This window comes from Pseudonocardia sp. ICBG1293, assembly GCF_020131355.1.
Classification (GTDB): Bacteria; Actinomycetota; Actinomycetes; order Mycobacteriales; family Pseudonocardiaceae; genus Pseudonocardia.
In genome coordinates, this window is the sequence record NZ_JAHLEL010000044.1 from 57,672 (window position 1) to 115,127 (window position 57,456).

Here is a 57,456-nt window from a genome sequence, read left to right on the forward strand (position 1 = left end):
GGCCCGTTCTCCCCGGAGTAGCCGGGGGAGAACGGGCCGGTCGTCTGGACCCTAGACGGCCTGGTGACGGCCTGATCATGGCGCCTGACCCTATTTTAGCAGGTCAGGCGCCATGCTCTGTCAGACGTCGTAGCACTGCGGCGCGGTCTGGGCGACCACGCAGCCCGGCTCCAGCTCCAGGTCCTCGATCTTGGCGAGCAGGTGGTTGAGCATCCCGGCGTGCTCGCACATCGCCCCCTTCGGCTCACCGGTGGAGCCGGAGGTGAAGTAGAGGTAGGCGAGGCCGTCGGCCGGGACGTCGACGGCCGGCGCGGGGCCGGTGGCGGCGGCGACCGCGTCCGGGACGGTCAGCACCGTCCCCGCGACGCCGGCCTCGTCGAGGTGGGCGCGGGTGGCGTCGGTGGTCAGGGCCATCCGGCAGCCGGCGCGGGTCAGCGTGCGGGCGATCCGCTCGGCCGGGAAGTGCGGCTCGACCGGCAGGTAGGCGCCGCCGGCCCGCAGGACGGCGAGCACCGCCACCATCCAGTCGAGGTCGCGGTCGCAGACCACGGCGACGACGTCCTCGCGGGCGAGCCCGGCGTCGAGCAGGCTCTGCGCGACGCGGGCGGCGCGGTCCTCCAGCTCGGCGCGGGTGAGGGTGGCGCCCGCGTGCTCGGCGACGACCTCGTCGGGGGCCGCGGCGGCGCGCTCGGCGAGCAGCTCGTGCGGGCGACGGTCGGGCAGGACCCGGGGACGGCCTGCGAGGTCGCCGAGCTGGGCCCCGCGCTCGTCCGGCCCCACCAGCGCCGACGGCCGGACGGGCGCGTCGGGGTCGGCGGCGGCGAGCGCCACGGCGGGGGCGTGGTAGCCCGCGATCCGGGCGGCGGCACCGGCGTCGAGCCGGTCGAGGCGGTGGGTCAGGCGCAGGGTCGACCCGGCCACCGACACGTGCAGACCGGCCTCGCCCGGCTCGTCACCGGTGCCGGCCCCGGTGTCCGGGCCGCGGTCGCCGGTGCGGCCGAGCGCGCCGGGGGCGATCTCGGTGCCGCGCAGGTCGGTACCCGGGTCGAGCACGGTCCCGAACGACGGGACCGCGGTGCCGAGCTCCGCCGCGAGCCCCGCGAGGTCGGGGTCGGGATGGGCGTGCAGCCCGGCCAGGGCGTCGGCGGCCGCGGTCACCAGGGCCGACCAGCTGCGGGCGGTGTCGAGGCACACCGGGAGCGGGGCCGCCCCCGGGTGGGCCGCCACCCCGGCGGTCACCTCGGTGTCCCCGGACAGGGCCGCGAGGACGGCGGCGTGCGCGGCGAGCAGCACCGCGCCCGGCTCGACGCCGGTCACCGCGGCGACGGCGGTGAGGGCGTCGCGGGGGATCGGCTCGGTGTGCACGGCGGTACCGGGCCGGGGCGTGGTCGTCCAGGACGGGGCCGGGGTGGCGCCGCCGGTCAGCAGGACCCGGGTCCAGTACGCGCGGGCGGTGGAGGTGGTGGGGTCGGCGAGCGTGCCGGTCATCGTGCGGTCTCTCCGTTCGGCAGGGGGGCCACGGGGGCGGGCCGGGGCGTGGCGCGGGCCGGGTTGCCCTCCCAGAGGGCTCCGGCCGGGACGTCCTCGCCCTTCATGAGGAAGGCGTCGCAGCCGATCCGGGCGGCGTCGCCGACGACGGCTCCGTAGTGGACGAAGGCGCCGACGTCGAGGCAGGCGCCGGTGCCGACGGTGATGTGGTCGGACTTGAACGTGCCGTCCTCCTGGGAGTGGCACTGCAGGACCGCACCCGCGTTGAGGACGACGTCGTCGCCGATGCGCACGAGCGTGCGGTCGGTCATGGCGCAGCCGTCGTCGAAGACGCGGCGCCCGATCTGCACGCCGAGCGCCCGGGTGACGAGGTTCTTGAACGGCGTGCCGGCGAGCATCCGGTCCCAGCCCTGCACGACGAGCTTCCAGTAGCGCTCGTGCCACCAGAAGTACGGGTCGTAGACCGAGCAGAAGCGCGGGCGCAGCCGGCGGCGGCCGGCGACGGCGAGCCGCTCGACCGCGATCGAGTACGCCATCGTGAACAGCAGCGACACCAGCATCTGCACCCCGAGCGCGACCGGGCCGAGCGGCACGATCAGCGCGGCGACGACGAGCGAGAGCAGCGTGATCCCGAACAGGGCGCCCCATCGGACCGCCAGGGCCAGTGCGATCGAGCGGCGGTTGTAGCGGTTCTTGGCGCGCAGCCGGTCGTGCAGGTCCAGCCCGGTGTGCAGGTGCCCGAACGTCGCGTCCCGTGCGACGGTGCGCGGGATCTCGAACGGCGGTGAGCCGAGCAGCCCGCCCCCGGTCCGCAGCGGGCCGTCGGTCGGCACGAGGGTCTTGGTGGCGATCAGGCAGTCGTCGCCGGCCCGGGAGCCCGAGGTGTAGACGATCCTGTTGCCCAGGAACGAGTTCGACCCGATCCGGGTCCGGTTCACGACGAATGCGGTGTCCGAATAGTCGACGTTCACGATGGACAGACCGTCCGCGACCATCGTGCCGGTTCCGATCGAACTCGCGAACGGCGTCTCCTGCTTCACCGCGGTACCGAAATTCGTTCCCGTCTGCGGTGTGCGCCGGAGATCGTGACCGATGATCCGCAGATAGCCGACGATGTAGGAGCTGTCCCCGAACAGATACGTGAAGAATCGGATGTTCGTGATGCGTAACACGGTGCGCTGCAACGTGTATCGCAGACCGTAGAGCGGGTACGGGCGCCCCTCGGTCAGCCCGGCCGACAGGACCCGCGCGACCACGGCGGCGCCGAACAGCCCGATGACCATGCCCCCGAGGAGCAGGACCGTGGTGGTGGCGGCGGCGTCGACCCACATCTGCCAGGACAGCAGCTCCGCGGTGCCGGCCGACAGCACCGCGGCCGCGGTCGGGATCCGCTCGAGCACCGCGTCGGCCACCCCGGTCCCCAGGGGCAGCCAGACCAGCAGCAGCCAGCCGAGCTGCCCGGCCGCGTAGCCGGCCCGCCTGCCCCGGCCGACCGGGGCGGACACCCCGGCCCCGGGGTCGCCACCACCGCGGCGGGCCGGCGTGCCCCACCAGGTCTGCCCGGCCGGGACGACCTGGCCGGTGTGCAGCGAGGACGCGTGCGCGAGCCGGGCGTCGTCGCCGATCTCGGCGCCGATGTCGATCACCGACGCCTCTCCGACGACCACCCGGGACCCGATCGTGACCCGCCCGGTCCGGATGACGCCCGGCTCGGCGCGGTAGCAGGACAGGATGGAGTCCTTGCGCAGCACGGTGTGCGCACCGACGGTGAGCAGGTCCGGGCAGGCCGGGATGGTGCGCGCCAGCATGACCACGCCGGGCCCGATCCGGGCGCCGAGCAGGCGCAGGTAGAGCGGCAGGAGCGGCGAGCCCGCGGCGACCAGCAGCAGCGGGTTGGTCCGGACCAGGGTCCTGGCCAGCCAGAACCGGTAGTAGGACGCGCTCCACAACGGGATCTCGCGTTCGGTCCAGCGTCCGACGAGCAGCCACTTCGCGACGATCGGGAGCACCGCGAACACCGCGAAGGCCACCGCCACCGCGGCCAGCGAGCGCAGGTAGAAGGCGAGCAGCCCGGTCCCGAGGGCGATCCACTGGTAGGCCGCGCCGAGCAGCGTGCCGTAGGCGAGGGTGAACACGACGAAGGTGACCAGCTGCGCCGCGCCGCACAGCACGTAGGCACGGGTCGAGCCGGTCGGGACCGGCTGCGCGGGCGGCGCCCCGGCCGTCGCGGTCCCGGTGTCCCCGGCGAGCGCGACGGCCAGACCCGCGGCGGTGGGGTGGGCGTAGACGTCGGTCATCGCGACGTCCGGGAGGTCGTCGCGACGGCGGACCCGGGCGCAGAACCGGGTCATCGTCATCGAGTCGGCGCCCAGGTCGGCGAACACGTCGGCGTCGGCCCCGACGTCCGAGCCGACCAGCTCGGCCAGGATCGCCCGGTAGCCCTCGCGGACCTCGTCGACGGTGCGCCCGGGGAGCGCGGGAGATCCGGCGAGTGCCGCGGCCAGGCCGGCGACGGTCGGATGGGCGTACACGTCGGTCATCGCGACGTGCGGCAGGTCGGGACGCTGCCGGACCCTCGCGCAGAAACGGGCGAGGACCATGGAGTCGGCGCCGGCGTCGACGAAGAAGTGGTCGTCCGGACACACGGGGGCGTCGAACAGTTCCGTGAGGATCGCCGTGAACGCGATCACGACAGCGCGTTCCGACTCGGACACGGTGCGCGATTCCTGCTCGCGCACAGGCCCGGCCGTCATCACCCCGTCTTTCGACACCATCGTCATCCCCCGGCAGTACGGACGTGTACGGGCAGAATCGTCGACCATTTCCGACGCGTTACATAGTCATTTTTATTGATCGCCGGACGTCCGGTATTCACCGTTTCCGGAGCGGGGCACGGTTCCGGCCGCGACGTCGCGGCCGTCGCGGTCGCGGGGCGCAGAGCGGTGCGCACCCGGTGCACTGTTTTCGGGACGGGACCGGCAGTGGTTCGACGAGGAGTCGAATGTGATGCAGCTCACTGTTTCCCACGTCGGTGCGGGCGCGTCGCGGGGCCCTGACGTGCACCCCGCCGGTTCCGCCGGAGTCCCCGTGCCCGACCACGTGCTGTGATTCACTCGTCCGGCGACACCGGCCCCGGCGCGTGCACCCCGCCGTCCGGTGTGCCGGGGCGGAGCATGGACGGTTCCGCCGGACCCGCGCACAGGAGGACGTGTGACCGCACTGCCACGCCGCAGCGTGCTGCTCGGCACCCTCGGGGCCGCGGCCGCCGGTCTGGTGCCGGCCACGCCCGGCGGCGAGCCCGCCGCCGTGCCCCGCTGGTTCGCAGGTGCCCTGCGCCAGGCGACGACGCCCGACCCGTTCACCCTCGGCGTCGCCTCGGGCGACCCGTCCGCGGACGGCATGGTCCTCTGGACGCGCCTGGCCCCCGAGCCCGAGGCCGAGGACGGCCGCGGCGGCATGCCCGACCGGGCCGTCGAGGTCGAGTGGGAGGTCGCCGAGGACGAACGCTTCACCCGCATCGCCGCGCGCGGCACCGAGACCGCCACCCGCGCGCTCGCGCACAGCGTGCACGCCGAGCCCACCGGGCTCGCCCCCGGGCGCGAGTACTTCTACCGGTTCCGCACCGGCGGGCACCTGTCCCCCGTGGCGCGCACCCGGACGGCGCCGGCCGTGGGTGCCGCCGCCGCCTCGCTGACCATCGCGACGGCGTCCTGCGCGAAGTTCGGGGCCGGCCACTTCACCGCCTACCGCGGGATGGCCGCCGACGCCCCCGACCTCGTCCTGCACCTGGGCGACTACTTCTACGAGACCGACCGCGGCGAGGTCCGCGACCCGGGCCCGCCGGAGCCGAAGAACCTCGCCGGGTACCGCCGTACGCACGCCCACCAGCGGTCCGACGAGGACCTGCGGGCCGCGCACGCCGTCGCCCCGTGGGTGGTCGTGTGGGACGACCACGAGGTGGTCAACGACTGGGACGGTGCGACGTCCGACCGGCGCCGGGCCGCGGCCCAGGCCTACTACGAGCACATGCCGCTGCGCCGTGCCTCGGTGCCCGACGGCCCGGACATCCAGCTCTACCGGCGGCTGTCCTGGGGCTCGCTGGCGACCTTCCACGTCCTGGACACCCGTCAGTACCGCACGCGGGGTTCGATGCTCGGCGCCGACCAGGAGCGCTGGCTGCTGCGTGGCCTGCAGGGCTCGGCCGCCGGCTGGGACGTACTGGCCCAGCAGGTGTTCTTCGCCCCGCGCCGCGGCGGCAAGTCCGGCACCTGGGGCGAGTTCACCGGCTCCCGGGAACGGGTGGTGCGGGGCTGGACCGAGGCGGGGGTGCGCAATGCCGTCGTCCTCACCGGGGACGAGCACGTGCACCACGCCAACGAGATCCCCGGCGACGACGACACGGTCGCCGGCACCGAGCTCGTCACCACCTCGGTGACCTCCGGCGGCGACGGCGACGGCGACGCGAAGTCCGGTGGGAGCGGCAGCTCGGTGTGGTCGCTCGACCGGCGCGGCTACGTGCTGGCGACCTTCACGCCCGCGCAGATGCGTGCGGACTTCCGCACCGTGTCCCGGGTCAGCGAGCCCGGCGCCACGGTGCGTACGGCGGCGTCGTTCGTGGTGCCGGACCGGGAGCCGGGCCTGAACAAGGTCTGACCCGGCCCCGGCCGTTCAGCCGGTCGCCACCCGCGGCTCGCGGACGTCGTCGCCGAGGGTGTCGAGCACCAGCGCGGCGATCCGCTCGCGGTGGGCCTGCGCCGACCCGAGCAGGGCCGCGTCGGCGACGGCGCGCTTGTAGTACAGGTGCGCGACGTGCTCCCAGGTGAACCCGATCCCGCCGTGCAGCTGCACGGTGTCGGCGGCGACCCGGTAGGCCGTCTCCGAGCAGGTGGCCTGGGCGATCGCCACCGCGAGGTCGGCGTCGTCGACCCGCGGGTCGTCGACCGCCCAGGCCGCGTGCTGCGCCGCGGTCCTGGCCTGCTCGACGGCGACGAGCATGTCCGCACATCGGTGTTTGACGGCCTGGAACGACCCGATGGGCCTGCCGAACTGCAGCCGCTCCTTCGCGTAGGCGACGGTCAGGTCCAGCAGCCGCCGGGCGATGCCCGCCTGTTCGGCGGCCAGCAGCGCCCCCGCGGTACGGAACGCGTGCCGCAGGGCGTCGTCGGCGTCCGCGCCGGTGGCCAGCACCGTCGCGTCGGCTCCGTCGAGGACGACCCGGGCGACCGGGCGGGTGAGGTCGAACGAGCCGCGCCGCTCGACGCGCACCCCGGTGGCGCCGGCGTCCACCGCGGCCAGCACCGGGCCGTCGGCGCCGGCGGCCGCGACGAGCAGCACGTCCGCGGAGCCCGCGTCCGGGACGTGGTCGACCGTGCCCGTGAGACGGTGACCGTCGGCCGTGACCCCGGCCGCCGAGGCACCGTCGTAGGGCGCGGTGAGCCGGGCGACGAGGGCGGCGGTGCGCGAGCCCTCGGCCAGCGCGGCGAGCAGCGGGTCGCGGTCGGCGCCGGCCGGGGCCGCGACCAGGGCCGGGACGGCCAGCGCGACGGTGCCGAGCAACGGCCCGGTCACCAGCGCCGCACCCAGCTCCTCGGCCGCGACGGCCTGGTCCACACAGGTCCCGCCGGCGCCACCGAGATCCTCCGGGACGGCGAGGGACAGCGCGCCCAGCTCGGTGCCCAGCCTGCGCCACAGCGTCCGGTCGAAGCCCTCCTCGGAGCCGACGAGACGGCGCAGGGTGGCCTCGTCGTGCTGGCGTTCGGCGAAGCGGTGCAGGGCCGCGCGCAGCGCACGCTGCTCGTCGGTGACGTCGAACTCGCGGAGCTCCTGCTCAGCCACGGGGGACCTCCTTCCAGGGGCGGTCGGAGTCCGACCGGGGCTCGCCGGGCAGGCCCAGCACGCGTTCGCCGAGGATGTTGCGCATGACCTCGGAGGTACCGCCCTCGATGGTGTTCGCGCGCGAGCGCAGGAAACGCTGCTGCACCGTGGAGTTCGGGTCCGTGTGCACCCGTGCGCGGTCCATCGTCCAGTCGTCGTAGAGCAGCGCGTCCGGGCCGAGCAGCTCCATGCAGAATTCGTAGACGTCCTGGTTCAGCTCGGCGCCGACGAGCTTGGACACCGACCCCTCCGGCCCGGGCTGGCCGGCGCTCGAAGTGCGCCGCGCGCGGGCCAGGGTGAGGCGGTGGGTCTCCGAGCGTGTCCACAGTGCCGCGAGCCGGTCGCGCAGCACGGGGGTGTGCCGGTCGGGGTGGGCCCGCCACAGGCCGAGCGCCTCACCGATGACACCGCTGCCGCGCCGTCCGCTGACCCCGCCGATGGCGGTGCGCTCGTTCATCAGGGTGGTGATCGCGACCTTCCAGCCGGCGCCGACCTCACCGAGCCGGTGCGCGTCGAGGACGCGGGCGTCGTGCAGGTGGACCTCGTTGAACTCGGCCTGCCCGGTCATCTGGCGCAGCGGGCGCACGTCCACGCCCGGCTGGGTCATGTCGATCACGAAGTAGGTCAGCCCGCGGTGCTTGGGCTGTTCGGGATCGGTGCGCGCGACGAGCATCCCCCACCGCGCGACGTGGGCCAGGGTCGTCCAGACCTTCTGCCCGTTGACGACCCACTCGTCGCCGTCGCGGACCGCGGAGGTGGCCAGGCCGGCGACGTCGGAGCCGGCGCCGGGCTCGCTGAACAACTGGCACCAGATCTCCTCGCCGGTGGCCATCGGACGCAGCCAGGCCGCGACCTGCTCGCGGTCCGGGCCGTACTCGACGACGGTCGGCGCGCCCATCCCGTAGCCGATCGGGTTGACCGCGAACATCCGCTCGCCGCCGGCGTCGGTGACGACCTGGTCGACCACCGACTGCAGCCCGCGGGACAGGCCGAGCCCGCCGAGGCCCTCGGGGTGGTGCACCCAGGCCAGACCGGCGTCGTAGAGGGCGCCGAACAGCTCCTCGCGCGGCACCGACCGCGGGTCGTGGGCCTCGACCACCTCGCGGGCGGCCTGCGCCACCCGGGCCGCGTCGGATGCCGGTCGGGTGGTGGTGGGCGAGCTCATCGCACCTCCGGAAGGTGGGCCTGACGGTCGTCGTCGACGTCGCTCCCGAACCTAGCCGTCATCAGTTTCGGGGACCACGGTTAACGGTTCCTGGTCCGTACGCGACATCAGGTTCGTCCGTCCGACGCAGCCCGAACCGCAGGAGCACCGATGCCCGCCACCACGCACCGCCCCACGGCCCCCGTCCTCGACGAGGCCGCGCTGCCCGGCTGGGTCCTGCTGCTGATCACCGCCGGGCTGGCCGCCGCGGTCGCCGTGATCATGGTGCTGTCCTACAGCGGCCTGGCCTGACCCATACTCGGGGGTGATGCCTCCGCTCCCCGACCTGCCGGTCCGCGCCGTCCTCGACGAGCTGCGCACGGCGCTGGACGCCCGCGGCGGCGCCGTGCTCGTCGCGCCGCCCGGCACCGGCAAGACCACCCTGGTCCCGCTCGCCCTGGCCGGGCTCGACGGGTCCGGCCCGGCCCCGGAGGGGACGGTGCTGGTCGCCGAGCCGCGCCGGGTCGCCGCCCGTGCCGCCGCGGCCCGGATGTCGTCGCTGCTGGGGACCGAGGTCGGCGGCCCGGTGGGCTACCGCGTCCGCGGTGACGCCCGCACCGGCCCCGGCACCCGCGTCGAGGTCGTCACCTCGGGGCTGCTGCTGCGCCGCCTCGCCGGGGACCCGGAGCTGGCCGGGGTGTCCACCGTCGTCCTCGACGAGGTGCACGAACGCCAGCTCGACGCCGACCTGCTGCTCACCCTGCTGCTCGACGCCCGCGACGGCCTGCGCCCCGACCTGCGGCTGCTCGCCACCTCCGCCACCCTCGCCGCGGCCCGGCCGGCCGCGCTGCTGGGCGGCGACGACGACCCCGCTCCGGTGCTGGAGGTCGCGGCCCGCAGCCACGACGTCACCGTCACCCACGTCCCGCCGGCCCGGGCCGGACGCGGCGGGACCGAACGGATCGAGCACACCGTCGCCCGCACCTGCCTGCGGGCGCTCGAGCACGGCAGTGTGCTGGCCTTCCTCCCGGGTGTGGCCGAGATCGGGCGGACCGCGTCCGCGCTGCGCGAGCTGGGGCCCGACGCCGACGTCCTGGCGCTGCACGGCAGGCTCCCCGCCGCCGAGCAGGACGCCGCGCTGCGCGAGGGCCCGCGGCGGCGGATCGTGCTCGCGACCGCCGTCGCCGAGTCCAGCCTGACCGTGCCCGGGGTCCGGGCCGTCGTCGACTCCGGACTGGTCCGGGTCCCGCACACCGACCACCGGCGCGGGTTGTCCGGCCTGGTCACCCGGCGCGTCTCGCGGGCGGTCGCGACCCAGCGCGCGGGACGGGCCGGGCGGGAGGCGCCCGGCGTCGCCTACCGGTGCTGGCCCGAGGGCGAGGGTCTCGCCGACGCCCCGGATCCGGAGATCCGCACCGCCGACCTCACCGCGCTCGCGCTCGACCTGGCCGTGTGGGGCACCCCGGACGGCACCGGTCTGCGCTGGTGGGACGCTCCGCCGCCGGGTCCGCTGGCCGCCGGACGCTCCGTGCTGGGGGCGCTCGGCGCGATCGACGCCGGCGGCGCGGTCACCGACCGGGGACGGCGGATCTCCGCACTGGGCCTGCACCCGCGGCTGGCCAGGGCCCTGCTCGACGGGGTCGCCGCCGGTGGGGACCCGCGCGAGGTCGCCGGGATCGTCGCGGTCCTCGACGACGACACCCTGGCCGGTCCCGCCGACGACCTGACCGCCGCGCTGGCCCGGCTGCGTTCCGGTGACGCCCCCGGCGCCCGGCGGTGGCGGGGGGACCGGGACCGGCTCACCGGCGCCCTGCGCCGCGCCCGCGCTGCCACACCCGCGGCCACCTCGTCCCCCGCGGCCGCCGCCCCGCCGGACACGGGGTCGCCGGGCACCGGGTCGCCGGACACGGGGTCGCCGGACACGGGCTCGCCGGACACGGGGTCGCCGGACACGGGGCACCGCTCCGGCGCTGCCGCCGGGACACCGGCGCGGGCCCGGGGACGGACCGATCGCGCCGAGGGGGCTGCGGGCGCCGAGCTCGTCGCGCTGGTCACCGGGCTCGCCCACCCGGAACGGCTCGCCCGGCGCCGCGACACCGCGACCGGGGTGTTCCTGATGGCCGGCGGCACCGCGGTCGAGGTCCCGCCCGGCCCGCTGCGCGACGCCGGGTGGCTCGCCGTCGCCGTCGCCGACCGGCGGCCCGGGCAGACCCACGGTCGGGTCCGCCTCGCGGCGCCCACCGACGCCGCGACCGCGCTGCGGGCCGGCGCGCCGCTGCGGGTCACCGGCTCGGAGGTGGTGTGGAGCGACGGCGACGTCCGGGCCCGCACCGTCGACCGGCTCGGCGCGATCGTGCTGTCGGAGAAGCCCGACCGCTCCCCCGACCCCGGTGCCGTCCGGGAGGCCCTGGTCGCCGGGCTGCGGGCCGAGGGCACCGGGCTGCTGCGCTGGACGGCGGGGGCGGTGTCGTTGCGCGAGCGGCTGGGCTTCCTGCACCGGGTGCTGGGTGAACCGTGGCCGGACGTGTCCGAGGAGGCGCTGCTCGACGCGGCCGCCGACCCCGCCGGCTGGCTGGCCGGTCCGCTCGCCACCGCCCGGCGACGTTCCGACCTCGCCCGGGTCGACGCCGGGCCCGCGCTGCGCCGCCACGTCGCCGCGCACGTCGGGGGGCTCGCCGGCCGGATCGACGACCTGGCGCCGGAGCGGATGACCGTGCCCACCGGGTCCCGGATCGCGGTCGACTACTCCGGCGCGGCGCCCGCCCTGCCGGTGAAGGTCCAGGAGGTGTTCGGCTGGACCGGCTCCCCCGCCGTCGCCGACGGGCGGGTGCCGGTGGTGCTGCACCTGCTGTCGCCCGCCGGGCGTCCGACCGCGGTCACCGCGGACCTGGACTCGTTCTGGGACAACGCCTACCCGCAGGTCCGGGCCGAGCTCCGCGGGCGCTACCCGAAGCACGCCTGGCCCGAGGACCCGCGGACCGCGACACCGGGACGGGGCACCGGGCGCCGGAGATGAACCCCGCGCCCCGCCCGGCGACCCGGTCCAGCCGGCCCGGTCGTCGAGATGCAGCTCAGCGGGAATTGTGGATCTCCACAGCCCGCTGGGCTGCATCTCGACGCGCGCGGGACGGTCGGGCCGCTCAGCGGACCTGGTCGGCGAACACGACGACGTTGTCGACGTAGCTGCGGGCCGACCGGTCGAACACCCCGCCGCAGGTGATCAGTCGCAGGCCCGCGTGGTCGAGGTCGCCGTAGACCTCGGCGGTCGGGAACTCCGCCTTGGGGAAGCGCCCCACCCGGCGCACGGCGAACACCACCGACGTCCCGTCGGCCCGGTCGACCCGGATCTCGTCGCCGGGCTCCAGGGTGTCCAGGTCGGCGAAGGCACCGGGCAGCCCCTTCCAGTCGACGTGCGCGGTGAGCACGGCGGGACCGACCTCGCCGGGGGTCGGCGCGCCGGTGTACCAGCCGACGGTGCCCGCATCCGCGGGGACCTCCATCGACCGGTCCGCGGCCAGCCCCATCGGCCGGGGCACGGTGTCGAGCCCGAGCCGGTCGACCAGCAGCCGGACCGGCTCGGACCGCACCAGCGGTGCGGGCCCCGGCGGCAGCAACGCCCCCGGCGCGGGCGCCGGAGCGGGCACCGGGACAGCGGCGACGGCCGTCGCCCCGGGCTCGGGTGCGCCCGCGGGGTCGGCGAGCAGCAGCGCGGCGGTGAGGACACCGACCGGCGCCAGCACCCGCGTCACCCGGCGCAGCGCACCGGCCCGTCGCCGCGCCCGTCGCCCGCGGTCCCTCCCGCGCCGCACCGTCCCGGCCCGGTCCCCGGCCACCGTTCCGCGCCGGGCCCGGTCCCCGGCCACCGTTCCGCGCCCGGCCCGGTCCCCGGCCACGGGGCCGCGCCCGGCCCGCGCACCGGACGGTGCGGCGGGTCCGGGCAGCGGGAGGACGGGACCGGGCACGGGGCCGGCGTCAGCCGCGGCGACCGGCGGCGACGCGCCGCACCGCGCCGACCCCACCGGCGACGACGGCACCGAGTGCGAGCGGGAGGACGTCGGCCGGGCCGCCACCGGCCTCGACCGGGGCCGGGGACGCCGCGCTGCCGTAGTCGTGGTCCTCGCAGGCCACGCCGTTGTCGTTCGCGTCGAGGTTCTCCGGGTCACCCGGGGTCAGGGCCGCCTGGGCGTCGGCCTGGCTGGCGAAGTCCTTGCAGTCGCGGTCCTGGGCGAAGGCCGTACCGGCGAGCGGGAGGGCGGCCGCGGTCGCGGTCGCGAGGAGCACGGCGGCGGACAGGGAGCGGAGGCGCATCGGGGGGCCTTCCGGGGAACGTGGGGGAGCCACGCAGGTAGCAGCGATCCGGACGTGTCGGTCGTTACACCCGATCGTGAATGGATCCGAACGGACTTGAACCGGCTCCGCCGGGCGGCGGAAGGTGGTCCGGTGAACGCTCTCCCCACCCCCGACGACGTCCGTGCCGCCGCAGCGATCCTGCGCGGGCACGCCCACCGCACCCCCGTCCTCACCTCCCGGCTCACCGACGCCGAGCTCGGCGCCCAGGTGTTCGTGAAGGCGGAGAACCTCCAGCGCACCGGGAGCTTCAAGTTCCGCGGGGCGTTCCACACGCTGTCCCGGCTGTCCGCGGCACAGCGGCGGGCGGGGGTCGTCGCGTTCTCCTCGGGCAACCACGCCCAGGCCGTGGCGCTGGCCGCACAGCTGCTGGAGGTCCCCGCGACGATCGTGATGCCGCACGACGCCCCGGCCTCGAAGCTCGCCGCCACCCGCGGGTACGGCGCCGAGGTCGTCGGCTACGACCGCTACGCCGAGGACCGCGCGGCCATCGCGGCCACGCTGTCGGAGGAGCGTGGGCTCACCCTCGTCCCGCCCTACGACCACCCGCACGTCATCGCCGGGCAGGGCACCGCGGTGCTGGAGCTGCTGGAGGACCACGGCCCGCTCGACGCGCTGTTCGTCTGCCTCGGCGGGGGCGGTCTGCTGTCCGGGTCGCTCCTCGCGGCGCAGGCACTGTCCCCCGACGCCCGGGTGTACGGCGTCGAGCCCGAGGCCGGGGACGACGGCCTGCAGTCCCTGCGCGCCGGGCACGTCGTACGGATCCCGCAGCCCCGCACGCTCGCCGACGGCGCGGCCACCACCCACCTCGGCGACCACACGTTCCCGGTGATCGCCGAGCACGTCACCGACATCGTCACCGTCCCGGACGCCGCGCTGGTCTCGTCGATGGCTCTGTTCGCCTCGCGCTACAAGGTGCTCGTCGAGCCGACCGGGGCGCTGGCGTTCGCCGGTGTCCGGGCCGCGGTCGCCGCGGACCCGGCGCGGTGGGCGGGCGCCCGGATCGGGGTCACGATCTCCGGCGGCAACGTCGACCTGGACCGCTTCGCCGCCCTCGTCGCCGGCTGACCGCGCCACCGGCCCGGGCGGCACGACACGGAGGGGCCCCGTCCGGACGGTCCGGACGGGGCCCGCGCGGGGCGGGGGGACTCAGCGCCGGTCGTGCTGCAGCGCGTCCTCGGCGATCACGGCCTCGGTCGGCAGACCGGGCACCTCCCGGACGGCCGACTCGGCGTCGGCGCGCTCGTGCGACGGGCCGGGCTGCTCGGCCTCGGCGTCGGCGGCGTCGAGTTCGCGGCGGATCGTCGACAGCAGGGCCACCCCCACCAGCACGACGACCGCGGCGATCAGGAACGGCAGCGAGGCGCCGACGGCCGCGGCCATCAGGCCCGCGGCGAACGGGGCGAGACCGCCACCGATGAACCGGACGAACCCGTAGGTGGCCGACGCGGTCGGGCGGGGCACCGGCGAGATGGACATGACCGCCGTCGTCACCAGGGTGTTGTTGACGCCGACCACGATGCCGGACAGGACCACCGCGACGATCACCACGGCGGGCACGTCGTCGAACAGCCCGATGGCCGCGAGCAGCACCGCGATGCCGACGAGCGCGCCGTAGAGGGTGCGCGCGGTGCCGAAGCGGTCCTTGAGCCAGGGCGCGCCGAACACCGCGAAGGCCGCGACCAGCAGTCCCCAGCCGAAGAACACCGCACCGAGCGAGATCGGGTCGAGCCCGCCCATCAGGAACGGTGCGTAGCCGAGCAGGGTGAAGAAGCCCCAGTTGTAGAGCAGCCCGACCCCGCTGGTGGTGGCGAGCGCGCGGTGGCGCAGGGCGGCCAGCGGCTCGGAGAGCCGTGCCTTGTGGGTCGGGACCGGCGTCGGTTCCAGCAGCACGACGGTCGCGACGAGCGCGATCAGCATCAGCACCGAGACGCCGAAGAACGGGCCCCGCCAGGAGACGTTGCCGAGCAGCCCGCCGAGCAGCGGGCCGGTGGCGATGCCCACGCCGAGCGCGGTCTCGTAGAGCACGATCGCGCCGGCGAACCCGCCCGAGGCCGAGCCGACGATGACCGCGAGCGAGGTCGCGATGAACAACGCGTTGCCCAGGCCCCAGCCGGCCCGGAAGCCGACGATGCCCCAGATCCCCGACGACGCCCCGGCCAGCGCGGCGAACACCACGATCAGCGCCAGGCCGATGACGAGGGTCCTCTTCGCGCCGATCCGGGACGACACCCAGCCGGTCACCAGCATCGCGATCGCGGTCACGACGAGGTAGCTGGTGAACAGCAGCTCGACCTCGGCGTGCGTGGCGTGCAGCTGCCCGGACAGCGACGGCAGGATCGGGTCGACCAGCCCGATGCCCATGAACGAGATGACGCAGGCGAAGGCCACCGCCCACACGGCCCTGGGCTGGCGGAACGGGCTGGGGGCGTGCGCTGCACCGGATGTTCGGGACATGTCATCGCCTTCCCCCGGGAACGGACCCCGGAGAGATCATGGACGTATCGGACCTGTTGAACATTGCATCCCGCAATCCATGTCATGAGCAATGCGAACGACCGTGATCGTCCCCATGTCCCGCTACGGTCGGGGTCCCGACGTGGAGGAGGCTCCGTGCCGCACACCGCCGTCGACGCCGACCGCCTCGCCCGGCAGGCCGCGTTCCTGGGCGCGCTCGCCGCGATCGGCGCCCTGCTCGTGGCCGTGCTCGGCTGGGCCGGTGGAGCGGTCGCGACGTGGATGGGTGTCACGGCACGCCGCCGCGGCGCGGGGCGCACCGCCGTCGTCGCGATCGCGCTCGGCGCCCTCGGCCTGATCGCCGGCGTCGGGAACGCCCTGCTGGGCGCCTACCTGTTCCGCTGACCGGTCCGCAGCACCGGCTTGCCCGGCGCCCGGTCCGGTGACTCCAGGTGGTCGTGTGCAGCGACGACGGCCGCGACGCCGTCGTCGAGGTCGAAGACCCGCTCGACCAGCGGCGCGAGCGTGCCCGCGGCGAGCCCGGCGCGGGCGAACGCCTCGGCCCGGGCCAGCACCGCCGGGTCACCGGTGACCTCGCGGACGTGGAAGCGACGCAGCCACACCGGCGCGTACCCGGCTGCGGGCAACGGGGTCGGCTCCCCCGACAGCCCGCCGTGGACGATCACCGCACCGCCCGGGGCGCAGGCCCGCACGAGGCGCGCGACGCCGGGGCCGCCCTCGGCGTCCAGGACGAGGTCGGCGCCGCCGCCCAGCGCCGCCCGCAGCTCGTCCGCGTCGGGCGTGCCGGTGAGCACCTGCGCCGCACCTGCCGCCCGGAGCGCACCGGCGTGCCGGTCGTCGGGGACGACGGCGACGGCGCGCACCCCGAGGTGCCGCGCGACCTGCAGCGCCGCGGCCCCGATGCTGTTCGCCGCGGCCGTGACGACGAGCCGGTCCCCCTCCCGCAGCCGGACGGCGTGGCGGGTCATGCCCCACACGGTCAGCAGCGGCATCCACAGCGCGGCGGCGCCGTCGTCGTCGAGACCGGGCGGGCGGGCCAGCAGCGACCGGACGGGCACGACCGCCTCGTCGGCGTAGACCGGGTGCTCGTTCTGCGACGACGCCGGGATCACGCACACCTCGTCGCCGGGCGCCCACCCCGTCACCCCGGGCCCGGTCGCCAGGACGGTGCCCGAACACTCGCTGCCCAGGCCGGCGGGGAGCACGGGGGCCTCGAGGTAGGTGCCGCGGCGGAAGTTGACCTCGGAGCGGTTGAGCCCGACCGCGTGCACCCGGATGCGCACCTCCCCCGGCCCCGGGTCGCGCAGCGGCACCGCTTCGACCCGCAGCACCTCCGGGCCGCCCGTGGCGTGGAAGCGGACCGTGCGCACGGGACGGGTCGTCGTCACAGCGCACCAGGGTAGGGCCGGGGCGAGGGGTGCGGCACGATGACGACCGTTGCACGGGGCAAGGAGGAGCGGATGCGGCGAGGGATCCAGGTCGGGCTGGAACGGATCATGTTCTTCAGCGACGGGGTGTTCGCGATCGCGATCACGCTGCTGGTGCTGCCGCTGACCGACGCCGAGATCGGCGAGGGGCCGGTCGGGCCGCAGCTGCTGGAGCTCCTGCCGCGGATGGCGACGTTCCTGCTGAGCTTCGCGGTCATCGGCCGGTACTGGACGGTCCACCACCGGCTGTTCGCCCGGTTCGACCGCGCCGACGCCCGGCTGATGACGCTCAACCTGGGCTACCTGTGCGGCATCGCGTTCCTGCCGTTCCCCACCTCGCTGCTGGGCGGGCACGGCGACAGCACCGCCGCCGTCGTGCTCTACGCCGCGAACCTGGTGCTGATCGGCTCGTTCTCGGCCGCGATGTGGGCCTACGGCGCCGTCGGCGGGCGGCTGACCCGCCCCGAGGTCACCCCGGCGGAGGCCCGCCGCACGCTGCTCGACGGGCTGGCGCCGGTGGTGTCGTTCCTGCCGTCGCTGGCGATCGCGCCGGTGAGCCCCACCGCGGCGATGCTCTCCTGGCTGCTCACCATCCCGGTCTCGGCCGCGGCGGACCGGCTCGGCGGGACGGGCCCGGAGCCCTCCCGGGCGACGTGAGCGGGGGTCAGAGCTCGTTGCTGATCTCGATCAGGTTCCGGTCCGGGTCGCGCAGGTAGACGCTGCGCAGCCGACCGCGTGCCCCGGTCCGCTCGACCGGCCCCTCCTCGACGGCGACGCCGGCCTCGGCGAGGTCGCGCTGCACCTGCTCCAACGGGTCGAGGGTGATCAGGCACAGGTCGGCACTGCCCGGGGTGGGCCGCTCGGCCTTCGGCTCGAACTCCCGCCCCGCCTCGTGCAGGTTGATCTTGCTGGGGCCGAAGGCGAGAGCGCGGCGGCCACCGCCGAACTCGACGGCCTCCATGCCGAGCACGCGGGTGTAGAAGGCGAGGGTGACGTCGACGTCGGCGACGGTCAGCACGAGGTGGTCGAGGTGGTCGATCCGCATGGTCACGATGCTGGCACCCGGGCCACCGCCACGCCGATCCTCCTGTGGGTGACCGCCGTCGCGGCGGACCGTGACCGTCACCGCGCACCGACACCCACACGGACCAATCGGGCGGGTCGCTACCGGCGAACAGGCGTTCGTGAATCACCCTTGTACCTGGCCGTGCAGCCGAGTGGAGAGGGACGAGGACGCACGTGGACGACGAGCTGACGACCGGCGGGGAGACCCCGCCCGCGGACCCCGCGGACCCCGCGAGCGCCGGGACGCCCGAGCCGCCCAAGCGCAGGCGGGGCAGGCCACCGGGCTCGACCGCCCGCACCACCCGGGTCGTGACGATGACCCTGACCGTCAGCGGGTCCGCCGACGGCGACTGGCAGGCCGAGCTGAAGCAGGGCAGCACGTGGGTCGCCCGCGGGCTGCCGGTCACGGCGTCGGCGGTGTCCGCGGCGGCCGCGGCGTTGCACGCCGACCTCGCCGGGCCGGTCGACGAGCTCATCGAGGGGGCCCGGGCGGCCAAGGCCGCGCGGGTCGCGGAGCTGGAGGCCGAGCTGGAGCAGGCCCGCAAGGACCTGGCCGAACTGGAGCAGTGACCGCGCGGGGGCGCACCGCGTGGGGCCTCAGCCGAGCAGCGGCCCCAGCAGGGCGGCGTGCTCGCGCAGCAGGGCGACCAGCTCGGGGTCCGGGTCGGCGACCCGGGCCGCCGGGCCGGACAGCGCGAGCCCGGCGACCAGTGCGCCGTCGGCGGGTGAGCGGACCGGCACCGCCAGGCACCCGCGGTCCGGGCGCAGCTGACCGGTCTGGGCGGCCAGGCCGTCCCGGCGGACCTCGTCGAGGACGGCGTCGAGGGTGTCCGGGTCGGTGACCGTCCGGTCGGTGACCGGGCGCAGGTCGCGGACCAGAGCCCGCCAGTCGGGCTGCTCGGCCAGCAGCAACCGGCCCAGCGCGGAGGCCTGGGGCAGCCGGGCGAGCAGGTCGGCGTCGCTGGGCGGGTGGTCCGGGTCGGGGTCGGGGACCTGCAGCCGGGCGCCGTCGTAGAGCGCCAGGTGCACGCCCCAGCGGACCCGGCCCCGCAGGTGGTCGACGACTGTGCGCGCCGCGGTCGGCAGCCGCGGGACCGCGACCGGGGACAACCGGGCGGCGCGGCGTCCGAGCGCGAAGCCGCGCAGGTCCGGCAGCCGGACGAGGTACTCCTCCCCGACGAGCAGGTTCAGCACCCGGTAGGTGGTCGCGGGGGGTGTCTCTATGGGTTCGTCAAGCGGCGGCGAGTTCTGGATCGGGGTTGTTGACCGTGGGCGGGTTGTAGGGGCGGCGGTCGCGGAGCATGGCGTAGATGACGTCGGTGCGGCGTCGGGCGAGGCAGATCAGGGCGGCGTTGTGTCGTTTGCCGGCGGCTCGTTTGCGGTCGTAGTAGGCGCGGCTGGCGGGGTCGGCCAGGGCGGCGAATGCGGACAGGAACAGCGCGGATTTCAGGGCGTGGTTGCCGCGCTGGGATCGGGTTTCGCCTTTGATCGAGGTGCCGGAGCGGCGGGTGACTGGGGCGAGGCCGGCGTAAGCGGCGAGGTGCCCGGCGGTGGGGAACCCGGAGCCGTCGCCGACGATGGTGAGGATCTTGATGGCGGTCCTGACCCCGAGTCCGGGCATCGAGGTCAGGACCGGTCCAAGAGGGTGGGCCTCCAGGCGGGCTTCGAGCTCGTCGGCGAGCTGGTCGCGTTCGGTGTGGACCTGGCGCAGCTGCCCGGCGACGCCGGTGATGACACGGGCGAACGCGGCCGTGCCGGGAACGGTCAGGCTCTGGGCGTCGAGCGAGGTCAGGATCTGGGCGGGAAGGGTGCGGGCCAGTCGAGGCGACCGGGCCCGCATCGTCTCGGCGATCCCGTCAGCGCCGAGCTCTCGCAGGGCTTGCGGGGTGGGCGCGGCCGCGAGCAGGTCGAGCACGCCACCGCGGTCCAGGCGTGGCCCGAGCAGGCGTTCCAGGGCGGGATGAACATGCAGCAGGGCGTCGCGCAGCCGGTTCGTCAGCCGGGTGCTCTGCCCAGCCAGGTCATCGTCGTAACCGGCGAGCACAGTGAGTTCGGCGAGGGTCTCGTCGTCGGTGCCGACCCGGCGCAGGGTGTGCGGCATCGTCCGGGCGGCCTCGGCGATCACGTGGGCGTCGCGGGCGTCGGTCTTGGCCTGCCCGGGATGCAGGTCGGCGATGCGGCGCATCGCCAGCCCGGGCAGGTAGGCCACCGTGATCCCCAGATCACGAGCGACGGCGATGGCCAGCGCTCCGATCGAGGCGGGCTGGTCGATGACCATCAGCACCGCGCCGTGCTCGGCCAGCCCGGACAGCACGGTGCGCAGCGCCGATTCGTCGTTGGGCAGGGCCTTGTCGTGCACCCGCTTCCCGTTGGTGTCGACCGCGCAGGCGTGGTGTTCGGACTTGCCCACGTCCAGGCCGCAGAACACCGCGAACCCGGTCGGGTGCTGGTCAGGATCGGGCAACCGCCGCTCCCTTCTCGTCGCGGCAGGCCGACCACGAGCACCCGCGCCGGCAGCCACGTTACGAGCAGACCACACGGGTCAGGTCTCTATCAGCGGTCGTTGGCGCCCTCCGGCCACGGCGACAACACCCCCCAGATCATCGGGCGACAGGGGCAGTCAGTCATACCGCGGCCGGCGGCCTGCAAGCCCTCAGCGGGCTTGATCAAGAAGGTAACGGGGGCAGCCGCAGTGCCGTCGACAGCTCCTTCGCGGTGACCCCGGGCCCGGCCGCGACCACCTCCTCCAGCACGGCGAGCGCGGTCCGCACCGCCCGCGGCTGCCGGCCGCTCAGCGGCACCGGGTCGGCGGTCACCGGGCCCGCCCCCAGACGTCGGAGGCGACGGTCTCGTCGTAGACGCCCAGGCCGTGCAGCCGCCCGCGGCGGCGCAGCACGACGGCCCACACCGCACCGGCCCCGAGCGCCACGGCGAGCGCGATCCCGGTGGCCGGGGCGGCGACGACGAACGCGACCAGGGCCGCGACCAGCGACGGGACGGCCACCACCGCGGTCGCGACCGCGGCCGGGGTCAGCTCGCCGATGCGGCGCAGGAAGGCCGGCGCGGCCAGGCAGACCAGCGCGTAGCCGACGAGGAACCCGACCGTCGCGACGCCGAGCAGCGCGGCGAGCACCGTCCCGACCGGGACGCCCAGCGCCACCGGGACGGCGACCGCGAGCGTCGCCGCGGGCGCCCCGAGCCCGACGGCGACGTGCGGGATCCGGAACCGGCGGTGGGTGCGCCCCAGCGGGCGGGGCACGACGCCGTCGCGGGCCAGGGCGAACAGCACCCGCGACAGCGCGGTGGTCGTCGCGACCGCGCAGGCCAGGAAGGACAGGACGAGCGCGGCGTCGAGCAGCGGGGGGATCCAGGACCAGCCTCGGGCGACGGCGAGTACCTGCACCGGCTGGGTCTGCCCGGCCAGCCCGCCCGGGACGGCGGCGAACCCGGAGACCTGCACCGCGGCCGCGAGGACGTAGAGCACGGCGGTCACCGCCGCGGTCGCGGTGACCGCGCGCGGCACCGACCGGAACGGGCGCCGGGCCTCGGCCCCGAGCGAGGTGGCCACCTCGAAGCCGATGAACGCCGCCAGCGCGGGCACCACGCCCGCGGCGACCGCACCCGGGCCGGCGGGCGGGGCGGGAGCACCGGTGCCGGGCAGCGGGCCGCCGACGAGCAGCACCACGAACACCCCGACCAGCACCGCGACCGCGACCGCCTCCACCAGCAGCACCACCCGCGCCGCGGGGCGGACCCCGCGCACGACCAGCGCGGTCACCACCGCGCCGACCGCGACGGCGAGCAGTGCCGACGCGAGCGGCCCGGTCGCCCACGGCCCGCACAGCGGCCCGAGGTAGGCCACCGCACCCGCGATCGCCGCGCCGCACAGCAGCAGGTACCCGGCCAGCGTCGCGATCCCGGCCGCGAACGCCGGTCCGGCGCCGAGGCCCTGCGCGGTCAGCGTGTAGATCCCCCCGGGCGCCGCCATCCGGCGGGTGAACCGGGCGATCGAGGCGGCGACGAGCAGCGCGAGCACACCGGCGACGACGAACGACCACACCGTGCCCGCCCCGGCCATCCCCGCGACGATCACCGGGGTGGCCGCCATCGCCGCCGAGGGCGCCGATCCGGCGATCGACTGGGCCGCGACGTCGGCCGGGCCCAGCCGTCGCCGGGCCAGGCCGTGCACCGGTGACCGGTCACGCAACGACGTCACGACGCCCCCTCCCCACCCTCACCGGTGATCCTCGCCCGCGGACACTAGTGTTGCGGTAACTAGGTTACTTTACTCACGGGCTGGTTTACGGGATCATGAGCTGTGCCGTTGACTGTGACCGTGGACGTTCCGGCCGCCGACCGCGAGGTGCTGGAGTCCTGGCTGCGTTCCTCGTCGGTTTCGGCGGGACTGGCCCGACGGGGCAGGATCGTGTTGCTGGCCGCGGACGGGGTGGCGGTCAAGGACATCGTCACACTGGTCGGGGCGTCGAAGGCGACGGTGATCGGGTGGAAGAAGCGTTACGCCGCTGAGGGGATCGCCGGGCTGGCCGACCGGCCCAAGGCGGGCCGGCCGCCGGTGATCGACGAGGTCGCGGTCGTGCTCGCCACGCTGGAACCGCCGCCTGAGCGGCTCGGAGTCACGCACTGGTCGTCACGGCTGCTCGGTGCCGAGCTCGGGATCTCCCACGTGTGGATCGGCAAGATTTGGCGGCGGTGGGGGCTGCAGCCGTGGAAGTCCGAGACGTTCAAGTTCTCCACCGATCCCGAGCTCGAAGCCAAGGTCCGCGACATCGTCGGGTTGTATCTGAACCCGCCGGACAAGGCCGTCGTGCTCTGCGTCGACGAGAAATCCCAGGTCCAGGCCCTGGACCGGACAGCGCCGATCCTGCCGATCATGCCCGGTATCCCGGAGAAACGGACGCATGACTACGTCCGTCACGGCACCACCACGCTGTTCGCGGCGTTAGAGGTCGCGACCGGGCGGGTCGAGCAGGCGTGCCTGCCGCGGCATCGCCATCAGGAGTTCCTGCGGTTCCTCAAGCAGGTCGCGAAGGCCTACCCGCGGCGCAAGCTGCACCTGGTGGTGGACAACTACGCGACCCACAAGCACCCCGCAGTGAAGGCCTGGCTGGCCCGCAACCCGCGGATCACCCTGCACTTCACCCCGACCTCGGGATCGTGGCTGAACATGGTCGAGGTCTTTTTCGGGGTCATCACCCGCCAGGCCATTCGCCACGGCAGCTTCGGCAGCGTCAGAGAACTGATCGGCGCGATCGGCCGGTTCATCGACGGCTGGAACGAACGCTGCCACCCGTTCATCTGGACCAAACCCGCAGACCACCTACTCAACCACTGCCGACCCGGTCAAAGAACATCGTTTACGCGACACTAGCTCCCCATGTCGACGCCATGACCAGCGACGACGGGTCGAACGAGAAAAACTGCGGCGCCGTTCCCGCCGTGCGGGAACACCACCACCGGTGATTCGCACCACACGGGATCCGGCGTTGTGCACGGTCCGCGGCACCGGCCACCGTCCCGGCACCCGACGTCCGCCTCGACCGCCTCGACCGCCAGGAGGAACCGTGAGCGCACCCGCGCCCCGCCCGTCACCACCGTCGCCGTCCGCGGAGCCCGCGGACCGGCACCGTCTGCGCGGGACGCTGGGCGCCGGGCCGATCGTGTTCATGGTGGTCGCCGCGGCCGCGCCGCTGACCGTCGTCGCGGGCACGGTGCCGCTGGGGCTGGCCGCGGGCAACGGCGCCGCGTTCCCGATGACCTTCGTGCTGTGCGCGGTGGTGCTGCTGCTGTTCGCGGTGGGCTTCTGCGCGATGTCGCGGCACGTCCCGGGCGCCGGCGCCTTCTACGCCTACGTGGCCCGTGGGCTCGGCCCCGCCCCCGGTCTGGGGTCGGCGTTCCTCGCGCTGGTCACCTACACCGCCGTGCAGGCCGCGGTGTACGGCTACCTCGGCGCGACCGTCGACGCGCTGGTGCAGCACTACGGCGGTCCCGCCCTGCCCTGGTACCTCTACGCCGCCGCCGCACTCGTCGTCGCCGGGGTGCTGGGCTACCGCCACATCGAGCTGTCCGGGAAGGTCCTGGGCACGCTGCTGGTCGCCGAGGTGGCGATCGTGCTGGTGTTCGACGCCGTCGTCGCCGCGACCGGCGGCCTCGGCTCCGGCCGGTCGACCGCACTGTTCGTGCCGTCGCAGTTCCTGTCCGGCTCGCTCGGCATCGCGATCATGTTCGCGATCGCGTCGTTCATCGGCTTCGAGGCCACCGCGGTGTTCCGCGACGAGGCCCGCGACCCCGAGCGGACCGTCCCCCGCGCCACCTATCTGGCTCTGGTCCTGATCGGCGCCTTCTACGCGCTGTCCTCGTGGGCGGTCGTCTCCGCCTGGGGCGACGCCGGCGCCGTGGCCCGGGCGACCGAGGACCCCGGGAACATGATCATCACGACGGTCACGGCGGTGCTCGGCCCCCTCGGTGGCGACCTGGCCCAGGTCCTGCTGGTCACGAGCCTGTTCGCGGCGCTGCTGTCGTTCCACAACGTGCTCTCGCGCTACCTGTTCGCCCTCGGCAACGCCGGCACGATGCCCGCCGCGCTGGGCCGCAGCCACGCCCGGCACGCGTCGCCGCACGCCGCGTCGCTGGCCCAGTCCGGGACCGCGCTGGCGCTGATCGTGGTGTTCGCGGTGACCGGGATGGACCCGGTGACCCAGGTGTTCGCCTGGATGGCCGGGACCGCGACCCTCGGCGTGCTCGCGCTGATGGCCCTGACCTGCGCCGCGGTGCTCGTGTTCTTCCGCGCGCAGCGCGGGCGGGACGCGCGGCACGACGGCCGCCCGCCCGTCGACACCCGGGTCTGGCACACCGTCCTCGCCCCGGCGCTCGGGCTGGCCGGCCTGCTCGCCTGCCTGTGGCTGACCGTCGCCAACTTCCCGACCCTCATAGGCGGCTCCCCCGCACTGGCGACCGCCATCGGCGGGGTCCTCGTCGCCGCGTTCGTCCTCGGAGCGGTCCTGACCCGCTTCACCGGTGCCCGCCCCGGGCCCTTGCCCTCGTCCGCCGCGCCCGGAACCGTCGTCGGGGACGACACCGGGCACGACACCGCCGGAACCGACCTCCAGGAGGAGACCCGATGACCGCCGTCCAGGAGCCGCGCACGACCGCCACCCATCCACTGGCCCCGACCACCGCGGCCGAGGTCACCGCCGTCCGCGAGGTCCTCGCCGCGGCCGGGCTGCTCGGCGAGAACGTCCGCTTCGCGTTCTTCGCCCCCGAGGAGCCCGCCAAGTCCGAGGTGCTCGCCCACCCCGACGGCACCGACGCCGACCGCAGCTTCCGCGCGGTGCTGCTGGACCTGGGCACCGGCCGGTCCCACGACACGGTCGTCTCGGCCACCCGCCGCGAGCTGGTCTCCAGCCGCGAGCTGGAGCCCGAGCGCGAGGGCCAGCCGCCGATCATCGACTCGGAGTTCGAGTTCATCGAGGACGTCCTCAACGCCTCACCGGACTGGCTCGCCGCGCTGGAGGAGCGCGGGCTGGAGCCCGCCTCGGTGCGCGCGGTGCCGCTCTCGGCCGGTGTCTACGACGTCCCCGGGGAGAAGGGCCGCCGGCTCGCCAGGGCCTTCGGGTTCCGCCAGGACCACGAGGCCGACCACGCCTGGGCGCACCCCGTCGACGGGCTCGTCGCCTACGTCGACCTCACCGCCCGCACGGTCGACCGGGTGATCGACACCGGTGTCGTCCCGGTGCCCGCGACCAGCGGGAACTTCGACGACCCGGCCGTGCAGGGCGAGCACATGACCTCGCTGAGGCCGATCGAGATCACCCAGCCCGAGGGGCGCTCGTTCACCGTCACCGACGGCCGCGTCCGCTGGGGCAAGTGGGACCTGCGCGTCGGGTTCAACGAGCGCGAGGGTCTGACCCTGCACCAGATCGCCTTCGACGACCGCCCGATCTGCTACCGGGCCTCGGTCGCGGAGATGGTCGTGCCCTACGCCGACCCGGCGCCGGTGCGGTTCTGGCAGAACTACTTCGACTGCGGCGAGTACATGTTCGCCCGCTACGCCGACTCCCTGCAGCTGGGCTGCGACTGCCTCGGCGACATCCACTACCTCGACGCGGTGGTCGCCGACGACCTGGGCAACCCGCGCACGATCGGCAACGCCATCTGCCTGCACGAGGAGGACCACGGGGTCCTCTGGAAGCACACCGACATCTTCACCGGCGCCCGCGAGGTGCGGCGCCAGCGTCGCCTGGTGATCTCCTTCTTCACCCCGATCGGCAACTACGACTACGGACCTCTACCTCGACGGCACCATCGAGCTGGAGTGCAAGGCGACCGGCATCGTGTTCACCTCCGGCACGCCGGGCGAGTACGCCACCGAGGTGGCGCCGGGCCTGGGCGCGCCGTTCCACCAGCACCTGTTCTCCGCCCGGCTGGACATGACCGTCGACGGCACGGCCAACGCCGTCGAGGAGGTCGAGGCGGTCCGCGTGCCGATGGGCGAGGGCAACGCCCACGGCAACGCGTTCGCCCGCTCGGCGACCCGGCTGACCCGCGAGTCGCAGGCGCAGCGGGACGCCGATCCCGGGTCCGGGCGGGTCTGGCACGTGGTGAACACCGAGAAGACCAATGCGCTGGGCCGGCCGGTCGGCTACGTCCTGCACCCGCACGGCCAGCCCACCCTGCTGGCGGACCCGGCGTCGTCGATCCACGCCCGCGCCACGTTCGCCTCGAAGGCGCTGTGGGTGACCCGCTACGACCCGGCGCAGCGCTACCCGGCCGGGGACTTCGTGAACCAGAACCCGGGCGGGGACGGGCTGCCGTCCTGGGTGGCGGCGGACCGCGACCTCGACGGCGAGGACGTCGTGCTGTGGCACACCTTCGGCCTCACGCACTTCCCGCGCCCGGAGGACTGGCCGGTGATGCCGGTCGACCACACCGGCTTCGTCCTGAAGCCCGCCGGGTTCTTCGACCGCAACCCGACCCTCGACGTGCCCCCGGCCCCGACGAGCTGCCACTGACCACCCGCCCCACCACGGGCCGGCGCCGCACACGTCGTGTCGCCGCCGCACGGGTCCTGTCCTGTGCGGCGCGTGCACGACGTGTGCGGCGGTGTCTGCGGACAGGGCGGCGGTGTGACGACGGCGCGGGGTCGTGCGGGGTGGTGGCGGACTAGGGTCGGTGCCGACCGCTCCACCCCGTAGCTGCAGGAGGAACCCGTGGCTCTCGCCGCCGGTGACCAGATCCCCGACGTCACCCTGATGACCCCGTCCGCCGAGGGCCCGAAGCCGGTGCAGAGCGCCTCGGTGCTCGGCAGCGGCACCGTCGTGCTGTTCGGCGTGCCCGGCGCGTTCACCCCGGCCTGCTCCGACACCCACCTGCCGGGCTTCGTGCTGCGCCGCGACGAGCTCAAGGCCAAGGGCGTCGACACCGTCGCCTGTACCTCGGCCAACGACGCGTTCGTGCTCGAGGCGTGGGCCGAGTCCCGCGGCGCCGGCGACGCGGTGCTGATGCTCGCCGACGGCAACGCCGAGTTCGCCACGGCCGCCGGGCTGGACATGGACGGCTCGAAGTTCGGTCTCGGCACCCGCTCGAAGCGCTACGCCGCGATCATCACCGACGGCGTCGTGCGCTGGATCGGCGTCGAGGACGTCCCGTCCACCGTCGAGGTCTCCGGCGTCGAGTCGGTGCTCGCCCAGCTCTGAGCGCGACCCCCCGGACCTTCGGCGCGCGGGCCTACACTCGGCCGCGTGCCGAAGGTCCTGGGCTCGCTCGCCACGCACCGCGAGCAGGTCCGTGAGCGCGTGTTCGACGCGCTGCGCGTGCAGCTCTACGAGCGCGGCTTCGACACGGTGACCCTGTCCGGGGTCGCCACCGCCGCGGGGGTGGGCCGCTCGGCGCTCTACAACCACTTCCCCGACCGCCAGGCCCTGCTCGTCGCGTTCGTCGAGCACGAGGCGCAGCGCTACGTCGCCGAGCTGGACGCCGCGCTCGCCGACGCGCCGGGCCCGCACGAGCGCCTCGCCGCCTTCGCCCGGATGCAGCTGCGCCGCCTCGCCGAGTTCCACCTGCCGCCCGGCCAGGCACTCGCCGGTGCGCTCGACCCGGCCGCCTACCGCCGGATCGCCGCGCACGCCGACCCCATCGGGGACCGGCTGGTGGCGGTGCTGCGCGAGGGCGCGGCCGAGGGCTGCATGGTCGACGACGACCCCCGGGTGCTCGCCGCCGTCGTGGCCGGGGCGCTGTCGAGCAGGCGGATCGTCGACGTCGACCCGGCCGAGCTCGACGTCACGGTGGAGACCGCGGTCGCGGCCGTGCTGCGAGCGGTCTCGACGGTTGCGCGCGACTGAGGCTAGCCTTACCCGCGTCCGCCCCCTAGCATCGTGATCTGACACGGTGTCAGATCCGGCGCCGTGCCGTCGCACCAGACGTCACGTCACGGGAGGGCCGATGGACGCCACGACCCCCATCACGGGCACGCTGTCCGCCGATCTCCGCCAGGCCACGTGGCCGGTCCACGAGCGGGCGCACCACTGCAGCTACTTCGGGGCGTTGTTCGACGGCGCCCTGCCGCTGGGCGGCTACACCCTGCTCGCCGAGCAGTACGTCGCGATCTACACCGCGCTCGAGACGGCCGGGGACGCCCTGGCCGCCGACCCGGTCGCGGCGCCGTTCGTGATCGACGAGCTGCGCCGGGTGCCCGCCCTGCACGCCGACCTCGACGCCCTGGGCGGCGGGGTCCCCCGGATCCTCCCCGCGACCACGGCCTACGTGGCCCGGCTGCGCGCGACCGCGGCGGACCCGGCCCTGTTCGTCGCCCACCACTACGTCCGTTACCTCGGCGACCTCGCCGGCGGCCAGGTCGTCGGGAAGACCCTGCAGCGCACCTACGGCATCGACGGACCGGGTCGGCTGTTCTACGACTTCACCGCCCTCGGCAGCCCCTCGCGGTTCCGGGCCCGCTACCGCGCCCTGCTCGACGGCGCGGCCTGGACACCGGCGCAGCGCGAGCGGCTGCTCGCCGAGGCGGTGCACGCCTTCGAGCTGAACATCGCCGTGCTCGAGGAGATGGCGCAGGAGGTCGGGCTCGGCCAGCCGCTGGCGTCCTGAGCGGGGTCTCCCCCGGACGGCGGACGCGCGCTCCCTAGACTCGACGCCCGTCCCCCGACCACCGAACCCAGGAGTGTCCCGGTGTCCAGCCCCGGCATCGACCCGGACGAGCTCGCGACCGCGCTGAAGGTACTGGCCCAGGTCGACGCGCTGCCGCCCGAACACCCCGACGCCGTGGTCGTGCGGCGGGCGACCGCGGGTATCTGGAAGTCGGTCCGGCTGCGGCGCCGCGCCGAGAAGCGGCGGTCCGAGAAGGTCTCCGACGAGGCCGCCACCGCGACCGGTGCGACCGGGCGCATCGACGACGAGACCGCGGGCATCCCGCTGGTGTCGCACTCCCCCGGCGCGACCGCGGGCACGCTGCACCGCGCGCGGGGCTGCTACGTGTGCAAGACGCGCTACACCGTGGTCGACGCCTTCTACCACCAGCTGTGCCAGGACTGCGCCGCCGCGCACCGCGCCCACCGCGACGCCCGCACCGACCTGTCCGGGCGCCGCGCGCTGCTCACCGGCGGCCGCGCCAAGATCGGGATGTACATCGCGCTGCGGCTGCTGCGCGACGGCGCGCACCTGACGATCACCACCCGCTTCCCGCGCGACGCCGCCCGCCGCTTCGCCGCGCTGCCCGACGCGGCGCAGTGGCTGCACCGGCTCCGGGTGATCGGGGTCGACCTGCGCGACCCGGCCCAGGTCGTCGCCGTCGCCGACGAGGTCGCCGCCGCAGGCCCGCTGGACATCCTGGTCAACAACGCCGCGCAGACGGTGCGCCGCTCCCCCGGCTCGTACTCCGCGCTGGAGGCGGCCGAGCACGAGGAGCTCCCCGCGGGCGAGCTGCCCGAGATCGTGTCGTTCACCAGCGCCTCCCGCGAGCACCCGGTCCTGCTGGCCGGGGCGGTGCCGGGCGGCCGGGACCTGGCCGCACTGGCGACGACGGCCCGCTCGGCCTCCCCGGAGCGGATGGCGGCGGGCACCGCGGTCGACGCGGGCGGGCTGCTCCCCGACACCGCAGCGGTCAACAGCTGGGTCGACCACGTCCAGCACGTGGACCCGCTGGAGCTGCTGGAGGTGCAGCTGTGCAACCAGACGGCACCGTTCGTGCTGGTGTCCCGGCTGCGCCCGGCGATGGCGGCGTCCACCGCGCGCAACAAGTACGTCGTGAACGTCTCGGCGATGGAGGGGGTGTTCGGCCGCGGCTACAAGGGGCCCGGTCACCCGCACACCAACATGGCCAAGGCCGCGCTGAACATGCTGACCCGCACCAGCGCCGGCGAGATGTTCGCGACCGACCGGATCCTGATGACGGCGGTGGACACCGGCTGGATCACCGACGAGCGGCCGCACCCGATGAAGCTGCGCCTGGCCGAGGAGGGGTTCCACGCCCCGCTCGACCTCGCCGACGGCGCCGCCCGGGTCTACCACCCGATCGTCGCCGGCGAGTCCGGTGAGGACCTGCACGGAGTGTTCCTGAAGAACTACCGCGTGTCCTCCTGGTAGCGGGGTCTCGCCCGTCACCGTCGGGGGGCGCCGCTACCGTGCGGTGCGTGCTGGAGATCCATCGGGCCGAACGCGCCGACACCCTCGTGGAGGCGCTCGCCGACGTCCTGGCGGTCGGCTCGGGCGACCCGTTCGCCGCCGAGACCGTCGCGGTCCCCGAGCGGGGGGTGGAGCGGTGGCTGGCCCAGCGGCTCGCACACCGGCTCGGCGCGGGCACCGGCAGCGGCGGGATCTGCGCGAACGTCCGGTTCCCGGCCCCGGCCGCGCTGCTCGGCGGGGTCGTCGCGCACGTCACCGGCACCGACCCGGCGACCGACCCGTGGTCACCCGGCCGGTCGGTGTGGCCGCTGCTGGAGCTGATCGACCAGGCCGTCGCCGGGGCGGCGGACACCCGGTTCACCGCACTCGCCGCCCACCTGGAGCGGGGCGGGCACGGCCGCCGCTACGCGCTCGCCCGCACCCTGGCCGGGCTGTTCGGCTCCTACGCCACCCACCGCCCCGAGCTGCTGCGCCGCTGGCACGCCGGTCAGGACGCGGTGCCCGCCGACCTGGGCTGGCAGCCGGAGCTGTGGCGCCGGCTGCACGCCGCGCTCGGTGTCCCCGGACCGGCCGAGCGGCTCGACACCGCGGTCGCCCGGCTGCGCGCGGGCGCCGACCCGGGCCCGGAGATCGGGCCCCGGCTGTCGCTGTTCGGCCCGACCCGGCTCGCCGCCGAGCACCTCGCCGTGCTGGAGGCGCTCGCCGCGCACCGGGAGGTCCACCTGTGGCTGCCGCACCCGTCGCCCGTGATGTGGGAGGCGGTGCGCGCCGGCCGGGCGGCGGGGGTGCCGTCGCGGGCCGCCGACACCAGCGCCGAGGCCGTGCGCCACCCGCTGCTGCGCTCGCTCGGCCGCGACACCCGGGAGCTGGCGCTGCGGCTGCCCGCGGCCGGGCGCGGCGTGACCGACACCCACCACCCGGCCCCGGCCGACACCGGCCCGCCGACCCTGCTCCGCCGCCTGCAGACCGCCCTGAGCGACGACGCCGTGCCGCCCGCCCCCGCGGACCGGCCGCTGCTCGACCCGGCCGACCGCAGCGTCGCGCTGCACTCCTGCCACGGGCCGGACCGGCAGGTCGAGGTGCTGCGGGAGGTGCTGCTCGGCCTGCTCGCCGCCGACCCGGACCTGGAACCGCGCGACATCATCGTCATGTGCCCGGACATCGAGGTGTTCGCGCCGCTGATCACCGCGTCGTTCGGCCTCGCGCCGGACGCGGACACCCCGGACGGTGCCGGTCCCTCCCGCGACGAGCTGCACCCCGGGCACCGCCTGCGGGTGCGCCTGGCCGACCGCGCGCTGCGCCAGGCGAACCCGCTGCTGGGCACCGTGTCGTCGCTGCTGGAGCTGGCGGGGTCGCGGGTCAGCGCCTCCCAGGTGCTCGACCTGGTCGCCTCGGCCCCGGTGCGACGGCGCTTCCGCTTCGACGACGACGCGTTGGAGCGGGTCGCCGAGCTGGTCACCGCGGCGGGGGTGCGGTGGGGCCTCGACGCCGCGCACCGCAGGCCCTACCGGCTCGACGGCGTCGAGCAGAACACCTGGCGGGCCGGGCTGGACCGGATGCTCGTCGGCGTCGCGATGGCCGAGACCCCGGGCGCCCCGGCCTGGCTGGGCACCGCGCTGCCGCTGGACGAGGTCGACTCCTCCGACGTCGACCTGGTCGGGCGGCTCGCCGAGTTCGTCGACCGGCTCGCGACGGTGCTCGCCGCGCTGCGCGGGCCGCAGCCGTTGTCGGTCTGGGTGGACGCGCTGGCCGAGGGGCTGTCCGCGCTGACCGACACCACCCCCGCCGACGCCTGGCAGGCCGGGCAGGCCCGCGCGGAGCTGGCCGACGTCGTCGCCTCCGCGGGGCCGCAGGCCGCCACCGTCGACCTCGACCTGCCCGACGTGCGCGGGCTGCTCGCCGAGCGGCTGCGGGGGCGGCCCAGCCGGGCGGACTTCCGGACCGGCACGCTGACCGTCGCGACGCTGGTGCCGATGCGGGCCGTCCCGCACAAGGTGGTGTGCCTGCTGGGCTGCGACGACGGGGTGTTCCCCCGCGCCGGTACCCCCGACGGGGACGACGTGCTGGCCCGCGACCCGGTGGTCGGTGAGCGCGACCCGCGCGGGGAGGACCGCCAGCTGCTGCTCGACGCGATCTGCTCGGCCACCCGGCACCTGGTCGTGGTGTCGTCCGGGGCCGACGAGCGCACCGGCGCCGACCGGCCGCCGTCGGTGCCCGTCGGGGAGCTGTGCGACGCGATCGACGCCTGCGTGCGGACCGGGTCGGGCAGGACGGCGTCCCGGGCGTTGCGGGCGCGGCACCCCTTGCAGCCCTTCGACCCGCGCAACTTCGCCACCGGCGAGCTGCTGGCCGAGGGTCCCTTCAGCTTCGACCGGGCCGCGCTGCGCGGCGCCGAGGCCGCGGCCGGGCCGCGCACCGTCGTCCCGCTGTTCGGCACGACCCCGCTGCCGCCGCCCGAGGAGCCGCCGGACGGCGTGGTCGACCTCGACGAGCTGGTCGCGTTCGTCGAGCACCCGGTGCGGGCCTTCCTGCGCCAGCGGGTGCGGGTGCTGCCGCCGGAGGAGAACGTCGAGCCCGACGACGCGCTGCCGGTCGAGCTCGACGGCCTGGCCACGTGGAGGATCGGGGACCGGCTGCTGGCCGACCGGCTGGCCGGCGCCGCGCCGCAGGCCGTCGCCCGGGCCGAGACGCTGCGCGGGGACCTGCCGCCCGGCGGGATCGGGCACCGGGTGCTGACCGAGGTCGGCGGGCAGGTCGAGCCCCTGGTCGCCGCCGCCGCGGCGGTCGCGACCGGCGAGGCGGGCTCGCAGGACCTCGTCGCACAGCTCACCGGCACGCCCGAGGACGGCCGGGCCGTCGCCGGGACGGTGCCGGGCCTGCACGGCGACGTCGTGGTGCGGGTCGAGTACTCGCGGCTCAAGGCCAAGCACCGGCTGCGCGCGTGGGTGCAGCTGCTCGCGCTGGCCGCCGCCCATCCCGACCGGCCCTGGACCACCGTGACCGTCGGGCGCGGGCCCGGCGGCGCCGCCCGCTCGGTACTGGGCCCGGTCGAGCCGGGGCTGGCCCGCCGTACCCTGGCCGACCTGGTCGCGCTGCGTCGCGAGGGGCTGCGGGCACCGCTGCCGCTGCCGACCGACGCCGCCGCCGTCTACGCCCGCAACCGTGCCCGCGGGGTGGTCCCGGCCAACGCGTTCGCCGCCGCGGAGAGCGAGTGGTCGCGCTTCGAGCACACCGAGGCCCCGCACGTCTTCGTCCGGGGCGCCGCCGGGGGCCCCCTGGTGGTCCGTCCCGAGCCCGGCGCCGGGGCCGAGCCCACCCGCTTCGGGGAGCTCGCCGTGCGGCTGTGGGCACCGCTGCTCGACCACGAGAGGCAGGACGCGCCGTGAGCACGAGTCTCCTGTCCGCACCGACCTTCTCCGTCGACGGCCCGCTGCCGACCGGCACCGTGGTGCTGGAGGCGAGTGCGGGGACGGGCAAGACCTACACGATCGCCGCGCTGGCGACCCGCTACGTCGCCGAGGGCGTCGCCGACCTGGATCGGCTGATGCTGGTCACCTTCGGCCGCGACGCCACCCAGGAGCTGCGCGAACGGGTCCGGGAACGCCTGGTCGGCACCGAACGGGCGCTGGCCGCCGTGCTCGCCGGCGCCAGCCCGCCCGCCCGCGACGCCGACCCGGTCGTCGCGCACCTGGCCGCGACCGACCCGGCCGAGCTGGAGCGGCGCCGGGACCGGCTGGCGGCGGCGTCGGCGTCCTTCGACGCGGCGACCATCGCCACCACCCACCAGTTCTGCATGCAGATGCTCGCCGGGCTGGGCGTGGCCGGGGACAACGACCCGGACGCGGAGTTCGTCGACCACGTCGACGACGTGGTCACCGAGGTCGTCGACGACTTCTACGTGCGCAAGTACGCCGCCCCGAACGCCGGCCGCCCGGCGTTCGACCGGGCCGCGGCCCTCGCGCTGGCCCGGCGCGCCGTCGGCGACCCGCAGGCCGAGCTGGAGCCCCGCGACGCCGACCCGGCCACCCCGGCCGCGACCCGCCACGGCTTCGCCACCGCGGTGCGCCGGGAGGTCGACGCCCGCAAGCGCCGCTCACGCATCTACAGCTACGACGACATGCTCACCCGGCTCGCCGCGGCGCTGCGGGACCCGGTCCGCGGCCCCGCCGCCCGGGAACGGCTGCGGTCGCGGTTCTCGGTGGTGCTCGTCGACGAGTTCCAGGACACCGACCCGCTGCAGTGGGAGATCCTCTCCCTGGCGTTCCACTCCGCCCCGGACACCACCCTGGTCCTGATCGGCGACCCCAAGCAGGCCATCTACGCCTTCCGGGGCGCCGACGTGCACAGCTACCTGCGGGCCGCCGAGGAGGCGGCGGCCACCCGCACCCTGTCGACCAACCGCCGCAGCGACGCCGCCCTGCTCACCGCTCTGGACGGGGTGTTCGGCGAGGCCGCCCTCGGCGACACCGGGATCGTCGTGCACCCGGTCCAGGCCCACCACACCGGCCGACGGCTCACCGCCCGCCACGACGCCCCGCTGCGGCTGCGGCTGGTCGACCGGGACCGGCTCGACCTGACCGGGCGCGGCCTGGCCCGGGCCAAGGGCGCCCGTGCGGTCGTGGCGCGTGACGTCGCCGTCGACCTGTCCCGGCTGCTCGACGGCACCGCCACGTTCGCGGGCGGACGGCTGCGTCCCGGGCAGGTCGCGGTGCTGGTCCGGACCAACGCCCAGGGGCTGCTGGTGCGCGACGCCTGCGCCGCGGCCGGGGTCCCCGCCGTGCTCACCGGCTCGACCAGCGTCTTCACCACGCCGGTGGCCGCGGAGTGGCTGACGCTGCTGGAGGCCGTCGAGCAACCGCAGCGCTCGATGCGGCTGCGCGCCGCGGCGCTGACCCGCTTCGTCGGCCACACCGTGGCCGACCTCTGCGGGCCCGACGCCGAGCGCCTGGTCGACCAGCTCGGAGCGGACCTGCGCGCCTGGCACCAGGTCCTCGCCGAGCGCGGGGTCGCCGCCCTGCAGGAGGCGGTGTTCGCCCGCTACGCCCCCGCCGAGCGGCTGCTGCGCAGCCCCGACGGGGAGCGCGACCTGACCGACGTACGGCACGTCGGCCAGGTGCTGCACTCCGCGGCGCTGGAGCGCCACCTGGGCCCGACCGCGCTCACCGAGTGGCTGCGGCACCGGATCGGCGAGGCCGCCCGCGACACCTCCGCCGAACGGAGCCGCAGGCTGGAGTCCGACGCCGACGCCGTCCAGATCGTCACGGTGCACCGGTCCAAGGGGCTCGAGTTCCCGGTGGTGTACCTGCCGTTCGCGTGGGACCGCTGGGTCGACGACCGGCCCGAGACGCTGCTCTACCACGACACCCCCGCCGGTGGGGACGGGCAGCGACGGCTCCTCGACGTCGGCGGGTCGACCGGTCCGGACCGCACCCGGCGGATCGTGCTGCACCAGGCTGAGGAGGCGGGCGAGGACCTCCGGCTGCTCTACGTGGCGCTCACCCGCGCCTGCAGCCAGGTCGTCGCCTGGTGGGTCCCGGGGACGACGACCGCGGCGTCGTCGCTGCACCGGGTGCTGTTCGGGCACGCCGGCCCCGGCGTGGAGCCCGCGGCGACCGCGAAGGTCCCGGGCGACGCGAACGCGCTGGCGTTCCTGCGCGACCGGCTCACCCCGGCCGGCGCGTCGGTGGAGACCCTGCACGACCGCGACCCCGCCGAGCGCGTGCCGGAGCCGCCCCGCGACGGGCTGGCCGTCGCGACGTTCGCCCGCGCCCTCGACACCGCGTGGCGACGCACGTCCTACACCGCGCTGACCGCGGCCGCCCACGCCGCGCACCATCCGCACCCGGCCCTCGACACCGAGCCGGAGCCGGCCGCGACCGCACCGGGGGTGCTGACCGAGCCCGAGGACGAGGGCATCGTCGACGAGCCCTCCGCCCCGCCACCCGGTGCGGGGCCGGTCGCGTCCGCGGCGCCGGACGGGGCCGACCCGGCGGCGTTCCCCTCCCCCATGGCCGCCCTCCCCTCGGGCACCGGGTTCGGCACCCTGGTGCACGCCGTGCTGGAGCACCTCGACACCACCACGGCCGCCGACGGCGACCCCGCGCTGCGCGCGGAGGTGGTCGCACACGTCACCGAGGAGCTGCGCCACCAGCCCGCCGACCTCGACCCCGACGAGCTCGCCGAGGCACTCGTCCCGGTTCTGCGGACCCCGCTCGGGCCGATCGCGTCCGGGCTGGCGCTGGCCGACGTCGCACCGCAGGACCGGTTGTCCGAGCTCGACTTCGAGCTGCCGCTGTGCGGCGGGGACACCCCCTCGGGGCGGCTCACCCTGTCCGGGCTCGCCGCCGCCGTGCGCAGGCACCTGGGCCCCGGCGACCCGCTGCACGGCTACGCCGACCTCCTCGACTCCCCCGACCTCGCCGGACAGCCGCTGCGCGGCTACCTCACCGGCAGCATCGACTCGGTGCTGCGGGTGCGGGACGCGACCGGCGAACGGTTCCTCGTGGTCGACTACAAGACGAACTGGCTGGGGCCGGTCGGACCGTCCGGGCGGGACCCGCTGACGGCGGCGCACTACACCGCCGACCGGCTGGCCGCGGCGATGGCCGATGCGCACTACCCGCTGCAGGCGTTGCTCTACGCCGTCGCGCTGCACCGCTTCCTGCGGTGGCGACTGCCCGGCTACGACTCGCAGGTCCATCTCGGCGGGGTCGGATACCTGTTCCTGCGCGGTATGTGCGGCCCGGACACCCCGGTCACCGGGTCCGGTCCACTGGCCGCACCGTGCGGTGTGTTCGCCTGGCGACCGCCCGCCGCCCTGGTCGAGGAACTGTCGGAGCTGCTGGACGGAGGCACCCCGTGACGACCGCACCCCCTGCCCCGGCGACGACGGCGCCGGCGGCCCCCGAGCGGGACCCGTTCGGTCCGCGGGCGGCACGCACCGCGACCGGGGTGCTCGCCGCGTTCAACGAGGCCGAGATCCTGGCCCCGGGCGACGTGCACGTCGCCCGGCGGCTCGCGGCGCTGGGCGGGCGCGGGGACCCGACCGGTGCCGGCGACCCGGCCGCCGCCGAGCCCGGACCGGTGGTGCTCGCCGCGGCGCTCGCCGTGCGCGCGATCCGCAACGGGTCGGTGTGCGTGGACCTGGCGAGTGCCGCGACCACGACCGCCGGGGAGGGCGAGGTCGCCGTCGACGTGTCCGGGCTGCCGTGGCCGGAGCCCGCCGCCTGGCGTGCGGAGTGCGCGGCCAGTCCCCTGGTCGCGCTCGGCGAGGACGGTCCCGCCGGGCGACCGCTGCGCCTGCTCGGTGACCTGCTCTACCTGGAGCGCTACTGGCAGGAGGAGGAGCTGGTCCGCCGCGGGTTCACCACGCGTGCCGGACCGGTCGCGGCCGTCGACCCCGACCGGTTGTGCGCGGCGCTGGACCGGCTGCTCGGCGACCCGGGTGCCGAACGGCAGCGCCTCGCGGCCGCGGTGGCGGCGCTGCGGCCGGTCACCGTCATCGCCGGCGGCCCCGGCACGGGCAAGACGACGACGGTCACGGCGCTGCTCGCCGTCCTGCACGACCTGCACCGCGCCACCGCCCCGCCCGGGGCACCGGACCTGCGGGTGGCGCTCGCCGCGCCGACCGGGAAGGCCGCGGCCCGGCTGACCCAGTCCGTCGCGGAGGCCCACCGGAGGCTGCCCGACGCCGACCGGGCCGCCGTCGCGGGGGCCACGGCGTCGACGCTGCACCGGTTGCTGGGCTCGCGCGGCACCTCGGGCCGGTTCCGCCACCACCGCGGCAACCGGCTTCCGCACGACGTCGTGGTCGTCGACGAGACGTCGATGGTGTCGCTGACGATGATGGCGCGGCTGCTGGAGGCCGTCCGCCCCGACGCCCGGCTGGTGCTGGTCGGCGACCCGGACCAGCTCGCCTCGGTGGAGGCCGGTGCGGTGCTCGGCGACCTGGCCGCCGCCCGTGGCCCGGCCGAGCCCGCCCTGCAGGAGGCGCTGACCGCCTGCGGCGCGTTCCGCGTGGACCGGTCCGTGCCGGCCTCCGGTGCCGGGGCCGCCCCGGCGCCCGCCGAGCCCGGGCCGCCCGTCGTCGTGCGCAACGGGGTGGTGCGGCTGCACCGCAACTGGCGCTTCGGCGGCACGATCGCGGAGTTCGCCGCCGCCGTCCAGGGCGCCGACGCCGACGCCGCCGTCGCACTGCTCCGCGGTGGCGCGGCCGATCTCTCCTTCGTCGACGGCGACGCCGCCGAGATCGAACCGCGCCGGCTGGACACCTTCCGCCAGGACGTGACCCGGGCGGCGGTGGACGTCATCGGTGCGGCCGAGTCGGGGGACTCCGCGCAGGCCCTGCGGGTGCTCGACGACCACCGTGTCCTCTGCGCGCACCGGCGCGGCCCGCACGGGGTGACCCGCTGGACCGCCGAGATCGAGCGGTGGGTCGAGACCGAGCGGCCCGGCTTCGCCGCCGAGGCCCCCTGGTACCCGGGCCGTCCGCTGCTGGTCACCACGAACGACTACGACCTGGGCCTGTTCAACGGCGACACCGGGGTCGTGGTCCGGACCGCGGCCGGCCGCCGCGCGGTGTTCGCCCGCGACAACTCCTCCGTCGCGTTCGAGCCAGCCCGCCTGGGCGGGGTCGGCACCGTCCACGCGATGACGGTGCACCGCAGCCAGGGCAGCCAGTTCAAGCGGATCACCGTGGTGCTGCCGCCCGCGGACTCGCCGCTGATGACCCGCGAGCTGCTCTACACCGCCGTCACCCGGGCGAAGGAGTCCGTGCGGATCATCGGCACCGAGGAGGCGGTACGTGCCGCGATCGCACGCCCGGCCGGGCGTGCGAGCGGACTGCAGCAGCGCCTCGGGACCTGAGGTCCCGGGCCGGCGCGGGCACCGTCAGGCGGCGGGCGGGGCCTGCTGCTTCTGCCTGCGGCTCGCCTGGAACGACACGAACACGACCAGCGCCAGGCTGATCCACAGCGCGTACCTGTCGATGGCCAGCACCACGTCCACCGCCTGCTGCCCGAGCCCGAACCCCAGGCCCGCGACCAGCCCGGTGATCAAGGCGGCGCCGATCGCGTCGAACAGCAGGAAGGTCGCGAGCCGCATCCTCCCCAGCCCGGCGACGGCGAACACGGCGGCGGCCGGGATGCCGGGCAGCGCGGCCGCGACCACCACGATCGGCATCGCCCACCGCGGCCAGCTGCGGATCCGGCCGACGAACCGGGTCGCGAGGTCACCGGGCGCCCACAACGCGATGATCTTCTCGCCCCACCTGCGCCCGGCGAGCCAGAACAGCCAGTCGAACTTGATCATCCCGAACACGCCGGCGGCGATCACGAGCCACAGGTCCGCCTCGCCGATCCTGGCGAACGCCGCGCCCGCACCGACGGCCGACAGGCTGCCGGTCACAGCGGCCAGCAGCACCGGGTGCGACGCCAGCAGGAACGGCCGCAGCGGCATCGTCAGCAGCATGAACGCGAGCAGGCCGAGCGTGGAGAAGACGAGCACCTTGTCGCCCCGCGACATCGGGTGGTCCCACGGCATCGCGTCGCGCCACGCCTGCTTGCCCGCCTCGATCTCCGCCGGGCTGTGGTGGCGCCGCCACCACCGCGTCCGCGCGGGGGCCGTGCCGTCCCGGCGGTCCGTGCCGTCCTCGCGGACAGCGTCGAACCCGCCGCCTCCCGCCCGTGCGGCCGGCCGGGTGTGGTCGCTCGTCATCGTCGTCCCCTCGTCCGATGGCGTTCCATCCGAACACGACCGTAGGCGGGCCGGGGTCGGGCCCGGATCCACAGTGAGGACGAGATGCCCGCCGTCCCGCTCCTCGTCCGGGCGGAGGAGGAATCCGCTCGGCGGCGGCCCGCGGCGCGGCTAGGCTCCCGCGCCGTGCCGCCGTCCGTCACACCGGCCGACGGGCCGTCGCTCGACGCCCCCGTCACCCTGCGCCCGCTGGTGCGGGCCGACCTGCCCCTGCTGCAGCGCTGGCTGGCGGCGCCGCACGTGCACCGGTGGTGGTTCCACGAGACCACCGACGAGGCACTGGAACGCGACTTCGGGGCCGGCCTGCGCGGCGAGGAGCCGGGCGAGGACCTCGTCGTCGAGCTCGGCGGCGTCGCGGTCGGGCTGGTGCAGCGCGCCCGCTGGCAGGACTACCCCGACGAGGTCGCCACGATCGCCCCGGTCCTCGCGCTCCCGCCCGGCGCACTGACCGTCGACTACCTCGTCGGCCCGGTGGAGCTGACCGGGCGCGGACTGGGGCCACGGATCATCGGCGCGGCCGTCGACGGGGGCTGGGTCCGGTACCCGGACGCGACGGCGGTCGTCGTGCCGGTCGTGGCGGGGAACCGGGCGTCGTGGCGGGCGCTGGAGAGGGCCGGGTTCCGGCGGGTCGCGACCGGTGAGCTGCCCCCGGACAACCCGGCCGACCCGCCGCTGTCGCACGTCTACCGGCTGGACCGGCCCCCGGGTCCGCGATGATGTCCCCATGCCTCCCGTGACCAGTGCCGGACTCCTGCTGCACCGGCAGGGCGCCGACGGCCCCCAGGTACTGCTCGGCCACATGGGCGGACCGTTCTGGGCCCGCAAGGACGACCACGCCTGGTCGCTGCCCAAGGGCGAGCACGGCCCCGACGAGACCCCGCTCGACGCCGCCCGCCGCGAGTTCACCGAGGAGATCGGGATCCCGCCGCCGGGCGGCGAACCGGTCGAGCTCGGGACGGTCCGCCAGTCCCGCAAGACCGTCACCGCGTTCGCGCTGGACGGCTCCGCCTTCACCGGCGCCGACGCCGTCGCCGACCGTCCCGACGACGGCAGCTGGGTCCAGATGGAGTGGCCACCCCGCTCCGGGCGCACCGTGCGTTTCCCCGAGCTGGACCGGGCCGCGTGGTTCGACCTCGCGACCGCGCGGCAGAAGATCGTGAAGGGGCAGGTGCAGCTGCTGGACAGGTTGGCGGAGCTGCTCGGCGGGTAGTCGGCCACCATGGCGAGCAGCATCGAGGACGACGAGATGTACGAGCGCCTCCGCGAGGAGGGCAACTCCAAGGAGAAGTCCGCGCGGATCGCGAACGCCGCGGCCGCCGAAGGGCGCGACACCGTCGGCAGGCGCGGCGGCGAGCACGGCGACTACGAGGACCAGACCAAGGACGAGCTCTACGCCCAGGCGCAGAAGGTCGGCATCCCCGGTCGCTCGGACATGACCAAGGACGAGCTGATCCGGGCCCTGCGCGAGCACTGACATCATCGGGGCATGAGCCGCCGTCACGACCACGACACCGGGGGCGACCCCGCGACCCTGGCCCGCAAGGCCGAGCTGCGTGACGAGGTCTGGAGCGCGCTCACCGAGCAGAAGGCCTCCCGTTTCCCCGGCGCGCGGAACCGGATCTCGAACTTCGTCGGTGCCGAGGCCGCGGCCCGCCGGCTGCGCGAGCTGGAGGTCTGGCGGGCCGCGGGAACCGTCAAGTCCAACCCGGACTCGGCGCAGCTCCCGGTGCGGCAGTACGCGCTCGAGGACGGCAAGACGGTCTACATGGCCGTCCCGAGGCTGGCCGAGGCCGACCCGTTCTTCCTGCTCGACCCCGACCACCTCGCCGACCCGCCGCGCCGGGCGGTCTCGATCACGAACGCCACCCGCTCGGCCCGCCGGGTCGCCGTCGCGGACCTGGAGCCGGTCGACCTCATCGTCACCGGCTGCGTCGCGGTCGGCGTCGACGGCGCGCGGCTGGGCAAGGGCGGCGGGTTCGCCGACCTGGAGTTCGCGCTGGCCCGCGCGGCCGGTCTGATCTCCGACGACACGCTGGTCGTCACGACCGTGCACGAGCTGCAGGTGCGCGACGCCGATGTCGTCCCGTGGGCCGGTCACGACGCACCGGTCGACCTGATCGTCACCCCGGACCGGGTCGTCGACTGCCGGGAACACCGGCGCAGGCGCCCCGAGGGCGGCATCGTGTGGGACGCGCTCACCGAGGAGAAGATCGCGGCCATCCCGCTGCTGGGACGGCTGCGGGAGGAGGCACGCGCATGAGGATCGTCTGCGAGCGCGGCGACATCACCGAGGCCCGGGTCGACGCCGTCGTCAACGCCGCCAACTCCGGCCTGCGTGGCGGGGGCGGTGTGGACGGTGCCATCCACCGGCGCGGCGGCCCCGCGATCCTCGCCGAGTGCGAGCGGCTGCGCGCCACGGACCTGCCCGACGGGCTGCCCACCGGCCACGCCGTCGCGACGACCGCCGGGAACCTGCCCGCCCGCTGGGTGATCCACACGGTCGGGCCGGTGCACGCGAAGGGCGAGGACCGCTCCGCCCTGCTGGCGAGCGCCTACCGGGAGTCGATGCGCGTCGCGGACTCCCTCGGCGCCCGCACCGTCGCCTTCCCCGCCGTCTCGGCCGGGATCTACGGATGGCCGATCGACGACGCCGCCCGGATCGCCGTCGGCACCGTCCGGGAGGTCGCCGGCGCGGGCACCGGTGTCGAGGAGGTGCGGTTCGTGCTCTTCGGTGACGACGTCCTCGCCGCGTTCGAGACCGCCCTAGGCTGACCCCATGATCACCGTGAACGGCCACACCCCGCAGGTCCACGACCAGGCCTGGGTGGCGCCCGGCGCCGTCCTCGCCGGCGAGGTGAGCGTCGGCGCGGAGACCGGGATCTGGTACACCTGCGTCCTGCGGGCCGATCTGGCCCCGATCACCGTGGGCGCGCGCACCAACGTGCAGGACGGCTCGGTGCTGCACGCCGACCCCGGCTTCCCCCTGGTCATCGGCGACGGCGTGACCATCGGCCACCGCGCGGTCGTACACGGCTGCACGGTCTCCGACGACGTGCTGATCGGCATGGGTGCGGTGCTGATGAACGGGGTGCACGTCGGCGCCGGGTCGCTGATCGCCGCGGGGGCGGTCCTCACCCAGGGCACGGTCGTGCCCCCCGGGTCGCTGGTCGCCGGGGTGCCGGGGAAGGTGCGCCGGGAGCTGAGCCAGGCCGAGCGCGACTCGATCCCGCTCTCCGCCGCCGCCTACGTGCACCTGCTGGGCCTGCACCGCGACGCGAACGCCTGACCGTCCGCCGCCTGCCCGGCAGCCGGGCACCACTCGCCGCGGCGGGCTCGTGCTGAAGGCGATCCTCACCTGGCTACGAGAGTTGGAAGACACGCCTTGGTCGTCACGCCACGCCGCGCACGAGCGGCTGCCGGCCGGCGCGCCCTGTTCCGGTCCTGGTTCAGGGCCGCATGGCGGATTCATGCCGTCTCAGGTACCTTGCCGTACATGGTTCCTGGCGGTGCAGGGAAGTCGATGAGCGAGCTGCGCCGCGGCTCTGTCGTCTTCTGCGTGCTGGCGCTGCTGGACGTCCGGGAGCGCTATGCCGTCGAGCTGGTGTCCGAGCTGGCCGCCAGCGACGCGCTCGCCGCCGGCCAGGGAACGATCTACCCGCTGCTGTCCCGGCTGCGTTCGGACGGGCTGGTCAGCACGACCTGGCAGGAGTCCCCGGTGGGGCCGCCGCGCCGCTACTACCGTCTGACGGAGTCCGGCGCGCAGGCGTTGACGACGTTCCGCGGTGAGTGGGCGCGGTTCCGCGACGCGGTGGACGGCCTGCTTCTGGAGGGACGGACATGACCGGTGAGCCCACCCCCGCACACGAGGTGGTCGAGCGCTACCTGTCGCGACTGCGTTCGGCGACCGCCGACCTGCCCGACGCCCAGCGCACCGAGCTGCTGGCCGACATCCGGGCCCACCTGGCCGAGGTCGTACCCGAGGGCTCTGACGAGCTGACCGCCCGGCGCGCGATCGACGCGCTCGGCGCACCCGAGCAGGTCGCCGCAGCCGCCCTGGCCGAGAGCGATGCGCCCTCCGGCGACGGGGTGGCTCGGCGGGGAGCAGGTTCGGCGCAGGCGTTCGACATCGTCGCCGTTCTGCTGCTGTTCCTGGGCGGGTTCGTGGTGCCGGTCATCGGCTGGGTCGTCGGGGTCGTGATGCTGTGGACGAGCCCACGCTGGGAGACCAGGGACAAGTGGTGGGGCACGCTGGTCGTTCCGGGCGTGATCGTGCTCGGCTTCCTGTCACTCGCGTGGTCGGACGGGCTCGGTCTCGACCGGTCCTCGTGGCTCGTCATCGGGCTGCTTGCCCTCGGCGCGCTGGCCTGGGGCTCGTGGCGGCTGCTCACACGCCGCCACGAGGCCCTGGGCCCGGGCTCCGTGGCGGGTACCTAGCGCAACGCGCCGGACCCGCCCCGGAGCCGGGTGTCGGCACTACTCGGGATACCGGCGACGAGGCCGGCACGAGCCAGGCCGCTCCGCCTGTGCCGACTCCGTCAGCAGACCTCACCAGTCGAGACGACGGGATCGGCAGGCGGTCGGCCACCGGCCTTCGACAGGGTCGACCACCGCGGGCGCAACGTCGTCGAACGCGGTTCTGCGACCTCAAGCAGTGGCGCGGTCTCGCGACCCGCTACGACGAGTTCGACCTGACCTACCGCCTCGGGGCCGTACCGGAGGCGATCATCACCTGGCTACGGGCGTGGGGAGACTCGCCCTAGTACTCCAGCCGCACTTCGTTAGCTGAGCTGTCTTCGTCGTCGATAGTGGCTTTCGCGGGCTCGGTGTTGGTGGCGACGTCGCCAGGTCGACCAGGCCCAGCACGGCGCCTGGGTGGGAATGTGGATCAGAGGTGCCAGGAGACGTCGGATCTCGGCGAGGGTGAGCGGGATGAGCCCGTGATCAGGTCTTTTGGGGCGATCGCCGCGGTGACCGAGAGGTAGGCGTGGGCGAGAATAGCCAGGGTGACGTGGCGGTACCAGGCGTCGTAACGCCGCACTTGATAGTGGTCGAGCCCGACCTCGTTCTTCGCGGTCTGGAAGCACTCCTCGATCGCCCACCGCGGGCCGGCGACGCGGATGAGATCGTCGTCGGTGGTGCCGGGCGGGCCGGCGCACAGGTAGTAGGCCAGATCGGGCTCCTCGCCGGCGGAGAGCTGTGTGTCGGTGAGGATCTGACGTCGGACCAGTAGCCATCGGCCCCATCCGGCCGGGGCGTTCTCGGGCGGATACAGCGAGGCCACGGCCCAGTCGTAGAAGCGTTCTCCCTTCACACCCGGACCGGCTGAGCGGCGCTTCCACGCCCGTCCGGGAGCGCGGGCGACCAGGTCGTCGGCCCGTCGTGAGCCGCTGATCTGACAGATGTCGGCGTCCAGGGACAACGGGACGGACTGGCTGCGCGGAACCGCGACGACGTAGCCGATCCGGCGCTGCTCGCACCAGGTGCGGAACTTGTAGTCCTGCCCGTATGCCTCGTCCGCGGTCACCCATCCTGCGGGAACCCCGGCATCGAGGGCACGGCCGAGCATTTCCTTGGCCAGCGTGGCCTTGGTGGCGAACTCGATCTCCTCAGGCACCGCCGCGGCTCGGCAGCGTTCCCGATCACCGGTCCAGGACTTGGGCAGGTAGAGCTCGCGGTCGATCAACGTCCGGCCCTTGCTCGTGGCATAGGCACAGAAGACTCCGAGCTGGCAGTTCTCCACCCGCCCGGCAGTGCCCGAGTACTGGCGCTGCACCCCCGCCGACTTCGTCCCCTTCTTCAGGAACCCGGTCTCATCGACGATCAGCACCCCACCGGACTCGCCGAGGTGCTCGACGACGTAATCCCGCAGGTCATCACGGACACCGTCGACATCCCAGGTCGCGGAGTTGAGCAGCCGCTGCATCCCATCCGGAGTCGTGTCACCGGCGACCTCGGCCAGCGTCCACCCGTTCTTCCCCGCCAACGGCGCCAACAACCCCCGCACATACGCCCGCGCCCGACGCCGCGGTTCCGTCCGGAAGAACCGGCCCGCCACCAGCCCGAACAGCCCATCCAGGCCACCGGCCCACGCCTCGAGATCCTCCTCCACCTGCACAAGATCGAAGCTTAGCGCACATCAACATCACAAACTGCGGCTGGAGTACTAGGGCGCGTCTCCTAACCCGGCTGGTCGGGCCTGCGCGATGATCAGTAGGTGTCGCGCCGTGCCGTCCTGACCGATGCCCAGTGGGACCGACTCGAGCCGTTACTGCCCTCGTCGGACGGGATGCCAGGGCGCCCGTTCGCCGATCACCGCAGAGTGATCGAGGGGATCATCTACCGGTTCCGCTGCGGGCTGGCCTGGCGTGATGTCCCGGTCGAGTTCGGGCCGTGGCAGACCCTATGGAAACGCCACCGCCGCTACTGCGGTGACGGCACCTGGGACCAGGTTCTCGCAGCTCTGCTCGCCGATGCCGACTCCGCCGGTCTCGTGGACTGGGCCGTGTCGGTCGACTCGACGATCATCCGCGCTCACCAACACGCCGCGACCCTGCAGCGAGACACAGGGGGCCGGATCGAACTACAAGAATCTGCTGATCGAGCCACCCGATCACGCCTTGGGCCGCTCCCGCGGAGGGCTCGGCACGAAGATCCACCAGCTCGTTGACGGACACGGCCGCCCGCTGGTCGTACTCGTCGGCCCCGGACAGGCCGGTGACGCCCCGATGTTCGCGCACCTGATGTCACATCTGAGCGTCGGACGGGTCGGTCCGGGCCGACCGCGGACCCGACCCGAGCGGGTCCGCGCAGATAAGGCCTACTCCTCACGCGCCATCCGCGCCCACCTGCGCAGACGACGGATCGTCGCGGTCATCCCGGAGCCGGCTGACCAGCAGGGACACCGGAAACGACGCGGCACACGCGGCGGCCGACCACCAGCGTTCGACCGGGTCGACTACCGCGGCCGCAACGTCGTCGAACGCGGGTTCTGCGAGGTCAAGCAGTGGCGCGGCCTCGCGACCCGCTACGACAAACTCGCCCTGACCTACCGCGGCGGAGTTGCACTGAAGGCCATCGTCACCTGGTTGCGCACTTTAGGAGACACGCCCTAGGACACACCGAGGGTCCGCACCACGACGGTCGCGATGTCCTGGGCGGAGCGGCCGGCGTGCCCCGCCGGGAGCACCAGATGACTGACGGTGAGCCGGGATGCGGTCTCCGCGGCGAGCCGCACGTCCTGCTCGCGAGCCCCGGGCCGGACCCGGCGCAGGTAGCCTGCGGACCGCTCGGCCGCCGCCGCGATGATCGGGCCGGAGTCGGCGCCGAACGCGGACGGGACCGCCGCGTCGCCGCGGAGCAGGGCCTTGAGCAGCGGGTTCTCGGCTCCCTCGGTGAGAGCGGCGCCGACGGCCGCGACCCAGGCCGCGTGCAGGTCGGTCTCGCCCTCGAGCGCGGCCTCGATCCGGTCGAGGAACCGGTCGGTGGCCCGCAGCACCAGGGCGGCGGCGAGCCCGTCGCGGTCGCCGAACTCGCTGTAGAGGGTCTGCCGGCTGACCCCGACCCGGCGGGCGAGCTCGGGCATCGACGGGCGTTCCCCCGCGACCGCGAGCTGTTCGGCGACGTCGAGCACCTCGCCGCGCAGCTCGACGCGGGCCCGCCGCGCCATCGTCCGCCGCTCGCTCATGGCCGACATCATGACACGGTCCGTCCATCGTCTGGACAGTTTCGCCAGAAGTGTCTAACTTCTGCCGGGACACCGCCGTCGACGTCCGAGGAGCAAGCCCGTGAAGCTGGTGCAGCAGGCGCGTGAGCGCTGGTCGTCCGTCCTCACCCTGCCCGCACCCGAGGCGGTCGACCGGTCGCTGCTGACCGGCGCGGTGCGGGGCCGGCGCCCGGCGGCGTTCGGCCCGGCCCCCGAGGGCCTGCGCGAGGTGCCCGGCGACGACGGGCTGCCCGTCCTCGGCCACGCCCTGACCTACGTCCGGTTCGGGCACCGGTTCACCCGGGCACGCTCCGAGGCGCTCGGTCCGGTCTGGTGGATGCGCACCCCGAACGGCCGGGCGATCGTGGTGAGCGGCCCCGCCGCGACCCGGGAGGTGCTGACCAACCGGGACAAGGCGTTCTCCCAGGAGGGTTGGCGGGCGACGGTCGACGCGTTCTTCCACCGCGGTCTGATGCTGCTGGACTTCGACGAGCACCGCGCGCACCGGCGGATCATGCAGGAGGCGTTCACCGCGGACCGGATCGCCCACTACGTCGAGGCGACCACCCCGGTCGTCCGCGAGGTGCTGCCCACGTGGCCGGAACGGCTGCGGCTCTACCCGGCGCTCAAGCGGCTCACCCTGGACGTCGCGCAGGCGGTGTTCATGGACGCCAGGTCCGGCCCGGAGGCCGAAGCGGTGAACCGGGCGTTCGTCGACTGCGTCCGGGCGGCGAACTCCTTCGTGCGCAAGGACCTGCCCGGGACCCGCTGGCGGCGCGGGCTGCGCGGGCGGGTCGTGCTGGAGGACTGGTTCCGGGAGAACCTGGCGGCCAAGCGTGCCGGTCGGGGCACCGACCTGTTCTCGGCGCTGTGCCACGCCCGCACCGACGACGGCGAGACGTTCTCCGACGACGACGTCGTCAACCACATGATCTTCCTGATGATGGCCGCGCACGACACCTCGACCACCACCACGGCCTCGGCGGCGCACCACCTCGCCCGCAACCCGGTGTGGCAGGAACGCTGCCGTGCCGAGTCCGACGCGCTCGCCGAGCGGATCGGGGACCGCGCCCCGACCGTGGCCGAGCTGCGCGAGCTGACCTCGCTGGACCTGGTGATCCGGGAGGCGCTGCGGCTCGACGCACCGGTCCCGCTGGTCATGCGGACGGCGGTGCAGGACACCGCGGTGGCGGGGCACCACGTGCCGGCGGGGACGCGGGTCGTCGTCGCGCAGGCGGTGAACCACTACGACCGGTCCTGCTGGACCGAGCCCGAGCGCTTCGACCCGGAGCGGTTCGGGCCCGACCGCCGCGAGGACCGCTCCGACCGCGACGCGTGGGTCCCGTTCGGCGGCGGCGTGCACAAGTGCATCGGACTGCACTTCGGGACGCTGGAGGTCACCGCGATCCTGCACGAGATGCTGCGCCGGTACCGGTGGAGCGTCGACCCGTCCTACCGGCTGCGCTGGGACAACACCTCGCTGCCGGTGCCGGTGGGCGGTATTCCGGTGCGGCTCAGCCCCCGCTGACGGCCCACTCGTCGCGGGCGATCCGCACGGCCAGCTCCAGCAGCGCGACGGCGGCGCCGTGCAGCCGCTCCCCCACCGCGCGGTCCGCCTCGCCCGCGGCGACCCGTGCCCGGGTGCCCTCCAGCACGACGCCCAGCTTGAACGCGGCCAGCCCCGCGTACCAGGTGATCACGGTGGTGTCGCGGCCGCCGGCGTCGGCGTAGGCCGCGACGAGCTCGGCCCGGGTGGGGAGCCCGCCGTACCCGGCGAGCTCGGTCCCGGCACCGAACCCGACGGGGTCGACCGGCCAGGTCACCAGCAGCCAGCCGAGGTCCAGCAGCGGGTCGCCGACGGTGCACATCTCCCAGTCGACGAGTGCGGCGACCCGCGGCCGGGTGCGGTCCAGCAGCACGTTGTTCAGGTGCAGGTCCCCGTGCGCGACGCCCGGTTCCGGCTCGGGCGGGCGGTGCCGGGTCAGCCAGTCCGCGGCCACGGCCACGTCGGGCAGGTCGCCCGGGTCGTAGCCGGGTACGTCGCGGTAGGACGCGAGCTGCGCGGTCCATCGCGGTACCTGCCGCTCCAGGAACGGGCCGGGACGCCGCAGCCCGGCCAGTCCGACGGCGACCGGGTCCAGGCGGCCGAGCCGGGCCGCGGCACGGGCCACGTCGAGCACCGCGCCGTGGCGCAGCGCGGGGTCCGACGCCTGTTCGGGCGACACCCGCTCGCCGGGGTTGACGCCGTCCACGTCGGACATCAGGTAGAACGGCTGACCGAGCACGCCGGCGTCGGTGCAGGCCGCGACCAGCTCCGGGTGCGGCACCCCGGTGCCGCGCAGCGCACCGAGGACGGTGATCTCACGGGCGATCGTGCGGGCGGACTCCGGCCGCGGGTGCACCGGCGGACGCCGCAGGACCAGCCGCCGGCCACCGACGACGGTCCGCAGCACCACGTTCTGGGTGCCGCCACCGACCGGTTCCAGCTCCCCCGACCAGTCCCCCAGACCCTGCTCGCGCAGCCAGGCCCCGAGCGCGACGCGGTCGACCACCTCGACCGGGGAGATCACGTCAGGACGTCCCGGAGCTCCCGGCGTTCCACTCGTGGTCCTTCCGGTCCTCGGACTCCGTGCGCTCCTTGGCGATCTCCAGCGCGCGGGCCGCGGTGGCCCGGTCCGGGTACGGCCCCAGCCGGTCGGCCGACCGGCAGCCCTCCGCGGTCTCCACCGTGCCGTGCTTGAGGCAGTAGAACCATTGCTCGTCGCTCATGGGACCACCCTGGCACCGATCCCCCCGCCTGTCTCCCGCCGCGCCCGGTCCGTCGATGGCAGTCTGGGGGTATGGCACTGGTGCTCGGGGTGGACTCGTCCACCCAGTCCTGCAAGGTCGTCGTCCGTGACGCCGACACCGGCGAGCTCGTCCGTTCCGGGCGCGCCACCCACCCGGACGGCACGGAGATCGCGCCCCGCCTCTGGTGGGAGGCGCTGCAGGCCGCGATCGACGACGCGGGCGGCCTCGACGGCGTCGCCGCGCTGTCGGTCGCGGGCCAGCAGCACGGCATGGTCTGCCTCGACGAGCACGGCGAGGTCGTGCGCGACGCGCTGCTGTGGAACGACACCCGCTCCGCCCCGGCCGCCCGCGATCTCGTCGAGGAGTTCGGCGCGCAGCAGTGGGCGGAGACGACCGGTGTCGTCCCGGTCGCCTCGATCACGCTGGCCAAGCTGCGCTGGCTCGCCGCACACGAGCCCGACCACGCCGCGCGCACCGCGGCGGTGTGCCTGCCCCACGACTGGCTGACCTGGAAGCTGCGCGGTGGCGGGGCGCCCGGCGGCATCGGGCTCGACCAGCTCGTCACCGACCGGTCCGACGCCTCGGGCACCGGCTGGTTCGACGGCGTCGACTACCGCCCGGAGCTGCTGGCACGCTTCTTCGGCTCGACACCGGTGCTGCCGCGGGTGCTCGGCCCGGCCGAGTCCGTCGAGAGGCCGGGCGGGATCCGGGTCGGGGCCGGCGCCGGGGACAACGCGGCCGCGGGGCTGGGCGTCGACGCCGGCGACGACGTCGTCGTCTCGCTGGGGACCTCCGGCACGGTGTTCGCCCGCTCGCAGCGTCGTGCCCAGGACCCGTCGGGGATCGTCGCCGGGTTCTCCGACGCGACCGGCGCCTACCTCCCGCTGGTCTGCACGCTGAACGCCTCCCGGGTGCTCGACGCGACCCGGCGGCTGCTCGGCGTCGACCACGACGAGCTGGGCCGCCTCGCGCTCGCCGCCGAGCCGGGTGCGGGCGGTCTGGTCGTCGTGCCCTACCTGGAGGGCGAGCGGACCCCGAACCTGCCCGACTCGACGGGCGCGCTGCACGGCTGGACGCTGGCGTCGGGGACCCGGGAGAACCTGGCCCGGGCCGCGATCGAGGGCATGCTGTCCGCGCAGCGGGTCGGGCTGGAGGCGCTGCGCGAGCAGGGTGTCACCGTGTCCGGGGTGACCCTGGTCGGTGGGGCGGCCCGCTCCGAGGCGGTCTGCCGGATCGCCGCGCAGGTGTTCGAGGTGCCGGTGCGGGTGCCCGAACCCGGTGAGTACGTCGCCGACGGTGCCGCCTGTCAGGCCGCGTGGGCGCTGCAGGGCGGGGCGACGCCGCCGTCGTGGAGCGCCGCGTCGGAGCCGGCGCGCTACGAGGCCGAGCCCGCCCCGGCGGCGTGGGATCGCTACCGGGAGGCCGCCGAGGCGTTCCTGGACCGGGTCCCGGAATGACCCCCGAGGGCCCGAAACGGCTCCTGGTCCTCGGCAAGATCACCGACATCCTGGACGCGTTCACCCTGCAGCGACCGGTCCTCGGTCTGGGCGAGATCCAGCAGTCCACCGGCATCCCGACCTCGACGGTGCAGCGCCTGGTGTCCAACATGGTCGCCGAGGGCCTGCTCGACCGGGTCGGCGACCGGGTCCGGATCGGGATACGGATGGCCTACTGGGCCGGGGCCGCCGCCCGCGGGGTCGACCTGCTGGAGCTGGCCGGGCCGCTGCTGCGCGAGCTGCGCGACACCACCGGGGAGACGGCGTCGCTGTTCCGGGCCGAGGCGGGGCGGCACCGGGTGTGCGTCGCCGTCGCCGAGACCCGGCACGCGCTGCGCCGGGAGATGCACGTCGGCAAGGTCATCCCGCTGCACACCGGGTCGGCGGGCCGTGTCCTGCTCGCGTGGGCCTCCGAGCTGGCAGCCGAGGTGCTGGCCGGCCCGCTGCCGTCGCTGACCGAGTACACCGTGACCGACCCGGAGGCGCTGCGCGCGCTCCTGGACGACACCCGTCGCGACGGGTTCGCGATCACCGTGGCCGAGCGCGACGACGGCGGCTCGGGACTGTCCGCGCCGGTCTTCGACCACGCCGGGGAGGTCACCGCGGCGCTCACGATCAGCGGACCCACCATCCGGTTCGGCCGGTCGGAGTGCGAGAAGAGCGTGGACCTGCTGGTGGGCGCCGCGGACCGGCTGACCCGGACCCTCGGCGGCCGCCCGCCGGGTTGAGCCGGCACACCCGCGGCTCAGCAGCGCGCCGCGGGGTCGCGGCCGGTCGTCGCCACGATCCGCTCGATCGTGGTCGCGCCGGGCGCGGGCACGACGGCCGGCGCGAACACCCCCATCCCGCGCCCCTGCTCGGCCATCGCCGACACCGCCGTCAGCGTGGCCTGGAGGACCTCGTCGGACCACACGGGCTCGATGCCCACCGCGCGGCCGAGGTCCCATCCGTGCACGACGAGTTCGCCCAGCACCATCCCGCCGATGACCGCGGCCGGGAGCCGCTCGCCCATGGTCACCGTGCCCTCCCACGTCGACGGGTCCGACCACACGGTCACCAGGTCGTCCCGGGCGGCGTCGAGCCGGGCGGGCCAGTCGCCGGTGACCGGTGCGGTCGCGTCGGGTTCGGTGACCGCTCCGGTCCCGGTGCGCCGTCCCACGTCGGCGAGCACGGGTGTCCAGTGGAGCAGGTGGCCGGTCAGGGCCGCCAGGTCCCACTCCGAGCACGGCGTCGGACGGGACGGCGGGACACGGGACGCGGCCGCGACGAGCGGGACGTGTGCGGCCGCGGCGGCGGCGATGTGACGGTGCATGGTCGAGACGCTAGGACCCGGGACGGTGCCCGGTCTTGGACGAACGCGCCAGACCGGCCGCCAAGCCCCGGGAGGCGCCATACTCACCGCCGTGGACCACGATCCCCGCCGGCTCCCCGGGACGCGGGCCCGCCACCAGTGGTCGAGCACCGTGGCGGCGCCGGTCGACCTGGCGGGCTTCGTCGAGCGGTTCTGGATCGTCGAGTGGGACTACGACCGGCCCTACCGGCAGAAGGTCGTGCCCTATCCGCAGGTGCACCTGACCGTGCAGCCCGGCGGGGCCGCGGTGCTGGCCGGGCCCGCCACCCGCTACGTGCACCGCGAGCTGCACGGCACCGGCCGGGTGGTCGGCGCGGCACTCCGGGCGGGCACCGCGCGGGCGCTGGTCGGGGGGCCGGTCGCGAGCGTGACCGACCGCCGGGAGCCCGTCGCCCGTCCGGTCACCGCCGACGTCGACGGGGTCGCCGCGTACCTGCGCGCCCGGCTCCCGGCCGGTGGCCCGGACCGGGCCGCCGTCGAGGCGCGGGACCTGGTCGCCGCGATCGCCGGGGACCGCTCGCTGGTCCGGGTGGACGCACTCGCCCACGACACCGGCTCCAGTGTCCGCTCCCTGCAGCGGCTGTTCCACGAGCACGTCGGCGTCGGGCCGAAGTGGGTGATCCGTCGCTACCGGCTGCACGAGGTGACCGAGCTGATGGCGGCGGGCCGCCCGGTCCGGTGGGCCGAGATCGCCGTCGAGCTCGGCTACGCCGACCAGGCCCACCTCACCCGGGACTTCACCGAGATGTTCGGTGAGCCCCCGACCGCCTACGCGATGCGGTACTGACGACCGCCCACGCCAGGACGGGCGTGGACGGGTGTCAGCGCGGCCCCGCCGTCCACGGGAAGGCGCGGGCGTTCGACCGGACACCGCGGGCCGTCGCCGACCGCATCGGCTCCCCCAGCTCGGCCAGCAGGTCCTCGCTGGCGGTGTTGCCGCTGGCCCCGGGGGCGAACGGGCAGCCGCCCAGTCCGCCGAGTGCACCGTCGAGGACGGTCGCGCCGTTCTGCACCGCGGCGAGGGCGTTCGCGACGCCCTGACCCCAGGTGTCGTGGCCGTGGAAGGCGACACGGCGGCCGCCAGCGACGGCGGCGACCCGCCCGGTCAGCGCCCCGACCTCGGCCGGGTTGGCCTGTCCCAGGGTGTCGCAGACGACGACGTCGCACGATCCGTCGGTGCGCGGGTCGGCGACGATGTCGAGCACCCGCTGCGGGTCCACCGGCCCCTCGAACGGGCAGGTGAACGCGGTGGCGAGGCAGAGCTGGATGCGTCCACCGGCCGCGGTGGCGTACCCGACGGCCTCCGGCATCGCGTCGAGCGAGACGGCGGTGTCACGGCCGATGTTGGCGTTGTTGTGGGCGTCGGACACCGAGAAGCAGTACTGCACGTTGCGTGCCCCGGCGGCCATCGCCTTCTGCACGTGCCGCGGCGTCGCCACCCACACCCAGCAGCGCTCCAGCTCCTCGGGCGTCAGCGCGGCGACCACGTCGAGGGTGTCGGCCAGCGGCGGCACCAGGTCGCCACGGGCCAGCGACCCGATCTCCAGCTCCGGCACTCCGGCGCCCAGCAGCGCCCGGACCAGCTCGACCTTGCGGTCGGTGGCCAGCGGCTTGCCGGTGAGCTGCAGCCCGTCGCGCAGCGTCACGTCCCGCAGGACGATCCCGTCGGTGTTCATGCGTCCTCCCCCGATGCGGCCCGGATCGTGTCCGGGGTGTACCCGAGCAGCCCGCCGAGGACGTCGGCGGTGTCGGCGCCCAGGTCCGGCCCGATCGAGCGGACCGGGACCGACCGGCCGTCGAGCACCGGCACGACGCCGGGGAACCCGACCCGTGCGGGTTCGGCGCCGCCGGTGTCGACGTCGAAGTACTGGACCATGTCGCGGGCGCGGAACTGCTCGTCGGCGACGATGTCGGCGGCGGAGTGGATCGGCCCGGCCGGGACGCCGGCCTCCTCCAGCTTCGTGAGGACCTCGTCGCGGGGCAGCGAGCGGGTCCAGGTCTCGATGGCGCCGTCGAGCTCGTCGCGGCGCGCCCAGCGGCCCGCGTTGGAGGCCAGCTCCGGGTCGCCGCCCAGGTCCGCGCGGCCGATGACGGTCATGAACCGGCCGTAGATGGAGTCACCGTTGCCGGCGATGACGACGCTGCCGCCGTCCGCGCAGGCGTAGGCGTTGGACGGGGCGATGCCCTCCATCCGGCCCCCGACGCGGCGGCGCTCGACGCCGTAGGCGAGGTGGTCGGGGACCAGCGACTCCATCATCGAGAACACGGCCTCGTTGAGCGCGACGTCCATGCAGCGTCGGTCCAGCGCGGGCCGGTCCGTGCGGCTCTCGCGCTGGTAGAGACCCATCATCGCGGAGAACGCGCCGTAGAGCCCGGCGATCGAGTCCCCGATCGACACCCCGGTCCGCGACGGCGGCCGGTCCGCCTCCCCCACCAGTGCCCGCAGACCGCCCATCGCCTCGGCGACCGCGGCGAACCCCGGGCGCGACGACAGCGGCCCGGTCTGGCCGAACGCGGAGATCCGCACGAGCACCACGTCGGGGTTGACGGCGTCGAGCTCGACCGGGCCGAGCCCCCACTTCTCCAGCGTGCCGGGCCGGAAGTTCTCCAGCACCACGTCGGAGCGGGCGGCCAGGTCCAGCACGGCCTGCCTCCCCGCGGCCGAGCGCATGTCCAGGGTGACCGAGCGTTTGTTGCGGTTCAGCGTCCGGTACAGCATCGAGGTGTCCCCGGCGTAGAGCCGCCAGTTGCGGATCTCGTCGCCGGTGCCCGGCCGCTCCACCTTGATCACGTCGGCGCCGAAGTCGGCGAGCAGGCGGCCCGCGGTGGGGGCGGCGATGTAGTTGCCGAGCTCGAGCACCCGGACACCGGACAGCGGAAGTTCCGACACGACTCTCCCTTAGACGACGAGCGACAGCGGCAGGATCACGACGATCGCGACGACCGAGGCGATCGAGACCCCGACCGAGCAGGTCTTGAGCGTCCCGCGCACGGACTGGCCCAGCAGCGACTGCAGCAGCCAGAACGTGTTCGACGTGACGTGGACGGCGAACAGCGCCCCGGCGCCCGCGGCCAGTGCGATCAGCACCGGGGCCAGGCCGATCACCGGCGCGACCGGGGCGAGCACACCCGCCGCGGTGATCGCCGAGATCGTCACCGACCCGATCGCGACGTGCAGCACGGCGGCGATGAGCCACACCATGAGCAGCGGCGCGGCGGTGCTCGCGGAGAAGAAGCGGCCGAGGATCTCGCCCAGCCCGGCGTCGGAGATCGTGGTGGCGAGCGAGCCCCCGACCCCGGTGAGGATGAGGATCTGCCCGCTCTCGCGGAACCCGTCGGTCACCGCGGTCTCGACCATCTCCCGCCCGTGCGCGATCCCGACCACGGCGGTGGTCCCGATCAGCGCGAGCAGCAGGGCGATCACCGGCTCGCCCAGGAACGCGATCACGGGGTGGGTCACTCCGGCGGCGTCGAGGACGGCGCCCGCGGCGATGAGCAGCAGACCCACCAGCAGTGGCCCGAAGAGCAGGGCCAGCGGGAGCTCGCGGCGCGCGGCGCGGGACACGCCGGTGTCGACGGCGGCGGCCGATCCGACCGCACCACCGGCTCCGCCCGCACCGGCGGCCGGGGTCCCCTCACCGGCCTTGCGGCCCGGGGCACCTCCGCCCGCAGGCGGCAGGTCCCCGGTCGGACCGGCACCGCGCGGGGCGGCGTCGGCTCCGGCGGTGCCGGTCCCTGCGCTGCCGGTCCCTGCGCTGCCGGCCCCTGAGGTGCCGGTCGCCGTGCCGTCGATCGAGGCGGCGTCGGCTCCGGCGGCGTGCAGGGCGCCGGCCTGCGGGCCGGCGGGTACGCCCGCGCCGGCCGGCTCCTGCTCGTCCCGGGCCGGGTCC

51 protein-coding genes and 2 pseudogenes (2 of these 53 running past the window's edge) are annotated in these 57,456 nt (G+C 75.1%); 31 read left to right on the forward strand and 22 right to left on the reverse strand.

Annotation, left to right across the window (positions count from 1 at the left end):
* A protein-coding gene (locus KPF47_RS20275; protein WP_224390301.1) for a site-specific integrase crosses the window boundary here: on the forward strand, window positions 1-21 show its final stretch. Its footprint begins 1,197 nt before the window's first position; only the last 21 of its 1,218 coding nucleotides appear in the window; the start codon falls outside the window, past its left edge; it ends in the stop codon at window positions 19-21.
* A 99-nt stretch (window positions 22-120) separates the two neighbouring features.
* On the opposite strand, the gene KPF47_RS20280 is transcribed toward KPF47_RS20275, so the two are convergent.
* Both KPF47_RS20280 and KPF47_RS20285 read right to left on the reverse strand, forming a co-directional pair.
* Window positions 121-1,488 carry an AMP-binding protein gene (locus KPF47_RS20280; protein ID WP_224390302.1) on the reverse strand — a complete coding sequence of 456 codons (1,368 nt, stop codon included), beginning with the start codon at window positions 1,486-1,488 and terminating at the stop codon, window positions 121-123.
* The gene (locus KPF47_RS20285) at window positions 1,485-4,178 is read right to left on the reverse strand and encodes a Pls/PosA family non-ribosomal peptide synthetase (protein WP_224390304.1); all 2,694 of its coding nucleotides are present in this window, start codon (window positions 4,176-4,178) and stop codon (window positions 1,485-1,487) included. Before KPF47_RS20285 ends, KPF47_RS20280 begins: the two co-directional genes overlap by 4 nt.
* A gap of 520 nt (window positions 4,179-4,698) precedes the next feature.
* On the opposite strand from KPF47_RS20285, the gene KPF47_RS20290 reads away from it, so the two are divergent.
* A complete protein-coding gene (locus KPF47_RS20290; protein WP_224390305.1) occupies window positions 4,699-6,141 on the forward strand; it encodes an alkaline phosphatase in 1,443 nt (480 codons plus the stop codon).
* Between the two features lie 15 nt (window positions 6,142-6,156).
* Here the strand turns inward: KPF47_RS20290 and KPF47_RS20295 are convergent, their stop codons facing one another.
* Together KPF47_RS20295 and KPF47_RS20300 are read right to left on the reverse strand one after the other, a co-directional pair.
* Complete coding sequence (locus KPF47_RS20295) at window positions 6,157-7,323, reverse strand: acyl-CoA dehydrogenase family protein (RefSeq protein ID WP_224390306.1); 1,167 nt, start codon at window positions 7,321-7,323, stop codon at window positions 6,157-6,159.
* Window positions 7,316-8,527, reverse strand: coding sequence for an acyl-CoA dehydrogenase family protein (locus KPF47_RS20300; RefSeq protein WP_224390307.1), 1,212 nt, complete (start codon window positions 8,525-8,527; stop codon window positions 7,316-7,318). The genes KPF47_RS20295 and KPF47_RS20300 overlap by 8 nt, the downstream gene beginning before the upstream one ends.
* Before the next feature lie 150 nt (window positions 8,528-8,677).
* Here KPF47_RS20300 and KPF47_RS20305 point away from each other — a divergent pair, with 150 nt between their 5' ends.
* The gene (locus KPF47_RS20305) at window positions 8,678-8,818 is read left to right on the forward strand and encodes a hypothetical protein (RefSeq protein WP_224390308.1); all 141 of its coding nucleotides are present in this window, start codon (window positions 8,678-8,680) and stop codon (window positions 8,816-8,818) included.
* Window positions 8,819-8,834: 16 nt separating this feature from the next.
* Window positions 8,835-11,522, forward strand: coding sequence for an ATP-dependent RNA helicase (locus KPF47_RS20310; RefSeq protein ID WP_224390309.1), 2,688 nt, complete (start codon window positions 8,835-8,837; stop codon window positions 11,520-11,522).
* A 124-nt stretch (window positions 11,523-11,646) separates the two neighbouring features.
* Here KPF47_RS20310 and KPF47_RS20315 read toward each other — a convergent pair whose 3' ends face one another.
* Window positions 11,647-12,468, reverse strand: coding sequence for a class F sortase (locus tag KPF47_RS20315; protein WP_224390310.1), 822 nt, complete (start codon window positions 12,466-12,468; stop codon window positions 11,647-11,649).
* A 10-nt stretch (window positions 12,469-12,478) separates the two neighbouring features.
* Window positions 12,479-12,814 (reverse strand): hypothetical protein, encoded by a 336-nt coding sequence (locus KPF47_RS20320; protein ID WP_224390311.1) that lies wholly within the window; start codon window positions 12,812-12,814, stop codon window positions 12,479-12,481.
* Between the two features lie 132 nt (window positions 12,815-12,946).
* Between KPF47_RS20320 and KPF47_RS20325 the strand changes: the two genes are divergently transcribed.
* Entirely contained in the window at window positions 12,947-13,921 is a 975-nt protein-coding gene (locus KPF47_RS20325) for a threo-3-hydroxy-L-aspartate ammonia-lyase (protein WP_224390312.1), read from the forward strand.
* Between the two features lie 81 nt (window positions 13,922-14,002).
* Here KPF47_RS20325 and KPF47_RS20330 read toward each other — a convergent pair whose 3' ends face one another.
* Window positions 14,003-15,310, reverse strand: a complete 1,308-nt coding sequence (locus KPF47_RS20330; RefSeq protein WP_224390313.1) for an MFS transporter — start codon at window positions 15,308-15,310, stop codon at window positions 14,003-14,005.
* A 156-nt stretch (window positions 15,311-15,466) separates the two neighbouring features.
* On the opposite strand from KPF47_RS20330, the gene KPF47_RS20335 reads away from it, so the two are divergent.
* Entirely contained in the window at window positions 15,467-15,715 is a 249-nt protein-coding gene (locus KPF47_RS20335; protein ID WP_224390314.1) for a hypothetical protein, read from the forward strand.
* Here KPF47_RS20335 and KPF47_RS20340 read toward each other — a convergent pair.
* Entirely contained in the window at window positions 15,700-16,719 is a 1,020-nt protein-coding gene (locus KPF47_RS20340) for an alcohol dehydrogenase catalytic domain-containing protein (protein ID WP_224390315.1), read from the reverse strand. The genes KPF47_RS20335 and KPF47_RS20340 overlap by 16 nt on opposite strands.
* A gap of 39 nt (window positions 16,720-16,758) precedes the next feature.
* Between KPF47_RS20340 and KPF47_RS20345 the strand changes: the two genes are divergently transcribed.
* Window positions 16,759-17,415: a TMEM175 family protein gene (locus KPF47_RS20345; RefSeq protein ID WP_224390316.1), complete on the forward strand. Its 657-nt coding sequence runs from the start codon at window positions 16,759-16,761 to the stop codon at window positions 17,413-17,415.
* Between the two features lie 7 nt (window positions 17,416-17,422).
* On the opposite strand, the gene KPF47_RS20350 is transcribed toward KPF47_RS20345, so the two are convergent.
* On the reverse strand, window positions 17,423-17,803 hold the full coding sequence (locus KPF47_RS20350; RefSeq protein ID WP_224390318.1) for a VOC family protein: 381 nt from the start codon (window positions 17,801-17,803) through the stop codon (window positions 17,423-17,425).
* A gap of 194 nt (window positions 17,804-17,997) precedes the next feature.
* On the opposite strand from KPF47_RS20350, the gene KPF47_RS20355 reads away from it, so the two are divergent.
* A complete protein-coding gene (locus KPF47_RS20355) occupies window positions 17,998-18,393 on the forward strand; it encodes a DUF6319 family protein (RefSeq protein WP_308015444.1) in 396 nt (131 codons plus the stop codon).
* Window positions 18,394-18,420: 27 nt separating this feature from the next.
* Here KPF47_RS20355 and KPF47_RS20360 read toward each other — a convergent pair whose 3' ends face one another.
* From KPF47_RS20360 to KPF47_RS20375, 4 genes are all read right to left on the reverse strand, one after another.
* On the reverse strand, window positions 18,421-19,017 hold the full coding sequence (locus KPF47_RS20360) for an IclR family transcriptional regulator C-terminal domain-containing protein (protein ID WP_224390320.1): 597 nt from the start codon (window positions 19,015-19,017) through the stop codon (window positions 18,421-18,423).
* A gap of 37 nt (window positions 19,018-19,054) precedes the next feature.
* On the reverse strand, window positions 19,055-20,287 hold the full coding sequence (locus KPF47_RS20365; protein WP_224386690.1) for an IS110 family transposase: 1,233 nt from the start codon (window positions 20,285-20,287) through the stop codon (window positions 19,055-19,057).
* A gap of 202 nt (window positions 20,288-20,489) precedes the next feature.
* Window positions 20,490-20,639: a hypothetical protein gene (locus KPF47_RS20370; RefSeq protein WP_224390322.1), complete on the reverse strand. Its 150-nt coding sequence runs from the start codon at window positions 20,637-20,639 to the stop codon at window positions 20,490-20,492.
* Window positions 20,636-22,039 carry an APC family permease gene (locus KPF47_RS20375; RefSeq protein WP_224390324.1) on the reverse strand — a complete coding sequence of 468 codons (1,404 nt, stop codon included), beginning with the start codon at window positions 22,037-22,039 and terminating at the stop codon, window positions 20,636-20,638. The genes KPF47_RS20370 and KPF47_RS20375 overlap by 4 nt, the downstream gene beginning before the upstream one ends.
* A gap of 108 nt (window positions 22,040-22,147) precedes the next feature.
* Between KPF47_RS20375 and KPF47_RS20380 the strand changes: the two genes are divergently transcribed.
* From KPF47_RS20380 to recD, 10 genes and pseudogenes are all read left to right on the forward strand, one after another.
* Entirely contained in the window at window positions 22,148-23,212 is a 1,065-nt protein-coding gene (locus tag KPF47_RS20380) for an IS630 family transposase (protein WP_255659991.1), read from the forward strand.
* Window positions 23,213-23,405: 193 nt separating this feature from the next.
* Window positions 23,406-24,965 carry an APC family permease gene (locus KPF47_RS20385; protein WP_224390326.1) on the forward strand — a complete coding sequence of 520 codons (1,560 nt, stop codon included), beginning with the start codon at window positions 23,406-23,408 and terminating at the stop codon, window positions 24,963-24,965.
* A pseudogene (locus KPF47_RS20390) lies at window positions 24,962-26,852 on the forward strand (primary-amine oxidase). The gene KPF47_RS20385 and the pseudogene KPF47_RS20390 overlap by 4 nt, the downstream one beginning before the upstream one ends.
* A gap of 198 nt (window positions 26,853-27,050) precedes the next feature.
* A complete protein-coding gene (locus KPF47_RS20395; RefSeq protein ID WP_224390328.1) occupies window positions 27,051-27,536 on the forward strand; it encodes a peroxiredoxin in 486 nt (161 codons plus the stop codon).
* Window positions 27,537-27,581: 45 nt separating this feature from the next.
* A complete protein-coding gene (locus KPF47_RS20400) occupies window positions 27,582-28,181 on the forward strand; it encodes a TetR/AcrR family transcriptional regulator (RefSeq protein WP_224390330.1) in 600 nt (199 codons plus the stop codon).
* Between the two features lie 100 nt (window positions 28,182-28,281).
* Window positions 28,282-28,941, forward strand: a complete 660-nt coding sequence (locus tag KPF47_RS20405) for a heme oxygenase (biliverdin-producing) (protein ID WP_224390332.1) — start codon at window positions 28,282-28,284, stop codon at window positions 28,939-28,941.
* Between the two features lie 81 nt (window positions 28,942-29,022).
* Window positions 29,023-30,435 (forward strand): SDR family NAD(P)-dependent oxidoreductase, encoded by a 1,413-nt coding sequence (locus KPF47_RS20410; protein WP_224390334.1) that lies wholly within the window; start codon window positions 29,023-29,025, stop codon window positions 30,433-30,435.
* A 47-nt stretch (window positions 30,436-30,482) separates the two neighbouring features.
* On the forward strand, window positions 30,483-33,860 hold the full coding sequence (gene recC / locus KPF47_RS20415; protein ID WP_224390335.1) for an exodeoxyribonuclease V subunit gamma: 3,378 nt from the start codon (window positions 30,483-30,485) through the stop codon (window positions 33,858-33,860).
* A complete protein-coding gene (locus KPF47_RS20420) occupies window positions 33,857-37,336 on the forward strand; it encodes a UvrD-helicase domain-containing protein (RefSeq protein WP_224390336.1) in 3,480 nt (1,159 codons plus the stop codon). Before recC ends, KPF47_RS20420 begins: the two co-directional genes overlap by 4 nt.
* Entirely contained in the window at window positions 37,333-39,339 is a 2,007-nt protein-coding gene (recD, locus tag KPF47_RS20425; RefSeq protein WP_224390337.1) for an exodeoxyribonuclease V subunit alpha, read from the forward strand. The genes KPF47_RS20420 and recD overlap by 4 nt, the downstream gene beginning before the upstream one ends.
* A gap of 24 nt (window positions 39,340-39,363) precedes the next feature.
* On the opposite strand, the gene KPF47_RS20430 is transcribed toward recD, so the two are convergent.
* Window positions 39,364-40,188 carry a DedA family protein gene (locus tag KPF47_RS20430; protein ID WP_224390338.1) on the reverse strand — a complete coding sequence of 275 codons (825 nt, stop codon included), beginning with the start codon at window positions 40,186-40,188 and terminating at the stop codon, window positions 39,364-39,366.
* A 165-nt stretch (window positions 40,189-40,353) separates the two neighbouring features.
* On the opposite strand from KPF47_RS20430, the gene KPF47_RS20435 reads away from it, so the two are divergent.
* From KPF47_RS20435 to KPF47_RS20470, 8 genes are all read left to right on the forward strand, one after another.
* Window positions 40,354-40,944, forward strand: a complete 591-nt coding sequence (locus KPF47_RS20435; protein ID WP_224390339.1) for a GNAT family N-acetyltransferase — start codon at window positions 40,354-40,356, stop codon at window positions 40,942-40,944.
* A gap of 7 nt (window positions 40,945-40,951) precedes the next feature.
* Window positions 40,952-41,437 carry an NUDIX domain-containing protein gene (locus KPF47_RS20440; protein WP_224390340.1) on the forward strand — a complete coding sequence of 162 codons (486 nt, stop codon included), beginning with the start codon at window positions 40,952-40,954 and terminating at the stop codon, window positions 41,435-41,437.
* Between the two features lie 9 nt (window positions 41,438-41,446).
* Window positions 41,447-41,701: a Rho termination factor N-terminal domain-containing protein gene (locus KPF47_RS20445; protein WP_224390342.1), complete on the forward strand. Its 255-nt coding sequence runs from the start codon at window positions 41,447-41,449 to the stop codon at window positions 41,699-41,701.
* Window positions 41,702-41,713: 12 nt separating this feature from the next.
* Entirely contained in the window at window positions 41,714-42,487 is a 774-nt protein-coding gene (locus tag KPF47_RS20450; protein ID WP_224390343.1) for a 5-formyltetrahydrofolate cyclo-ligase, read from the forward strand.
* A complete protein-coding gene (locus KPF47_RS20455; RefSeq protein ID WP_224390344.1) occupies window positions 42,484-42,999 on the forward strand; it encodes an O-acetyl-ADP-ribose deacetylase in 516 nt (171 codons plus the stop codon). Before KPF47_RS20450 ends, KPF47_RS20455 begins: the two co-directional genes overlap by 4 nt.
* 4 nt (window positions 43,000-43,003) lie before the next feature.
* Window positions 43,004-43,513 (forward strand): gamma carbonic anhydrase family protein, encoded by a 510-nt coding sequence (locus tag KPF47_RS20460; RefSeq protein ID WP_224390345.1) that lies wholly within the window; start codon window positions 43,004-43,006, stop codon window positions 43,511-43,513.
* Between the two features lie 234 nt (window positions 43,514-43,747).
* Window positions 43,748-44,068, forward strand: coding sequence for a PadR family transcriptional regulator (locus KPF47_RS20465; protein ID WP_224390346.1), 321 nt, complete (start codon window positions 43,748-43,750; stop codon window positions 44,066-44,068).
* On the forward strand, window positions 44,065-44,661 hold the full coding sequence (locus KPF47_RS20470) for a hypothetical protein (protein ID WP_224390347.1): 597 nt from the start codon (window positions 44,065-44,067) through the stop codon (window positions 44,659-44,661). The genes KPF47_RS20465 and KPF47_RS20470 overlap by 4 nt, the downstream gene beginning before the upstream one ends.
* 451 nt (window positions 44,662-45,112) lie before the next feature.
* On the opposite strand, the gene KPF47_RS20480 is transcribed toward KPF47_RS20470, so the two are convergent.
* Window positions 45,113-46,336, reverse strand: a complete 1,224-nt coding sequence (locus tag KPF47_RS20480; protein ID WP_374108788.1) for an IS701 family transposase — start codon at window positions 46,334-46,336, stop codon at window positions 45,113-45,115.
* A gap of 105 nt (window positions 46,337-46,441) precedes the next feature.
* Here KPF47_RS20480 and KPF47_RS20485 point away from each other — a divergent pair.
* Window positions 46,442-47,339 (forward strand): annotated as a pseudogene (locus tag KPF47_RS20485) (IS5 family transposase).
* On the opposite strand, the gene KPF47_RS20490 reads toward KPF47_RS20485, so the two are convergent.
* On the reverse strand, window positions 47,336-47,911 hold the full coding sequence (locus KPF47_RS20490) for a TetR family transcriptional regulator (protein WP_224390348.1): 576 nt from the start codon (window positions 47,909-47,911) through the stop codon (window positions 47,336-47,338). The pseudogene KPF47_RS20485 and the gene KPF47_RS20490 sit on opposite strands and share 4 nt — an antisense overlap.
* A gap of 100 nt (window positions 47,912-48,011) precedes the next feature.
* On the opposite strand from KPF47_RS20490, the gene KPF47_RS20495 reads away from it, so the two are divergent.
* Window positions 48,012-49,457, forward strand: a complete 1,446-nt coding sequence (locus KPF47_RS20495; RefSeq protein WP_224390350.1) for a cytochrome P450 — start codon at window positions 48,012-48,014, stop codon at window positions 49,455-49,457.
* On the opposite strand, the gene KPF47_RS20500 is transcribed toward KPF47_RS20495, so the two are convergent.
* Both KPF47_RS20500 and KPF47_RS20505 read right to left on the reverse strand, forming a co-directional pair.
* On the reverse strand, window positions 49,444-50,499 hold the full coding sequence (locus tag KPF47_RS20500) for a phosphotransferase family protein (RefSeq protein WP_224390351.1): 1,056 nt from the start codon (window positions 50,497-50,499) through the stop codon (window positions 49,444-49,446). The genes KPF47_RS20495 and KPF47_RS20500 overlap by 14 nt on opposite strands.
* Before the next feature lies 1 nt (window position 50,500).
* A complete protein-coding gene (locus KPF47_RS20505) occupies window positions 50,501-50,698 on the reverse strand; it encodes a hypothetical protein (RefSeq protein ID WP_224390353.1) in 198 nt (65 codons plus the stop codon).
* 71 nt (window positions 50,699-50,769) lie between these two features.
* Here KPF47_RS20505 and xylB point away from each other — a divergent pair, with 71 nt between their 5' ends.
* Together xylB and KPF47_RS20515 are read left to right on the forward strand one after the other, a co-directional pair.
* Window positions 50,770-52,176 (forward strand): xylulokinase, encoded by a 1,407-nt coding sequence (gene xylB / locus KPF47_RS20510; RefSeq protein WP_224390354.1) that lies wholly within the window; start codon window positions 50,770-50,772, stop codon window positions 52,174-52,176.
* The gene (locus KPF47_RS20515) at window positions 52,173-52,943 is read left to right on the forward strand and encodes an IclR family transcriptional regulator (protein ID WP_224390356.1); all 771 of its coding nucleotides are present in this window, start codon (window positions 52,173-52,175) and stop codon (window positions 52,941-52,943) included. Before xylB ends, KPF47_RS20515 begins: the two co-directional genes overlap by 4 nt.
* Before the next feature lie 17 nt (window positions 52,944-52,960).
* Here the strand turns inward: KPF47_RS20515 and KPF47_RS20520 are convergent, their stop codons facing one another.
* A complete protein-coding gene (locus KPF47_RS20520) occupies window positions 52,961-53,527 on the reverse strand; it encodes a TIGR03086 family metal-binding protein (RefSeq protein WP_224390358.1) in 567 nt (188 codons plus the stop codon).
* Between the two features lie 91 nt (window positions 53,528-53,618).
* On the opposite strand from KPF47_RS20520, the gene KPF47_RS20525 reads away from it, so the two are divergent.
* Entirely contained in the window at window positions 53,619-54,353 is a 735-nt protein-coding gene (locus KPF47_RS20525; protein WP_224390359.1) for a helix-turn-helix domain-containing protein, read from the forward strand.
* A 34-nt stretch (window positions 54,354-54,387) separates the two neighbouring features.
* On the opposite strand, the gene KPF47_RS20530 is transcribed toward KPF47_RS20525, so the two are convergent.
* The 3 genes in view from KPF47_RS20530 to KPF47_RS20540 are tightly spaced (at most 9 nt apart) and all read right to left on the reverse strand, a layout consistent with a single transcriptional unit that may run on beyond the window.
* The gene (locus KPF47_RS20530) at window positions 54,388-55,242 is read right to left on the reverse strand and encodes a hydroxymethylglutaryl-CoA lyase (protein ID WP_224390360.1); all 855 of its coding nucleotides are present in this window, start codon (window positions 55,240-55,242) and stop codon (window positions 54,388-54,390) included.
* Complete coding sequence (locus tag KPF47_RS20535; protein ID WP_224390361.1) at window positions 55,239-56,456, reverse strand: CaiB/BaiF CoA-transferase family protein; 1,218 nt, start codon at window positions 56,454-56,456, stop codon at window positions 55,239-55,241. The genes KPF47_RS20530 and KPF47_RS20535 overlap by 4 nt, the downstream gene beginning before the upstream one ends.
* Window positions 56,457-56,465: 9 nt before the next feature.
* Window positions 56,466-57,456: the 3' portion of a GntP family permease gene (locus KPF47_RS20540; protein WP_224390362.1), read on the reverse strand. 620 nt of this gene lie beyond the right edge of the window; the window shows 991 of its 1,611 coding nt (coding positions 621-1,611); its start codon lies off the right edge, out of view — the gene reads right to left on this strand; the stop codon is at window positions 56,466-56,468.

Bases quoted from the DNA above. Each gene is read 5' to 3' on its own strand.
- KPF47_RS20455 (WP_224390344.1), top strand. From the start codon at position 42,484: ATGAGGATCGTCTGCGAGCGCGGCGACATCACCGAGGCCCGGGTCGAC.
- KPF47_RS20280 (WP_224390302.1), bottom strand. From the start codon at position 1,488: ATGACCGGCACGCTCGCCGACCCCACCACCTCCACCGCCCGCGCGTAC.
- KPF47_RS20460 (WP_224390345.1), top strand. From the start codon at position 43,004: ATGATCACCGTGAACGGCCACACCCCGCAGGTCCACGACCAGGCCTGG.
- KPF47_RS20465 (WP_224390346.1), top strand. From the start codon at position 43,748: ATGAGCGAGCTGCGCCGCGGCTCTGTCGTCTTCTGCGTGCTGGCGCTG.
- KPF47_RS20470 (WP_224390347.1), top strand. From the start codon at position 44,065: ATGACCGGTGAGCCCACCCCCGCACACGAGGTGGTCGAGCGCTACCTG.
- KPF47_RS20490 (WP_224390348.1), bottom strand. From the start codon at position 47,911: ATGAGCGAGCGGCGGACGATGGCGCGGCGGGCCCGCGTCGAGCTGCGC.
- xylB (WP_224390354.1), top strand. From the start codon at position 50,770: ATGGCACTGGTGCTCGGGGTGGACTCGTCCACCCAGTCCTGCAAGGTC.
- KPF47_RS20450 (WP_224390343.1), top strand. From the start codon at position 41,714: ATGAGCCGCCGTCACGACCACGACACCGGGGGCGACCCCGCGACCCTG.
- KPF47_RS20310 (WP_224390309.1), top strand. From the start codon at position 8,835: ATGCCTCCGCTCCCCGACCTGCCGGTCCGCGCCGTCCTCGACGAGCTG.
- KPF47_RS20345 (WP_224390316.1), top strand. From the start codon at position 16,759: ATGACGACCGTTGCACGGGGCAAGGAGGAGCGGATGCGGCGAGGGATC.
- KPF47_RS20515 (WP_224390356.1), top strand. From the start codon at position 52,173: ATGACCCCCGAGGGCCCGAAACGGCTCCTGGTCCTCGGCAAGATCACC.
- KPF47_RS20350 (WP_224390318.1), bottom strand. From the start codon at position 17,803: ATGCGGATCGACCACCTCGACCACCTCGTGCTGACCGTCGCCGACGTC.
- KPF47_RS20300 (WP_224390307.1), bottom strand. From the start codon at position 8,527: ATGAGCTCGCCCACCACCACCCGACCGGCATCCGACGCGGCCCGGGTG.
- KPF47_RS20305 (WP_224390308.1), top strand. From the start codon at position 8,678: ATGCCCGCCACCACGCACCGCCCCACGGCCCCCGTCCTCGACGAGGCC.
- KPF47_RS20440 (WP_224390340.1), top strand. From the start codon at position 40,952: ATGCCTCCCGTGACCAGTGCCGGACTCCTGCTGCACCGGCAGGGCGCC.
- KPF47_RS20320 (WP_224390311.1), bottom strand. From the start codon at position 12,814: ATGCGCCTCCGCTCCCTGTCCGCCGCCGTGCTCCTCGCGACCGCGACC.
- KPF47_RS20505 (WP_224390353.1), bottom strand. From the start codon at position 50,698: ATGAGCGACGAGCAATGGTTCTACTGCCTCAAGCACGGCACGGTGGAG.
- KPF47_RS20405 (WP_224390332.1), top strand. From the start codon at position 28,282: ATGGACGCCACGACCCCCATCACGGGCACGCTGTCCGCCGATCTCCGC.
- KPF47_RS20530 (WP_224390360.1), bottom strand. From the start codon at position 55,242: ATGAACACCGACGGGATCGTCCTGCGGGACGTGACGCTGCGCGACGGG.
- KPF47_RS20520 (WP_224390358.1), bottom strand. From the start codon at position 53,527: ATGCACCGTCACATCGCCGCCGCCGCGGCCGCACACGTCCCGCTCGTC.
- KPF47_RS20330 (WP_224390313.1), bottom strand. From the start codon at position 15,310: ATGTCCCGAACATCCGGTGCAGCGCACGCCCCCAGCCCGTTCCGCCAG.
- KPF47_RS20445 (WP_224390342.1), top strand. From the start codon at position 41,447: ATGGCGAGCAGCATCGAGGACGACGAGATGTACGAGCGCCTCCGCGAG.
- KPF47_RS20430 (WP_224390338.1), bottom strand. From the start codon at position 40,188: ATGACGAGCGACCACACCCGGCCGGCCGCACGGGCGGGAGGCGGCGGG.